Source organism: Alteromonas sp. DY56-G5 (assembly GCF_041414725.1).
Taxonomy (GTDB): domain Bacteria; phylum Pseudomonadota; class Gammaproteobacteria; order Enterobacterales; family Alteromonadaceae; genus Alteromonas; species Alteromonas macleodii.
Genome location: NZ_JANHZQ010000006.1, coordinates 113,322 through 164,975 on the forward strand (window position 1 = coordinate 113,322; position 51,654 = coordinate 164,975).

The following is a 51,654-nucleotide window of genomic DNA, read 5'->3' on the forward strand; positions in this document are numbered from 1 at the left end:
ATAACCTTCGCGAGAAAGCGTTACTACAACATCTTCTTGCTCTATAAGATCTTCAATATCAATATCGTGACTTGCTGCCGTAATTTCAGTACGACGCTCATCACCAAATTCATCACGTACTTTTTCAAGTTCTTCTTGAATCACTTCCATCAAACGCTCTGGGCTGTTTAGGATGTGAAGAAGTTCTGCGATGATCTCTAGAAGTTGCTTATACTCTTCTAGAATTTTCTCGTGCTCAAGACCTGTTAGCTTATGTAAGCGAAGGTCAAGAATAGCTTGCGCTTGCTGCTCAGTAAGGTAGTACTTGCCGTCGCGAATACCAAATTCTGGCATTAACCAGTCAGGGCGTGCAGCGTCATCGCCTGCGCGCTCAAGCATTTGCGCTACATCACCTAAGTCCCAACCTTGTGCTACAAGCGATTTCTTGGCGTCTGCTGGGCTTTGTGACGCTTTAATCAACTCGATAATTGGGTCGATGTTCGCAAGCGCTATCGCCAAACCTTCAAGAATGTGAGCGCGGTCACGGGCTTTACGTAATTCAAAAACAGTACGACGTGTTACTACTTCACGGCGGTGAAGAATAAAGCATTCTAGCGTTTCTTTGAGGTTGAATACCTTAGGCTGACCGTTATCAAGCGCAACCATGTTAATACCGAATACCGTTTGAAGCTGGGTATTCGCATATAAATGATTAAGTAAGACTTCGGCAGATTCGTTGCGTTTAACTTCGATAACAATGCGCATACCGTCTTTATCAGACTCGTCTCGCAGTGCAGAAACGCCTTCGATGCGCTTTTCTTTTACCAGTTCAGCAATCTTCTCAATAAGACGCGCTTTGTTAACCTGGTACGGGATCTCGTTAACAACAATGGTTTCTTTACCGTTGCTGTCAGTTTCAATTTCCGCCTTAGCACGAAGATAAATTTTACCGCGACCTGTGCGATACGCATCTTCAATTCCCTTGCGCCCACTGATCATAGCTGCCGTTGGGAAATCTGGACCTGGGATGTGTGTCATCAAGTCGTCGATGGTAATAGACGGATCTTGAATTAACGCTACGCAGCCGTTGATCACTTCGGTGAGGTTATGTGGCGGAATATTCGTCGCCATACCAACCGCAATACCCGATGAGCCGTTAACAAGAAGGTTAGGCACCTTCGTTGGTAATACTTCAGGAATATGCTCTGTACCATCGTAGTTAGGTACGAAATCTACGGTCTCTTTATCTAAATCGGCAAGTAACTCGTGCGCAATTTTAGCCATGCGAACTTCGGTATAACGCATCGCAGCAGCAGAGTCGCCGTCTACCGATCCGAAGTTACCTTGACCGTCTACTAGCATATAGCGAAGTGAGAACGGTTGGGCCATACGAACAATAGTGTCGTAAACTGCAGAGTCACCGTGAGGGTGATATTTACCAATTACGTCACCTACCACACGGGCAGATTTTTTGTATGGCTTGTTAAAGTCGTTTTTCAGTTCGTTCATTGCGAACAACACACGACGGTGCACTGGCTTCAAGCCATCTCTTACGTCAGGCAAGGCTCGCCCGACAATAACGCTCATCGCGTAATCAAGGTAAGAGTTCTTCAACTCTTCCTCAATATTAACGGGGAGGATTTCTTTAGCGTTATCAGACATAAACTGCTTAATCCCTTTATCTTGGTTTGTTCTGCGTTATCCAGCACTTCGCTTCACATCATTGTGAAAACAAGGCGTGGGAGCGCACTGTTATTATTATGTGGGTCATAATCGTGCTTCGAGTGTACCACTTGATGACAGAATTATGTAGCGCTTAATTACGCTTATTAATCAACTAAAAGGCAAGCGATTATTTTTCGTTCGACCCTTCTTATAATTTGTCTATTTCTGTTTAAAAACAGTGAAACACAACCTCGATTTACGATATCTTAAAAAGAGATAGATTAAGGATTGTTTTACTCATGACGAACGTCGATCAACAAGAAATCAATAAGTTCTCTGAACTCGCTTCACGCTGGTGGGATCCAGAAGGCGAATTTAAGCCATTGCACCTTATTAACCCACTTCGCTTAGACTTCATTAATCAACACAGTGAAGGCCTGTTTGACAAAAAGGTCGTCGATATTGGCTGTGGTGGCGGTATTTTAGCAGAGTCTATGGCGCGTGCAGGCGCGACGGTAACCGGCTTGGATATGGCTGAAGCGTCGTTAGAAGTAGCGAAGCTGCACGGTTTAGAATCAGGTGTAAAAGTTGACTACGTATGTTCAACTGCCGAAGCATTCGCAGAAGCAAATGCGGGACAGTTCGACGTGGTAACCTGTATGGAAATGTTAGAGCATGTACCCGACCCGGCTTCTGTTGTATTGGCCTGTGCTAAGTTGGTTAAGCCTGGTGGCCATGTTTTCTTTTCTACGCTTAACCGAAACCTAAAGTCGTATCTGATGGGGATCGTGGGAGCGGAATATATCCTTAAACTGGTTCCAAAGGGCACCCACGATCACAGTAAGTTCATCAAACCATCTGAACTTATGGCGATGACCGATCATGCTGGTTTGCTGCCTCGAGATATGACAGGTCTACACATGGACCCAATTTCTCAAGGCTTTTATCTCTCTGCGAATAATGTCGACGTTAACTACTTACTATATACAGTAGCGCAAAATTAATTTAACACTATATATTGGGTTGCGGCGATATTTTAAACACCATATATCGTGTTTATATAAAAACTATTTTCTAAGAATAAATTAATTTTTATGTCGAAGAAATAATTAAAAATGCTTGCAATCCAGATATTTTACGCTTGTAGAACGCTAAAAAGTTAGTTGTTACTAACATAAATTTCATGCCAGATTGAGTGCTTGAAATACCACCAGATATTGGGTTGCATTAAGACTAAAACCTCACTATCTTGTGTTTAATTCAGCACGTGATCCCAATGCAGATTTTCTGGGATCGCACAGATCGCTAACGAGATTATGGCAATGCCATATGCAGTGTGTGACATCAACCTCGCTGAAAATATAAATGCAGTGAAAAAATTAAATGAGCAGTCTCTACTTTGTACTTTCAGTATTGGTTTAGGCCGCTTTCGTGTGTGTTGTTATCTGGCGTGAGCCAATGGTGATAATGTCACTCACACTCAATAAATTAAAAATGAAAATGGGCATAACATAGCCCACGCATCAAGCGCTAACAGACAAACGGCCAGTAACATGAACAACAACTTATTAGTCACCAAACGCAACGGTGAAAAAGAGTCCATCGACTTAGAGAAAATCCACAAAGTCGTGACATGGGCAGCCAAAGGACTTAAAAACGTTTCAGTTTCACAAGTTGAAATCAAGGCACAAATCCAGTTTTATGACGGTATCAATACTAGCGAGATCCATGAAACCCTGATCAAATCAGCGGCAGATCTTATTTCTACCGATGCGCCAGATTATCAATACCTAGCTGCGCGCTTGGCCATTTTCCACCTTCGCAAAAAAGCCTATGGTCAATTTGAGCCGCCTGCCCTACTTGAGCATGTAGGTAAGATGGTTGATATGGGCAAATACGATAAGCACTTGCTTGAAGACTACACGCCTGAAGAATTTGCTGAAATGGACTCGTATATCGACCATTGGCGAGACATGAACTTCAGCTACGCTGCAGTTAAACAGCTTGAAGGTAAATACCTGGTTCAAAACCGAGTTACAGGTGAAATCTACGAAAGTGCACAGTTCCTATATATCTTAGTGGCGGCATGTCTTTTCGCAAATTACGATAAAGCGACGCGTATGGACTACATCCGCCGCTTCTATGATGCCGCTTCAACATTCAAGCTGTCATTGCCTACACCTATCATGGCTGGCGTACGTACGCCTACTCGCCAGTTTAGCTCATGTGTACTTATCGAAACCGGCGATAGCCTAGACTCAATCAATGCAACCGCAAGTGCCATTGTTAAATACGTAAGCCAGCGTGCGGGTATCGGTGTAAACGCAGGCCGTATTCGCGCACTAGGTAGCCCTATTCGCGGCGGTGAAGCATTCCATACGGGTTGTATTCCGTTCTACAAATACTTCCAAACAGCCGTTAAAAGCTGTTCACAAGGTGGTGTTCGTGGTGGCGCTGCTACGCTGTTCTACCCTATTTGGCATATGGAAGTTGAATCACTGTTAGTGCTTAAGAACAACCGTGGTGTTGAAGAAAACCGTGTACGTCACCTAGATTACGGCGTTCAGTTCAACAAACTAATGTACCAGCGCATGATGAAAGACGGCTATATCTCACTATTCAGCCCGTCTGACGTTCCAGGTCTTTACGATGCTTTCTTTGCTGACCAAGAGAAGTTTGAAGAGCTATACGTTAAATACGAAAACGACGACAGCATCCGCAAAAAGCAAATTAAAGCCATGGAGCTATTCAGCTTGTTCATGCAAGAGCGTGCAAGCACAGGTCGTATTTATCTTCAAAACGTTGACCACTGTAATACGCACAGTCCGTTTAACCCAGAAGTTGCGCCTGTACGTCAAAGCAACCTGTGTCTTGAAATTGCACTACCAACTAAGCCATTACAGCACGTTAACGACGAAAATGGTGAAATTGCACTTTGTACGCTGTCAGCGTTTAACTTAGGTGCGATTAAGTCTCTTGACGAGTTTGAAGAGCTGTCTGATCTTGCTGTACGTGCCCTAGATAACCTGCTTGATTACCAAGACTATCCTGTTCCTGCTGCATATAACGCAACAATGGGACGTCGTACGCTGGGTGTTGGTGTTATCAACTTTGCATACTACCTTGCTAAAAATGGCGTTAAATATTCTGATCACAGTGCGAACGGTATAGTTCACCGCACGTTCGAAGCAATGCAGTACTATCTACTTAAAGCGTCGAACAATCTTGCTAAAGAAAAAGGTGCGTGTCCTAAGTTTAACGAAACCACCTATTCTCAAGGCATCATGCCAATTGATAGCTACAAGAAAGATCTTGATAGCGTATGTAATGAACCACTTCATTACGACTGGGATGCACTTCGTGAAGAAATCAAAACTCACGGATTGCGTAACTCTACGCTGTCAGCATTAATGCCGTCAGAGACGTCTTCTCAGATTTCTAACGCGACAAACGGCATTGAACCTCCGCGTGGTTTTATCAGCATTAAGTCGAGCAAAGATGGTGTTCTTAAGCAAGTTGTACCTGAGTACGAAACGCTAAGAGACCAATACGAGCTACTTTGGGATATTCCTTCAAACGATGGTTACCTACAACTTGTTGGTATCATGCAGAAGTTTATCGACCAAACTATCTCAGCGAATACCAACTACGATCCAAGCCGTTACGAAGGTAACAAGGTACCAATGAAGCTTCTTCTTAAGGACCTTCTTACTACGTATAAACTGGGTGTTAAAACACTTTATTATCATAACACTCGCGACGGCGCGTCAGACACATCTGCTCTCGATGCTAAAGCGAGCGAGCCTATGCCACGTCAAGAAGAAGTGGTTGTAGAGGAAGATGATGATTGTGCAGGTGGTGCGTGTAAGATTTAGAACACGCCCCCTGTTTAAATGGCAAATGCATAAAAGGAGTTAACTGCATTTGCCATTAACGTTTCGCAGCAAGAATACAAACAATAATACGCGTTAATCATTAAGTTTTTAGTTAGGCCATCATGAAATACACTACGTTTAATCAGCAAAGTACTAATCCATTGATCGAGCCGATGTTTTTCGGTAACCCCGTAAACGTTGCACGCTACGACCAGCAAAAGCATGCCATATTCGAAAAGCTTATTGAGAAGCAAATTAGCTTTTTTTGGCGCCCTGAAGAAGTTGACGTTTCTCGCGACCGTGTTGATTTCCAAAAATTGACCGACCCAGAAAAGCACATCTTTATTTCGAACCTTAAGTACCAAACCCTGTTAGATTCGGTGCAAGGCCGTAGCCCGAACATCGCGTTCTTGCCTATTATTTCACTACCAGAGTTAGAAACTTGGGTTGAAACATGGTCTTTCTTCGAGACTATTCACTCACGTTCGTATACCCATATTTTGAGAAACTTGTTCTCAGACCCAAGCGAAATATTCGAAGATATCGTAGTGAATGACGAAATTAAGCGACGTGCTGCTGATATTTCTAAATATTACGATGATCTCATTTTCGCCACTCAGCTTTGGCAGACACAGGGTGAAGGCGTACATACAGTGAATGGTGTTGCACACACTATCAACATGTATGAGCTTAAGAAGAAGCTTTACCTATGCATGAACTCGGTGAACGCACTGGAAGCAATCCGTTTCTACGTGTCTTTTGCCTGCACATTCGCTTTCGCTGAACGGAAGCTGATGGAAGGTAATTCTAAGATTATTCGTTTGATTGCCCGTGACGAGAATCTGCACTTATCTTCAACACAGCATATCCTTAATTTGTGGGCTAAGGGTAAAGATGACCCTGAAATGGCGCAAATTGCAGAAGAGTGTAAAGAAGAAGCGCGCGCTATCTTCATGAACGCTGTTGAGCAAGAAAAGCAGTGGGCTGACTACTTGTTCCAAAACGGCTCAATGATTGGTTTGAATAAAGAAATTCTTTGCCAGTACGTTGAGTACATTGCGAATCAACGTATGTCTGCTATTGGTCTAGACACCCCGTTCGAGATAAGCAGTAATCCACTTCCATGGATGAATAACTATTTGAATTCAGACAACGTGCAAGTGGCACCTCAAGAGTCTGAAATCAGCTCTTATCTTGTTGGTCAAATCGACTCTGCCGTGAGCGAAGACGACTTTGCTGATTTTGAGCTGTAAAACTACAGCTTAATGAGCAGCAACGATAAATCACTCCGCATCGACGTTGTCGATGTGGGGGCGATTATTTCCCCTTCTGATTCCACTATCTTAAACGCCCTTGAAGCAGCGGACGTTCATATTCACTACCATTGTCGTGAAGGCTTTTGTGGTGCATGCCGCACAAAGCTAATTGAAGGCGAAGTTGAGTACACCACAGATCCCCTCGCCTTCATTGACGACGATGAAATTCTTCCTTGTTGTTGCGTGGCTAAATGCCCGCTAAAAATAAAAGTACCGCTGTAAAATCTTCATTCATCGTTCTCACTATCACACTCACAGTGTTTCTGCGCGTTAGAGTAATCCACTTCAATAGTTTTACGTAGCAACTTAACACTAATCAAACGTAAGGATAATGTTATGAGTGAAGTTTCTGGAAAAGTTGTCATCATTACAGGTGCAAGTAGCGGGCTTGGAGAAGCAACGGCGAAAATGCTTGCGGATAAAGGTGCTAAATTAGTGTTGGGCGCCCGCCGTGAAGACCGTCTTAAAAAACTTGTAGATGAAATTGAATCTTCAGGTGGCCAAGCTACTTATCAAACGGTAGATGTCACGAAAAAGGATGAAGTCAAGGCGCTTGCGAAAGCGGCCATAGATGCCTATGGGCGTATTGACGTGCTCGTCAACAATGCTGGTCTTATGCCACTCGCTCCGCTTGACGAGATGAAAGTTGACGAGTGGGATCAGATGATAGATGTAAACATAAAAGGCGTTATGTATGGAGTAGCAGCTGTATTAGGACAAATGCGAGAGCAAAAAAGCGGGCATGTTATCAATCTTTCCTCTGTGGCAGGTCATGTTGTGTTCCCTGGAGCAACGGTTTATTGCGCAACTAAATTCGCTGTTAAAGCAATAAGTGAAGGCATTCGCAGGGAGTCAAATGGTGAAATTCGCTCTACCAACATCTCACCTGGTGCAGTGGCGACAGAACTTACTGACCACATTTCTCACAAAGACTCAAAGCAAATGGCAGATGATATGTATGACGATGCTATCGATGCAGATGCTATTGCACGTGCAGTAACGTTTGCCATAGAGCAGCCTGGCGACGTAGACATAAACGAAATGATCATCAGACCTACCCGTCAGGAACTCTAATACAGCTCATTTCTAACGTAATGGTATTGATTGGCCATCTAATGATTAAGCCTGCAAATGCAGGCTTAATTTATTTCTGAATTTAAAGTACTTTTTCGATGGCATACAATTCTTCATCAATGACCTGTAAGCGAGATGCTACAACGGCTCTCGCGTCGTTTACGCCTTTATTATAAAACGATGCGCCCATTTCTTTACTAATGAAGTCCAGAAGAAATTCTCCGTCAAATTGACCAAGTTCCACGCTTAATTCATCATCAAAATATCGTTGCAGTTTAGCGACTAGCGCGTCTTTTTCCTCACGGGTAAATGCAATATCACTCATTGTCATCCTTCATTTGTCACTTATAAAATGTCACGTTCTTTGTTTTAGACTCAACTATCGTTTTTCTTGTTCGTTAGCAATTATAAACGTTTTAACGTTAACACGCCGCACGCCTAATTTTAGATTTTTTTAGCATGTAGACTCGGCCTGGTATGATTTTCGTATACACCTTGTAGACTTCTCTATTTTTAATTGCTGATTGTCTAAAAACAGATATTTTAATGCAGAGTCTACATGCCCTTTTGTTCAAAGCACTATCGCAATAGTTTGCGTAGATAATTACATCAAAATGGGGCATCGCTTTCACGTAATTTGCGAGGTTAACAATGAAAGTTCTACCTATTATCGGAATAACAACCGTACTAGCAGCAAATAGTTTACCTGCTTGCGCCAACCCTAACCCTCATAAAGATAAATCACTCCCTCCGGGTATAGAAAAAAAGTATGAACGAACAGGTGAATTACCGCCGGGTTGGGAAAAAAAGCTAGCCGTTGGAAATCGTTTAGATCGTGATATTTACAACCATGCCCGCATCATTGTGCCTTTGGGAGAAGACGGGTTAGTAACAGTTCGCATTGAAAACAAAGTGGTACGCCTTTTTCAAGCCACAAGGGAAATTGTAGAGATTTTAGATTAAGCCTGCTCATATCTGAAAGAGAGCTTCTGATATGGCGCTCTTAGCTCACTTTTACTTATGGCTTACTATCAACATTTGAAAATTGACTTGCCCTCACTCGACAGTAGTATCTGGAATCAACCATAGTTTTTTAGTTGGGTAGCCATCATGTTATTCCTGCAACACATCACGCAGGATATACTAGAGCCAGTTATTCTTTGTTGTACATCAAGACTCAACAATCCCCAACTTAATGACTTGTTTAACACTTCTATAATAATGGCGGCGTTTCATTTTCTATGATGAAAGTACAAACGGCCCCAATTGCAATAAAGAAATCAGGAACAAAAAATGGCAGCTAACGCACTGTTTAAGCCTTACTCACAGGGCAACCTATCGTTAACCAACCGAATTGTTATGGCCCCCATGACTCGTCAATTTTCGCCTAACGGCGTACCTACCAACGATGTAGCTGGTTACTATAAGCGCCGCGCTCAAGGTGGCACAGGTTTGATTATCACCGAGGGCACTACAGTAAACGATAAAGTCGCTACGATGGACGCAAATATCCCTCAATTCCATGGCGATGAAGCGCTAGCCGGTTGGAAAAATGTGGTAGATGAAGTTCACAGTGTCGGTGGGAAAATTATGCCTCAACTATGGCACGTGGGTATGGCGAGGGTAGCGGAAAAAGCGCCTTATCCTGAACTTCCAAGTGCAGGGCCTTCAGGTTTATTCAAACCAGGAAAACAGGGCGCTGAACCTATGACCGTTGAACACATTGAATCCGTGATTACTGCCTTTGCACAAGCAGCAGCAGATGCCAAAACTATCGGTATGGATGGAATTGAGATTCACGGTGCTCATGGTTATCTAATCGACCAGTTCTTCTGGGAAGGCACAAACCAGCGAACTGACAGTTGGGGCGGTAACATGGAAAATCGTGGACGATTTGCGGTTGAAATAATTAAAGCCATACGTGATGCAACAGGTCCCGATTTTCCGATCGTACTGCGCTATTCGCAGTGGAAACAACAAGATTACACCGCTCGTTTAGCGCACACGCCCCAAGAACTAGAACAGTTTCTTCTTCCGCTAAGTGAAGCTGGTGTAGATGTTTTTCATTGTTCTCAGCGCCGCTATTGGGAAAACGAATTTGAAGGCAGTGATTTAAACCTTGCAGGCTGGACGAAAAAATTAACTGGCAAGCCCACCATAACGGTAGGGTCAGTTGGGCTAAATGACGACTTCTTCGGCGCATTCAAAGGGCAAGATTCCAGCACTCGCTCAGTCGATGATTTACTTGAACGTTTAGACGCTGGCGAATTTGATCTGGTTGCTGTAGGAAGAGCGCTACTACAAGATCCAAACTGGGCAAACAAAATAAAAGAAAACCGCACCAACGAACTAGAGCAATACTCTGGAAAAGCCTTAGCAACGCTATCTTAAGCCCGATTAAATTAAGCACTAGCGCGGCAAAGTTGCGCTAGTGCCTCTCCCAAAAGGACTCAAAGTCTGATTTGCTGAGCGGTTTTGCAATGAAATAACCCTGCGCATAATCACAGCCCATGCTTTTTAGAATATCGTATTGTTCTTGTGTCTCGACACCTTCCGCTACTACCTTTATTCCGAGTTTATTCGCCATCACAATAATGGCTTCGCACAGCACCTTATCATTGCTAACGTCAGTCATCGACTTCACAAAGCTCCTGTCAATCTTGATAAAGTCTGTAGGAAAGCGCTTTAAATAAGAAATAGAGCTGTAACCTGTACCAAAATCATCCAACGCGATATCAACGCCTGCTTGCCTAAACTGGAAAAGCTTCTTGGACACCATCTCATTGGCTTCCATTAATAAGTTTTCCGTGACTTCAAGAAGTATAGAACGCGCAGAGATCTTCTGGTCTAAAAGCAGGTTTAACCATTGAGTTATATTAGATTCTAAATTGAAGTAGTGGCTAGGTGACGTATTAATACTCACCTGCAGCTCTTGACGGTTTTGGGCTTTCCATTGTTTGATATTGGCACAGACTTCATTAAATACCCAATTACTGATATCAATGATGAGTCCAGATTCTTCAGCAAGTGGAATAAATTCATCTGGTGTAATTCTCCCCTTCGTGGGATGCTGCCATCGAAGTAACGCTTCAGCTTTCATCACTTTCTGGCTACTGAAACATGCAATTGGCTGGTACTCAATAAACAATTCTTTGTTCTTAACTGCATAACGCAAATCATTCAACAAGGTCATTCTCTTTATTGCTGCAGTTTGCATGTCGTGGGTATAATACTGATAGTTGTTTTTACCGAGATCTTTAGCACCGTACATCGCTTGGTCGGCATTCTTTAACAGGCCTTTGACATCTTTTGCGTCGTCCGGATATAAGGTGACACCTAGGCTCGCGCTAGTATGCACACGTTCCAGCTCTAAACTATAAGGTTTTACGATCTCGCCAAGTAGCTTTTGTACGACCAGTTCTATAGAACTTAGGCCTTTAATGCCGTTTAGGATAATGACAAATTCGTCACCGCCTAATCGGGAAACGGTGTCATCTGAACGCAAACACTGCTTTATTCTTCTGGCGCACTCAATTAAAAGCTTATCACCTATATCGTGACCAAGCGTGTCATTAATATCTTTGAAATTATCAAGGTCCAAGAATATCACCGCTACCTTATCGCTCTCTCTATCGGCAGCCTTAATGGCTAACTGTAAGTGATCCAACATAAGGTTTCGGTTAGGAAGTCCTGTCAAAGAATCAAAGTTAGCTTGCTTCCATATAAGTTGATTCGCCAGCTCTCTTTCAATAGCGATGCTAGCGATATGCGCGAACTGTTCGATTAAGCGCATTTCGTCCGCTGTCGGTACTGCTCTTTCTCTATGATAAATTGCAAAAGTACCAATAGCGTCACCATTAGCTCCTTGTATTGGCTGTGACCAACAAGAGCATACACCAGCGCGCAATGCTAAATCTTTCCAATCGGTCCAAAACGGGTGCGTACTGATATCTTCAACAATGGTCGGTAAGTTCGTCGCGGCTGTATTTCCACATGATCCCCTGCCTGCACCAAACTCAACGCCATCGATAGCGTCGTTATAAAAGTCGGGTAAAGAAGGCGCAGCACCCTTTTTCAGCTTGCCATCTTCTAATAGCAGGATACTGCAAACTTGATCTGTGTATTCGGCCTCTATAGCATTCACAATGTCGTGGAGTACGGTATGCAATGACTCTGCATTTACCACTTTCTCTAAAATAGCGCTCCTCACACGGGTGATTTTTTGTGTTTGAGCTAGCTTAAATTGGTACTCTTCCAACTGAGTTGAGAGATCATTGAATTCTTGTCGCTGTAGTTCCGACTCTACAAGTTTTGCAAGCTGCTCTAATTGCTGTATTTGAACGCAATTGAATATTTTTGGATTATTATCCGACACACATAGCGTTCCCACCGCAAACCCTTCTATCATCAGCCTAACACCCGCGTAAAAACGAATGTGAGGATGACCAACCACAAAAGGATTGCTTTTGAAGCGAGGGTCCTCTTGAGTATCTGGAACGACTAAGGTTTTGTCCTGCGCTATAGCATGGGCACAAAAGGCGACATCCCTTTCTGTTTCAGTCATATCGAGATTAATAGCCGACTTAAACCACTGCCTACTGTCATCGACAAATGTGATGGATGCGAATCTACAATCAAAAATGCTACTTGCTAGTCGAGTAATACGGTCAAAGCGCTCTTCTGGTGGGGTATCGAGCACTCTCAGTTTGTTGAGTGCGGCTAGCCTCTCATGTTCATTTACAATAGTCGGGGGTGTGCGCACAACTCACTCCTAAATCCAACACGGTCGAATTGCGCACATTGTGCAACACGCTTTCAATAGCGTGGTTAAGCCAGTTGGACATTATTTCTGCCGCTCTCTTTGGCTTTATATAATGCGTCATCGGCTTCCGATAGTGCTGACTCAATAGTGTCATGATGTTCTTTTACATAAGATACACCCGCACTAACAGTGATATCAATAAACTTCCCATTCACATCTAGAGGGTTTTTACTTATTCGATCTCTTAACTTTTCAGCTAACTTGAAGGCGCCTGCGCGGTCGGTATCAGGCAATAAAAGTACGAATTCCTCACCGCCAATGCGCGCTACGCAATCTGCATTACGCGAAGACATTTTTAAAATTTTTGCTACGTGTTTAATCGCTTTATCACCCATGTCGTGGCCGTGAGTGTCGTTGATACGTTTAAAAAAATCGATATCGATCATCACCACTGACAGCGATCGCTTGTAGCGGTGACTAGCCGCTATTGCTTGTTGGGAAACAATCTGAAATGCCCGTCGATTTAGTAAACCAGATAGGTAATCAAAATTAGCGTCTCGCTGGAGCTTAGTGGCAAAACGACTTACCTTTGCCACCATTGGACGAAATATGAAAAACGCTTCAACTAATATGGTGAGAATAATGATGCCCAACACTACGTTTTGTGCATTTCTAAGGTCGTTTACTTTTTCCAAACTCTCTTTTTCATATTGCCCAACAATGTTGTGTAACGGTGTTAGCAGGTCGCTTTCTGCGAGTTGTAAAAACATCAAACTTCCGTTAGAAAACTGGACAGCGCCAACATTACCATTTTCTGAAAGTGCGGCCCTTATCTCGCCTTCAAATAACTTTATTTTCTTATCTACATCAGAGGGAGGCATAAAATAGAGGTTATACAGTTCTTCAGAAAGTGGGCTGGGTTGACCTTTTGATAATGCTTCAAAATGTGGTGCTAGCAGAAACTGATGGTTTTGCTTCATTTTCTCAATCGCAGCTATAGAGAGTCTTTTTGATTTTTGAGCGCCAGTTTGCAAGTAATCGACCGCAAACATACTGGCTCTTTGCGAAAGCATGCGTTGCTGACCACTTACGTTAACAATTTTGCCAGTATTGTTCTGCTCTGAAATGACTTCATCTAACATGAAGTGAACAACCAGAGACAGTACCGCAATCACTGAAAGCGAAATAACATAAGTTAGCGTTAACAATCTGCCTGGATTTCTTATCGTTATTGGATCTTCTGCGTTCATAACTGCGTTCCCATTATTTAGTGATCTACTACGTTAGCACTGTTGGAAAATTCAAATATTGCTCTTTAGTCTAGAAATATGCGTTAACGCTCCCCCATTAAACTTTATAGAACTATTTCGCCACGGCGGAAAATAACGCTTTTTCTGTTTTAAACGTAGCGTATAAAACGCTATTTTTTTATAACCAAGTAGATGCCACCCAACGTAGCTATTGAAGCAACCAGGATCTGCATTGTGAGTGGCTCACCAAGCGCTATCCACCCCATCAGCGATGCTATGACAGGCACGCTCAGTTGCACTGTCGCGGCGGTGGTTGATTTGATAAGGGGAAGCGCGCTGTACCAAATAGCGTATCCGCAACCCGATGCAAACACCCCTGATGCAAGCGCGTAATAAACACCCTCGCTATCTAAGACAAAATTATCTGCGCCCACGAAGCAAACCACACCAACCAAAGGAACACAGAAAAACGCGGCATAGACAAAATTACCCGATGTAGATAAAAGGGCTGAGCTACTTTTTTTACCCAAAAGCGAATAGACGCCCCAAGCCATACCCGCCAAAACCATAACCGCGCCTGCTAAAAGAGGCGGTGCTGCCGCGCTAGGCAACAGTAAGATAACAAGGCCTAAAAATGCCAACACAAACCCCAACCACTGCCATTTTTTAAATCGCTCGCCATTGAACAATCCTACGGAAATCATAGTGAGTTGCACGGCACCAAATAATAAAAGTGCCCCCGTTCCCGTGGACATTGAAATATAGGCATATGAAAAGCAGATAGCGTAAACGAACAACGAAATGCCACCGAGTACGCTGGCGTTGGTTTTTAGGCCATGAAAAAGGCCTTGAGAAGGCACGCTCTCACTTTTGCGACGTAGGAAATAAGAAGACAAAAGTAACAACGCTATCGCCCCGCTCGCTAAGCGTAAGATAGTAAAACTAGCAGGGTCTATATCGGTGTTAGCAAGAGCCATGCGGCAAAGTAGCGAATTAGCAGCAAATGCAATCATGGCAATAGCGACCAATACAAAGGTTTTCAACAAACCGAATCTCCCTAGTTTTAAACGCAAAAATGCTTAGCAGTACGCTAACTTATCCCGTAATGTATCGAAAAGTAAATGCTTAAACGCAAGAGACAATATTTTACAACGACGTAGACAGGTCAAACTGCCTAAAACGAAAAAGAGGACCGAAAGGTCCTCTTTAAATTAGTTATTACTTGATGAGAGTTTTAAAGCGATAAGCCTAAGCGCTCAGCCACTTCAATATAGGTCTCGACTACAGAGCCCAAACCTTGTCTAAAGCGGTCTTTGTCCATCTTTCTACGGTTTTCTTTATCCCACAAGCGACAGCCATCTGGTGTGAACTCATCACCTAGTACGATATTGCCATCTTTGTCGACACCAAACTCTAGTTTATAGTCTACAAGCAACATACCCGCGTCATCAAAGAGTGCTTTCAAAACACTGTTAACCTTGAAGGTCAATGCTTTCATTTCAGCAATTTGCGCTTCGGTTGCCCAACCAAATGATAAAATATGGTAGTCATTTACCATTGGGTCGTGAAGTGCATCATTTTTTAAGAAAAACTCGAAAATAGGTGGGTTAAGCTCTTTGCCCTCTTCCACACCCAGTCTGCGAACTAAAGAGCCAGCAGACAAGTTTCTCACCACACACTCAACAGGGATCATGTCGAGCTTCTTAACCAAAGACTCAGTGTCAGAAACCAGCGCCTCAACTTGCGTTGCAATGCCTGCTTCTTCAAGCTTTGTCATAATAAAGTGATTAAACTTGTTGTTTACTTCACCTTTGCGTTCTAGCTGTTCAATCTTCTCACCATCAAACGCCGAAGTGTCGTTTCTAAAGTGAAGAATAAGTTTATCGCTATCATCAGTGTAATAAACAGTTTTTGCTTTACCGCGGTAAAGCTCGTCGCGTTTTTCCATTCTCAGTCTCAGTTATATATCAAGGTTATCTTCTGACATGACCTCAGCAAATGCACTGTAAAGGTCGGAAACCTGATTTGCTTCAAACGGTACACTTTCATTATTCATGAAGGTAACTGACGTGCGATCTGCACCCGCTCTTGCAACTTTCAAACGATAGTCACCTTTCTTTAGTAACTCTTTATCGCTTGAGAATAAACCATCCCACCAACTACCTTGATCACCATTGTAAGTGACAAATAATAGGCCGTTTGATTTATCTAAATCTTTAACGTCAAAACCAAGCTTACGCAGTACTAACAGCATTCTTGGCCACGCTACATCATACTTAGCTTCTACGATATACGCCGCATCACCATCGGCATTAAAGCCCATCTCGGTATTGATACCCTGACGGATACGAGCAATTCTTCGTGTCTCTGCTAGCTGAATTTGGTACTCATAGTGACCAACAACTTGGTTCAACACCTCAACTTCTTCGCGACGTTCTTCCATTGAAGAGACTTCTGCAACCACGTCGTTGCCCAATGTTTGCATATAGTCCTTTAATTCAACAGTAAGCGCAGCACTACGGCCGTGAGGTTTAACGTCTAAGCTGAATTCAAAACGTCGACCGATTTCGGTTTCTTCATCTATAAAGCTATACCAAGGACCTTCGACTTCTTTAGTTATCACCATCCAGTCAGTAACCAGCACTTTCTCTTCTGGACTAAAGCTATCTACACCAATACCTTGTTCATCTAAGAAACTTAAAAGCGAGTTCCAAATTGCTTGGCTTAGCGGCTGACTATCGTCAACCTGGTCAAACCAAATGGTTGCTGAACTCTTACCTTCCTCAATGTGAGAACCTGTAACTAACGGTAAAACTAATGCTGGCGAGCGAACCATCAACGACTTGCCCACCAAATTTGAATCGGCCTCTTGACCTAACTCAGGTAATACAAAATCACGAGAAAAAGCAGGTGCATCTAAGTCAGAAGGTACTTTTAGCGATTCTTGTTCTTTAGTTTTTAAGTATTCGTAGCTGCCAGACGCGGTCTTTCTATCTATTTGGCTTGAACAACCTGCAAGTGCAACCATCGCTACTGAACTTGCTATAGCCAGCGTTCTTTTCATCTGTGTTCCTTATTAACCAGAAATCAATGCGTATTTTTTTAGTAGTTCTTCGATACGTTTTTGGCTTGATAGTTCCGGTAAAACCATAGGTAATCGCATAACTGCGCTTTCCATCATGCCCATTTTATACAATGCCCACTTCGGCATTACTGGATTTGGTTCAATAAATAGTTCGCTGTGAAGTAATTTAATGGTTTCATCGATATCGCGACATTTATCAAAATTATTTTCTAGCGCAGCTTCACACATTTGTGCGATTGCTTTAGGCACTATGTTAGCAGTTACGGAGATAACGCCATGACCGCCTTCACACATAAACTCGCAGCTTGAACCGTCATCGCCGCTAAGTAAAACAAAGTCATCGGGAACCAAAGGCTGAGTAGCCTTAAGGCGTGCAATATTGCCAGTCGCGTCTTTAAGGCCAACGATATTTTTGTGCGTTGCTAATTTAGCCACCGTTTCAGGCAGCATGTCGGCTACGGTGCGGCCAGGCACATTGTAAAGAATAACAGGTAAGTCGCTGGCGTCTGCAATTGCATTAAAGTGCGCGACCATACCCGCCTGTTGAGGCTTATTGTAATAAGGTACTACGCTTAGGAAACCGTCTATACCTGTAGAGCCTAATTGCTCTGTAAGAAAAATAGCCTCTGCCGTAGAGTTTGCGCCACTGCCGGCAATAACCGGAATTGCTCCCGATGCCATAGCAACGGTTTCTTTAACCACATTGATGTGTTCATCAAAAGGTAGCGTTGCTGACTCACCAGTAGTTCCAACCGACACTATACCGTGGGTGCCCTGCTCTACATGAAACTTCACAAGTTTCTCTAAAGACTTGTAATCAATATCGCCGTTTTCGAACATCGGCGTGACGAGTGCTACGTAACTACCAGTAAACATAATCTCTCCGAAAAATGTGAGCGCACATGGTAAATATGTCGGTGCTTAAACACAAGTAATAGCGCAAGTAAAATGACAAGAATTTGACAATATCTTATTCAAAGGCAAGAAAAAGGCGCTGACTTATAAAAAAACTCTGTGCTAACATCCCGACATTATTAACATTGAAGTGAAGTAGATGTCGAAACACCAACTTATCGTCACCATCTTGGGGACAGACAAAAGTGGCATTTTAAGCGAAATTGCAACGACGGTATCAGAAGCTCAGTGCAATATTCTAGATAGCAGGCAAGCCATTTACGGCAAAGAGTTCTCGTTGACCATGATCATAGAAGGAACGCAAAGCGCTATCACAAAAGCTGAATGTATTTTACCTTCGCTATTTCAGCGTCTTGACCTGCTTTCTATGATGAAGCGCACTAGCCATCACGAAAAGCAAAACCTTGCCCATCTTTTTAATGTCGAGTTTAGTGGCGAAGATGCAGCTGGCTTGATTAAAGCGGTGACCGGATTTTTTGCCGAGCGTCATGCAATGATAAGTGCATTTAGACAACGCACATTTAAAGACAAGACATCGGGTAAAGACAACATGCGCTGCAAATTTGTTGTTTCTCTTCCCTCTAATGAAAATGTAGACGCACTAGAATCTGATCTAATGTCCCTGTTCACTTCGTTAAATGTGACAGGCAAAGTTGTAGACAAACAAAAAAAGGATCCCAATGAAAACGTTACAAGCTGGTGATAAAGCCCCACAATTCTCATTGCAGAACCAAAATGATGAAACCGTATCTTTAGCTGATTTCGCAGGTAAAAAAGTACTGGTTTATTTTTACCCTAAAGCGATGACGCCTGGTTGCACAGTACAAGCCCAGGGCTTACGCGACGTAAACGAAGAACTAACGGCGAAAAATGTGGTTGTGCTAGGAATTAGCCCAGATGCAGTTAAACGCCTGCCTAAATTCATCGAAAAAGAAAACCTAAACTTTACGTTGCTTTCTGATGAAGACCACGCCGTTGCCGACGCTTTTGGTGTGTGGGGACCTAAAAAGTTTATGGGTAAAGAGTATGATGGCATTCATCGCCAAACATTCCTCGTGGATGAAAACGGTGTTATTGAGCACGTTTTCAACAAGTTCAAAACAAAAGAACACCACACCGTAGTACTTGATTATCTAAACAGCTAAACCGGTATAGAATTTAAAAAGCCCCGATAACATTATGTTTTCGGGGCTTTTTTATACTTGTTCAATTCGTATCAGTGTTTACCTATAACGCCTATTTGAATCAGTACTCGTTTTGGATCTCGTACTGGATGGCGCTGACTGGTTCGCCAAATGGGAATAACTACTTTGCCTCTTCGGGTACAATAACGGGGTTACTAGACCACGCTGTAATTACCGCCTTCACGAGGGTAGCGAGAGGAATAGCGAAAAATACGCCCCAGAACCCCCAAAGACCTCCAAACACTAATACTGCAACGATTATATAAAGCGGATGCAAGCTAACCGCCTCCGAGAATAGCAGCGGTACCAACAAGTTACCGTCTAACGCCTGAATAATGCCGTACGCTATCATTAAATACCAAAATTCTGGTGAAATACCCCACTGAAACATAGCGACAACGGCCACGGGTATAGTAACCACTGCTGCACCGATGTACGGAATAAGTACTGAAAATCCCACCAATACGCCAAGCAAAATAGCATAACGTAAGTCCATCAATACAAACGTTACGCAGCTCACCGCGCCAACAATTATAATCTCGATCACTTTGCCGCGAATATAGTTGGCAATTTGAGAGTTCATTTCGTGACCAACTTGCGTAATTAAGCGTCGCTCCTTAGGCAGCAAGCGAGATATGCTGTCTAAAAAGAAAAGCTTATCTTTTAGCATGAAAAACACCATAAGCGGTACGAGGATCACGTAAACGAGCAACGCAGCTAAGTTGGCGATATTACTAAACGAAGCAGAAATAAGGGTTTCGCCCACCTCAACCAGTTTGTCATTTAAACCTTCCATCATTTGATGGATTTGATATACCTGAACGTAATCTGGATATTTGTCCGGAAGCGTTAATATCCATTCTTGTGCTTTCTGCCATATTAGCGGCGTTTCTTGAATCAAGTTAACGCTTTGCTTTGATATAATTGGAACAAGGCCAATTAAGGTTAATATGGTTATAGTGATAAAGCCGAGCATTACAACGACGCAGGCGAGCGTTCTACTTACACCGACATTTACCAAGCGACAGACTGGCCAATCGAGTAAATACGCAATCACTGCTGCAACCAACACAGGCATAATTAGCCCGCCCCACAATAGCAACACTGCCGTGGTCAAAAGGATCAAGATAAGCAACATTGCTGCATCAGGATCAGAAAATTTGCGTCGGTACCAACGACCAAAAACGCTAATCATATAAACGCCTAGAAATTACTAAGAATAGGACACGCATCATAGTTGATAGCGCTAGCACTTAGCAATAAGTAGCACTTAAGAATCTTTCAAAATCAAACTGGTATGATGTTTTTACAGTATAAGCATTAGTGTGTAGAGTGGTTGTTACAACAGTAAAAGAATAAACTGGATGCGTTTGTGTCGCATTGGTATAACTGACGTGTCATAAACGAGATGGCATAGGCGATATTGCCTTGTGTCTTCGAAAATGATGCATATAAGAAAAAAATAAAATTTGAAACTGTTTAGCAACTTAGCGCTCTAAGGATTAAGCAGTATTAACCGTATACAATGATTGTAGGTTCATGAGAAAAAAGTTTTCAGCATCTTTGGTTGCCCTTTCCTTCGTGCTCACATCGAGCCTCACGGCTGTTGCACAAGATGCCAATTACAGCAATAAAAATGCGTTACCTGAAATAGGTGTTGTTGCGTCAGACGCCATATCGCTTGATAAGGAGATGATCGTAGGCGATGCCGTAATGCGGCAAATGCGCGGTCAAAGTCCTGTAATCTCAGATCCGGTGCTGGATGAATATTTACAGGATGTAGGCAACCGATTGGTTGTCCATGCTGACAACGCCAAATTTCCTTTTGAATTTTTCTGGGTGAATAATGATGCCATTAACGCATTTGCGTTTTTTGGCGGTCACATTGGTGTTCACACGGGTTTAATGCGTCGTGCTGAAAATGAAAGTGAACTGGCTTCGGTGCTAGCGCACGAAATTTCTCACGTAACTCAACGCCACATAGCACGACGTATGCAGGCGCAGCAGCGCTCATCTCCCCTTGCCTTGGCGTCACTTATCGGCGGGGTGCTAATTGCAATGGCCAACCCAGAAGCGGGTATTGCGGCCATGCAGGCGGGAACCGCAGCCTCTGCACAATTGCAAATCGACTATACCCGTTCGAATGAACAAGAAGCCGATAGAATTGGTATCGCAATGCTTGCTCGTGCGGGCTTCGATCCGAGTGCGGCTGCTTCATTCTTTTCTACCATGGCGGAAGAGTACCGCATGGTTTCTCGTCCACCCGCAAGGCTGCTCACTCACCCTTTAACCGAAACCCGTATTGCTGATGCGAGAAATCGCGCTGGTGACTATCCTAGACGCTACTTACCCATTAACAAGCAATTCGAGTTGGCTAAAGCACGTATAAAGGCACGCTACTCGTTTAAAGCTGATTACGCTGTAGAATATTTCGAAGCGGCCGTGGCTCAAGACGTACAGCGCAGTAAAGAAGCGTCATTATATGGTTTAGCGCTTGCTTATATGCGCGCCGAAAAAATCGAAAAAGCCAAAGACATTATGGATGAGTTAATAGCAAAAGATAGAGGAAACCTCTTTTATCTCGACGCTATGACAGATATCTATATTTCTCAAGGTGAGCCTTTAAAAGCCGTTGAAATGCTAAGACCTCACGTTACGCATAACCCTAGAAATCAAGTATTGGCGCTGAACCAGGCCAATGCTTACATAAGCGCAAACAAATATGAAGAAGCGGTGTCTCTACTTAAAGATTTCCTGCTGGTTAAAAAAGATTATCAACTGGCACATCAGTTGATGAGTGAGGCGTATCAAAAGTCGAAACGTTTCTCGCAAATGCATCAGAGCAAAGCGGAAGTATATGCATTGTATGGTGCTTATAACCGCGCGGTTGACGAACTACAATATGCGTATAATTTCGCAGGCGATGATCACCTTGAAAAACAAAGAATCAGAGCGAGAATAAAACAATTTCGCGACCAAGAAGAGCGTTTACAACGACTCTAGACCATCGCACTTCCCTGCTATTCGTCAGCGCCTTTCAATTCAGCTAGGCGCTGACGCAGATGCGCTGCCGTAATTTCTCCCATTATCGTATCTTTTATTTTCCCATCAGGTCCAAGAATAAAGGTCGCTGGCAAATAAGGGGGTTTTTGCATGGGCAGTTTAGTGTCTGGCGAACTTACAATAACAGGCAATTCAATATCAAACTTCTTAGCCATGGCTTTGAGTTCAGGCTTCGTTTTAAGGTCGTAGTTAATAGCAAAAAGACGGGTATCGTCAGGTAGCGACTGATTAAATGTGACGAGCTCAGGCATTTCTCGTAGACATGGTGCACACCATGGCGCAAAGTAATTTACCACAACCCACTTCCCCTCAAGATCTTGCCAAAGGTAAGCAGTTCCATCTAATGTTTCAAAGTCATGTTGAAGACGCTGATACGTATATGCACCGGCAAACGCAACAAGCGCTAACAGCACTAGAAAGAGTATAGGCTTTATTTTTCCTGCATTGCTTTTTAGCTGTGACAACAACATATAACCTTCTAATTTTGACTATTTTTTCATAGTGCCAGATTCTAACTTCGCGCACTAACATAAATTCAACCACGCTTTTTAAACACCGTTTTCCAGAAACGATGCTGTAAATAAAGAATAGTACGAATTTATTACCCGTTATCGGTAAACTGCTTGATATTCTATGGCAAAAACGCAATAGTTCGCGCCAATCCATATAATCATGAACAAGAGTATTTATGACAGACATTACCATTATTCACAATCCTCGCTGTTCAAAGAGCAGACAAACCCTAGCATTACTTGAAGAGCAAGGTATAGCGCCTGTTATTGTTGAGTACCTAAAGCAGCCTCTAGACGCAAAAGAACTGAAAGAGATATTTAAAAAACTTAACCTTGGATCGGTTAGAGATATGATGCGTACTAAAGAAGCAGAATATAAAGATGCTAACTTAGGTGACAGCGCACTGTCTGACAATGCGCTTTTTGAAGCTATGGCTCACACGCCCAAGTTGATAGAGCGTCCCATTGTTATAAATGGCGAGAAAGCCAGAATTGGTCGTCCGCCAGAATCTGTTTTGGAAATTGTATAGTGCAACCTGTTCTCGTACTTTATTACAGCCGAAACGGCAGCACAAAGCGATTAGCTGATGCCATCGCCCAAGGAGTATCGTCATTAGATGTTCCTGTGATAGTACGTACAGTCAAGAGTATCAGCGATGCAGCTAATGACGCGGCATCTAGTGCTGTACCCGAGGTTTCCCTTCAGGAACTCGAACAGTGCAGTGCCCTAGCGTTAGGTAGTCCTACGCGTTTCGGCAATATGGCAGCGCCAGTAAAACACTTTTTGGATTCTACAAGCAGTCAATGGTTAAAAGGCGCGTTGATTGACAAGCCTGCGTGTGTATTTACATCTTCTTCTTCCATGCACGGCGGCCAGGAATCCACATTACTTTCCATGATGGTTCCGCTTATCCATCACGGCATGGTGATTTGCGGTTTACCTTACAGTGAGCCTGCGCTACACAACACCACAATGGGTGGCAGCCCTTACGGTGTAACACACGTCGCTCATCACAGTTTGAGTGCACCAGAGCAATTGAGTGCAGATGAAAAAGCGCTATGCATTGCTCAGGGTAAGCGACTTGCAATGTTCGCTAAAAAGCTAGCTGACAACGCCTAACAGTTACGTTATTTGGCGCATAAAACGTAGACCTTATAAAGAACATTAAAAAACAAATTGTTTCGGAGACATTACCATGGCACCAGATACGCGTTTTTATCGCTATCTCGCACTTATAAGCCACACCGGGTTAATCGTATGGATAACACTGTGGCAATTTACATTTACTAAAGAGCATACTTACTCTCCTTTGTTTATTGCCTTGTTTTATATTTTACCTTTATTGTTACCTTACTGGGGTATATTAAAAGGCAAGCCATATACTCACGCATGGGCCAATTTTGTCGTTTTGTTTTACCTCATTCACGGATGCACTGTGGCATACGCTGTACCTGATGAACGTTGGTATGCAGTGGTAGAGATTATTCTATGCACGGGTATGTTTGTCGGCTGTAGTGCGTTTGCTAGAAAACGTGGTCGTGAATTGGGTTTGGGCCTTAAAAAGCTTAAAGAAGAGATGCAAGAAGAAAAAGCACGCTTTGAGCAAGGTCAACAATGATCATGTAATACACAGCGAAAACACATGCTGCCAAGGGGTTAATATGACACGCCATTTGCCTGAATTTACATTAGTAATCGCATCATTATCGTTACTTGCAGCATGTGGAGGTTCTGGTTCAGGCGATAGTTCAGCCCCAAGCACTCCTTCCATTCCTCCAACCATTAGCATTTCAGGCCCTACAAACGCCGTTGTAGGCGATGCGGTCGACTTTGCTGTCGCCTCGCCTACTGGCCACGCTATTGTAGATATCGATTGGCAAGTCTCAGGCGTATCACAGCAGCCTCTCAGTGCTCACACGCAGGCTATCGGCTTTGATGTTACCTCTTCAGGTAGCTTTGATATCGCCGTAAACGTTAGCTTAGAAAATGGCACAACGCTTACAGACACCATAACGTTACAAACGAACGAAAGTACCGCGCCGATTGCCGCATTACGATTGGGTCATGAGGCATCCGAAGGCGGCAGAGTTTCTCTTCGCGTTGACACCGTTAACTCGCAAGGGTTAACAATCTCAAATATCACGTGGCAACAAACGTCTGGACCAATCGTCAATAACTTCAACTTTGATGATGGTGATTATTCTCATTCGATATATTTTCAAGCGCCTCGAGTCAGCAACGACACAATCATTGAAATAGAAAGTACCGTTACACTCTCAAATGGCGAGGTGTTAACCGATAGCGCGCAAGTTCTAGTGAAAAACATCGACATTAACAATAGCGGCTTTTTTGTAGATGACGAGACAAGTATTCCCGAAACGGTAAGCGCGCATATGCAGCCCTATAGAGCCGACAGCCCTTACGCATCGGCACTTGTTGATTGTGTTTATAACAATCAGGTTTCAAACAGCTGTACGTTCTCTCAGCTACCACTGATTGGCCAAGTCACCGAAAACCCGACTATCGATGATATTTTAGATAGAACATACGTCTCGCATCCGTGGATGGGCGATGCATTTAGAACGTATTTAGAAACTTCAGCAACCCGTGATGACATGCTTAAGTTACTACGCGCAACTAACGCGATTGTGATTTCTTACGATATCCGCCCGTCATTTTATTGGGTTGCCACTGGTGCCATTTACTTAGATGCCAACAACTTTTGGCGCACACCGCAAGAGCGAGACACGCTAAATACTCGCCCAGATTATAGAAGTGGTTTTGGTAGTGAGCTCGATTTTACGACGTCATGGCGCTACGTGAAAGACGGGGCCTATTATTTTCCTAATATCAGCACAGCGAACGTAGCAGATAGACTTCCACGTGATGTGAGCGACGTAGAAGCAGCATTAAGCTATTTGCTATACCACGAGCTAGCTCACGCCAATGACTTTTTCGACTACACCGAATGGCAACAACTCAGCAATAGCGCGAGCCCACTGTCGTCTTATGATGACAGCTCTCCCATTTCTACGGGGCTAACAACTTCATTGCCTCTTACGTCGTCACAACTCCATGCTTTGGCCGAAGTTCGATACGGCGGTGCAACCGCTTCAAGCGCGCAACGAAATTATACCGCGCTACAAGTGGCAAATTGGTTTGAGGATGATGGTGCGGTTGCTTTCTATTCTTACTTTACGGAACGAGAAGATCTCGCCATGTTATTCGAGCGCTTCATGATGCTTTACCGGCTTGAGGCAGAAGCGGATGTAGGCGTATTTACAAGAGAGACACTGGAAGACGGCAGTTTCATTCCCACTTGGGCTCAGAGAAACCGTGTTAATGATGATAACGTTACTATGCGCGTAGATTACGTATTAAGTAGAATTTTACCCGAACTCGATGTACCTGCTATTCAAGCGTCACTTCCAAGCTCTTATCTGCTTCCGAACGATATTACTTGGCGGGACTCTGCGTCTAGTACAAATCCAAACGTACAGTCTGCGAGCGATAAGTTAATGCTACAGAAAGGCGGAAACAATTCGGTTACTTCCGATGGAACTCTAATGACGGTAGCAGAAGAATTTAGCACCACATCAAGCGCTCATAGTTTAAGAAAAGAACAATAAACGGCAACACAGCAGTGCTTTGACTAACGCAGGTTAAACTCGCACTTTGGCTAACTTAGGTTGAGCTCGCGCTTTGACTAATTTAGGTTAAGCTCGCGCTTTGGCTAACTTAAGTTAAGCTCGCGCTTTGACTAATTTAGGTTAAGCTCGCGCTTAACCATGCCCACCGATAAGCGTTTTTGTTCTTGGAGTGAGCGTGTGTCTAAACGGGCTAATAGTGACATGAGGCTTTTTAGGTCTCGTTCACTATGGTGCAAAAGAAACTGTAGTGCTTGGTTTGATAGCTTTAATCCACGTTCCGCTGCACGTAAGCGCACGGCTTCTTCACGACCATTGTCATCCAGTTGGTTTACGTGATAAATAACCCCCCACGCCAAGCGAGAACGCAAGTCAGGTAAAACAAAAGCCGGGTTAGATGGGCCTAGGTGACTAGAACAAAGTACCATGGTTTGTTTAGTCTCAATCACTCGGTTTAACAAATCGAATAACGCTTCTTCCCAACGTAAATCGCCGGCTATCGCGTGAATGTTGTCTAATGCGATTAACGAAAGATTCTCTAGGCCTTCAAAAATATCGAGCGACCACGCTTCGTAATTATTAAGATTTAAATAAAGGTGACTAACCGATTTTTCGGCTAGTTGATGACAAGTCGCAAACAATAAGTGACTTTTACCGATAGCGGTACTGCCTAGTAAAGTAAGCAAAGGCAGCTGAAGCGATGCTAAAGGCCCCAATTCAGGAGCCTCGCGCCAGTGTGGCAGCGCATCTGCAATCTGCTCAAGGACTGAAACTACTTCTTCGTTACCCTTATTGACAAAACTATCGAAGTTTTCGTCAACAGGTAGCGTGACAGGCAAAGGCAGCTGCATGCTAAATTAATTGCTCCAATAGAAACTGTGTCCTTTCACGGATTGTCCGTACGAATCGGTTACGGGACGTAATTTGCTTTCTAGTTTAATACTGTTAAGTAAATCGTCCACCGTTCCAATTAATGTAAGTGAGTACGTGGCAACAGAACCAGATTGCTCTACTAGTGTAGCGTTTTCAATCACACTTAAACTATTTAAATAGTCAGTAGCGCTGGCGTAACTTTTTACCGAGCCAATATTGGCAATCGATACCTTGATAACTTCTCGCTCAGACGCTTCGATTCCTACGATGGCATAAAGCGACGATAAATAATTTGAGTAGGCATCGATTAACTGATTGCCAAGAACTTCGGGCGAATCACCGTATATGCTGCCATAGCTAACCTTACCGCCACCAACGAACACCCAGTCTAGTGCATAGTCACCTTCATCGGCACGCTTCGCATAGTTGGCAAACTCGTTCATGGTGAACGGCATCGTTGTGCTCTCTTCCTGCGCCAGCTCCTTCGCCGAGGTTCCGTCAGCATTATTTAAGTTTTGGTTTGTTTCGTCATAACCGTCGTTTAACTGAGCATCAACACCGTTATTCATCGCACCGGACTCAACGTTATCTGAAAAAGTGCGCTGTGCGTCCGTATTATCTACACGCGGATTTCGCTCATCGAAACTTTGTTCATCAGTTTGTGCTCTAAACTGTGCTTCTTCATCTAGCACGCTATCAAGAGACTCTACTGTGCCAGAAGGCACAACGTTTTCCGGCAAATCAGGAATTGCACTCGCGTCGTTACGATAAACTCTGGCACCAATAATGTTGTCGACGCTATAGCGTGTAGATGCTTTGCGCAAAGGCTCAACAAATCGTCCCCACACATCATAGGTAGAAATATTTACATTGTCGGTAAGGTCCATTAAAGGCAAGCTTAATGGTACGCCTCGTTCTTTCGCTGTTTGTTTGAGCGTATGTTGTAATTCTGTATTGAGAGATTCATCTAAGATGACGCGAGTTTCGTTTTCGTCTTCCTGCGCAAGCCACACTATCGTTTCAGGGCGTCTATCACCCCAGAGCGGTAGCATTTCACGCTGAAGAAGTTCATTGAGTTTTGCTTGATCGAACTCCGCAACGTAATACGTTCTACCTTTGTCAAAAGCAAATCGATAGGAACGAAGCAGCGATTGAGGCGACGATAACGCTGCTCTAACACCGGCATTATCGAGCACGATTGTGCTGCCCGACATCTTCACAAAAACCTGCCTTAATGCTTTTTTAAGCGCGTTTTGTTGGGTACGCTGAGTTTGATCTTCAACTTGAATCTGCGCTTCGTTGACCACAACGCGTTGAGCCGCATTTATAAAGGGGGCGTAAGTCAGCGCAGCAAGAAATGAAATGCCCAGAATGCCTTTCAAGCTAACTCTCGTTAAATTAGTTCCATTGGTGTTACGCTTTACTGCCGTTAACATTGACACTCCATACTCTCTTAAAATCAATTCCTTACCTATCGAATCGTCAGTTAATCTCGTTTACCTATATACGGTAAACTTGGACTAACCCGCGCGCAATTCACTCTACTTTTTAGAGCGAGACATTTTATCAAGCAAGATGTTCACCAAAAGATAGCCTTCTATTGTCTTTTATATTGGGTTTAATTTCACCCCTAAAATAAAAAAGATCAAAAAGCGCATAAAATAGCCTTCACAAATTGGACTTGTGACGACTTGCTGGTAGAATCCGCGGTTTTCTACCTCTTAGTTTCAGGGCCCAACCGTGAGCGAAAATAAAACCTCTTTAAGTTACAAAGATGCAGGCGTAGATATCGATGCAGGTAATCAACTTGTTGAACGCATTAAATCTGTTACCAAGAAAACCCATAGACCAGAAGTAAAAGGTAATCTGGGTGGTTTTGGTGCACTTTGTGAACTGCCTACTAAATATAAAAAGCCGCTACTTGTTTCAGGTACTGACGGCGTGGGTACAAAACTAAGAGTTGCTATGGATGCTAACCGTCATGACGGTGTTGGTATCGACTTAGTAGCAATGTGCGTAAACGACCTTATTGTTCAAGGTGCTGAGCCCCTGTTCTTTCTAGATTACTACGCAACTGGCAAGCTTGACGTTGATGTAGCCGCGTCGGTTGTTACCGGTATTGGCGCCGGCTGTGAGCAAGCAGGTTGTGCTTTAATTGGTGGTGAAACAGCCGAAATGCCTGGCATGTATCACGATGGCGACTACGATATTGCAGGCTTCTGCGTAGGCGTGGTTGAAGCTGATAAGGTTATTGACGGCACTAACGTTAAACCAGGTCAAAAACTAATTGCACTTGGTTCATCGGGCCCTCACTCAAACGGTTACTCATTAGTTAGGAAGATCATTGAAGTTAGTGGTGCAGATGTAAACGCCGACCTAAACGGCAAGCCTATCATCGACCAACTTCTTGAGCCTACTCGCATCTATGTTAAATCAGTATTGGCATTGCTTGAAGAAGTGCAAGTAAGCGCTATTTCTCACATCACGGGCGGTGGTTTTTGGGAGAACATCCCTCGCGTATTACCTGAAGATGCGAAAGTGGTTATTGATGAAAGCACCTGGGAATGGCCTGCAATCTTCTCTTGGTTACAAGAAAACGGTAACGTGACTCGCCACGAAATGTACCGCACGTTTAACTGTGGTGTTGGCCTTGTAATCGTTGTTGACGAAAGCGATACCGATGCTGCACTGAATATTCTTAAACAACACGGTGAAAATGCTTGGGTTATTGGTGATATCGCAGCAAAAGATGGCGAAGAGCAAGTAGAGATCAACGCGTGAGTAACAGTGTAACCAAACTATGCGTACTTATTTCAGGTAATGGCAGCAATTTACAAGCCATTATCGATGAAATAAAAGCAGGCCGTCTGAACGCGGAAATCAGCGGCGTGATCAGTAATCGCCCTACTGCTTATGGTCTGGAACGCGCTAAAGAAGCAGGGATCAATGCGGTTTGCTTAGATCATACAGGCTTCGATTCACGAGAGTCTTATGACGGGGCGCTCAAAGCACAAATTGAGGCTTTTGGCGCAGACTGTGTTGTTCTTGCGGGCTTTATGCGTATCTTAACACCGGAGTTCGTCGACAGCTTTGCTGGAAAATTAGTGAACATTCATCCATCTTTGTTGCCGAAGTACAAAGGTTTGAATACGCATCAGCGAGCTATCGACAATGGAGACAAGGAGCACGGCGTTAGCGTGCACTTTGTTACACCGGAGCTCGACGGCGGCCCTGTTATCATTCAAAGCCGCGTACCTGTGTTTGAAGACGACACAGCAAGCGACCTGGCCGAGCGTGTTCAAGAACAAGAACGTCGTATCTATCCGCTTGTACTATCTTGGTTTAGTGCAGGCCGATTATCGATGCGAAACAATAAGGCAGTTTTAGATGAGCAAGAATTACCAGAATCTGGTTATGCAAGCGACTAAGCCTTTTGCTTTAGGCGCACTGTTAGCAGCATCGCTTTCAGTAGCCGCGCAAGCAAACCCTAGTACAGAAAATACGGATAGTGCAGAGCTACCGCTTCAGCCCTACAAGGCAACCTATACCGCTTACAAATGGGGTGACGACGTAGGCGAAGCGAATATTGAGCTCTCGAAATTAGGTGACCAACAGTATTCTCTAATTTACACGTCAAAAGTGTCTAAGTTTTTCTTGTCTGACAAACGCAGTGAACATTCTATTTTTACTGTTAATGATAATACCGTCGTACCCTCTGAGTACTACTATAATCGTTCTGGCACAGGACCTGATAAAGAGCTTAAGGTAACGTTTAGTCATCAGGGACAAGGCAAAATTGCAGTCGAGAATGGCGAAACATTTGATTGGAACGGCGAATTTGATAACCAAATTTATCGTATTGACCTTGCAAAGCAGTTAGCGGAAGGTAAGACATCTTTAGAATACCACTTCGTAAATTATCGTGGCGAACTTCGTCACTACGGCGTTCAAGTGGTGGATGAAGAGGTATTGTCTTTACCTTTCGGTAAAATTGAAACTGTAAAAGTTAAGCTTATTCGCGACTCAAATAAGCGTGAGACGTTTGCTTGGTTTGCGCCATCACTTAACTACACGTTAGTTCGTCTGCAACAGTTCAAAGAAGGCGATGAACAGGGCGATATCAAGCTGAAATCGTTCGAGACGCAGTAAAGCGTAAAGATAAACCGTTTTTTGTCTCAACAACTTTTTCACAATTGTTGAATAAAGCACGTTATGAACTAGCATTCAGACGTGCTTTTTTATTTACACTGTTGCTGTCTTATCCTCACGTAACCTCTTCTCGTTTCGCAACACAATTCACATTCTAAATCAGTATTTATAAGCAACGACTATACTTATAGAGCGGATAACGCACTACCCTATTATTTATGTCGTTGTTAATAGAATATTCATGTAAAAATCTTGATCTTTGCCCTATTAAATAATAGGTTTACAGCATGCTGGTCTGACCTCGATCTGTGACTGCTTTTCATAAAGCAACTCACTATGCTCCAGATAAGACTAGCGTAACGTTTAACGCCTTTCAGGAGTGAAGTATGGCAGATTTTATATGGTTTTTACTGGTCGTTCTGACACTAGCGGTAGCTAGTTATCAGCGAACCAGCTTGGTAACAGCGGTTGCCATGGGCGCAGGTGTTATGATTTTAGGCACCCTTTTCGGTGACATCGGCCTGCTTGGTTGGGTAGTGTTCCTTGCTTTAACACTGCCGTTCACGCTTGCAAATATCAGACAGCAGCACATCTCTAAGAAGCTGCTAGCCTTCTACCGCAAAGTTATGCCTGAAATGTCGAGCACTGAGCAAGAAGCTATCGACGCAGGTACGGTATGGTGGGACGGTGATATTTTCAGCGGCAAGCCAGACTGGGATAAATTACACCGCATTCCGAAAGGTCGACTCACTGCTGAAGAGCAAGCATTCTTAGACGGTCCTTGTGACAAAGTGTGCTCAATGGTCGATGAATGGCAAATAAACCATAAAGATGCTGATCTTTCACCTGAAATTTGGCAGTTCCTTAAGGAACACAAATTCTTCGCTATGATCATCAAGAAAGAGTATGGCGGTCTAGAGTTTTCGGCATATGCCCAGTCTCGCGTTCTTCAAAAACTTGCGGGCGTAAGCGCGGTGCTATCAAGCACAGTCGGTGTACCAAACTCATTGGGCCCGGGCGAATTACTTCAGCACTATGGTACAAAAGAGCAACAAGATCATTATCTTCCCCGTCTTGCTGCCGGTGAAGAAATCCCTTGTTTTGCATTAACCGGCCCAGAAGCTGGCTCTGATGCAGGTGCGATCCCTGATGTTGGCGTTGTATGTAAAGGCGAGTGGAATGGCGAAGAAGTGTTGGGTATGCGCCTAACGTTTAACAAACGCTACATCACCCTTGCGCCTGTTGCTACGGTTATTGGTCTTGCCTTTAAACTTCAAGATCCTGAAGGTCTTCTAGGTGATAACAAAGAGCCGGGCATAACATGTGCCCTTATTCCTCGCGACACTAAAGGTTTAGAGATTGGTCGCCGTCACTTCCCACTCAATACGCCATTCCAAAATGGCCCTATTAAGGGTGAAGATATTTTCGTTCCAATCGATTACATCATTGGTGGTCCGAAAATGGCAGGTCGCGGCTGGCGCATGCTGGTTGAATGTTTGTCGGTAGGTCGCTGTATTACCCTTCCTTCATCTGCTGCTGGTGGTGCTAAATCAGTATCTCTTGCAACGGGTGCATATGCACGTATTCGTCGCCAGTTCCGTATGCCTGTAGGTCATATGGAAGGTGTTGAAGAAATGCTTGCGCGCATTGGTGGTAATGCATATTTGATGGATGGCGTAACACGCTTCTCAACGGTGGGTGTAGACCTTGGTGAGAAACCTTCTGTTATCTCGGCTATCTGTAAGTACCACTTAACCGAGAAGATGCGTCAAATCATTAATGATTCGATGGATGTTCACGGCGGTAAAGGCGTTATGCTTGGGCCAAACAATTACCTTGGTCGCGGCTATCAAGGTGTACCAGTATCAATTACGGTTGAAGGCGCAAACATTCTAACCCGTAACATGATGATCTTTGGTCAAGGTGCAATGCGTTGTCACCCTTACGTGCTTAAGGAAATAGAAGCTGCGTCTATCGAAGACAAGAAAGAAGCGTTGAAAGCGTTTGATAAAGCGGTATTCGGTCATATTGGCTTTGCGGTAGCTAATACTGTTCGCAGTATTTGGTTCTCGTTAACCAATGGCGCATTCAGCAGCGCACCGTTCACTGACGAAACGGCGCGTTACTACAAGCTACTTCAAGGCTACAGTGCAAACTTAGCACTACTAACCGATGTCTCTATGGGTGTGCTTGGTGGTGATCTTAAGCGTCGCGAGCGTTTATCAGCGCGTTTAGGTGACATCCTAAGTGGCCTTTACATGGGTAGTACAACGCTTAAACGCTTCGACGAAGAAGGTCGTCTAAAAGAAGATTTACCGCTTTTACATTGGGCAATGCAAACTACATTGCACGATATCGAGACAGCAATTGATGACTTCTTGGCTAACTTCCCTAACCGCGCAATCGCTGCAGCGCTTCGCGTTATGGTGATTCCGTTTGGCCGACGTATTGGTAAGCCTTCAGACAAGACAGAACATGCTATTGCACAAATGCTTCAAACGCCTTCAACTGCACGTAGCCGTTTAGGTTATGGTCAGTACCTCACCCGTGAGGAAGGAAGCTTGTTTGGCGATCTTGAGCAAACTCTTGATGATGTACTAGCAAGTGAGCCTATCTTCGAACGTATTTGTAAGCACAAAAAAGCTAAACTACCGTTTACCCGTTTAGATGTGCTTGCTGACGAAGCGCTAGCAGAAGGAATTATTAACGAAGAAGAAGCGAATCTACTTCGTAAGACTGAAGCTGGAAGACTTCGCACTATCAACGTCGATGATTTCGACCACGAAGAATTAGTAGCGAAGGTTAATTCCAACACCACTGCTAAGAAACGAGGTGGCAAAGCTGCTTAATTTCATACCCAAACAAAAGGGCCGCTCTCGCGGCCTTTTTCGTCAACGATTCATTCTATTAACATCACTCACCTACGTATTTTCTAGCCTTTGCTTGGCCGACCAAACAACCTGCGGAAATACCGAACAGGCGAGAGAACTCTCTTTATTAATTGCTAACGACAAAGGTCAACAACGGTCGGTACTAAAATGTAATCCTACGCTTGTTATGCTGGCTGAAACAAAAGCCAAAGACATGGCTGAAAGAGGCTTGGTGTCTCACTTTTTAGGCGGCAGTCCGAACACTCGCATTCGCAATGCTGGTTTAACATTACCAGAATATTATGGCGATGCGATGAGCAATCAAGTGGAGGCCCTTGCTGGTGGTTATATAACAGCTGATGACGTGTGGTACGCACTTAAAACATCGACTTCACACCGTCAACACTTGTTAGCAGAGTTACCTTTTTATCAAGAACAAGATCAAATAGGTATTGCCTTTTACAAAGATTACTCAACGCCTCACGTTGAATACTGGGCTATATACTTGACCAAACTGATTGACACAGAAACGTCTAACAATGACTTAAAGGATGACACAACAACTACGCTTCTAATAAAGCGTCAAAAGAAGTTTGACCATGTCCCTGATAAAGGTCTTGGGATCGTCACGGAAAGTGGTGAAATTATTTTACAGCCAAAAAAACCGGATGAATAATCCGGTTTTTTATTAGCGCTAGATAAATACTTAGTTTAACTAAGTTGGAGTTTATCCATCAACAATACGGCTTGCGTACGCGTGTTGATCTCTAGCTTGCGAAGAATGGCACTAATGTGTGCTTTAATGGTTGCTTCCGTAACGTTCATCTCGTGAGCGATTTGCTTGTTCATTAAGCCTGCGCGTAAGTAAGAAAGCACTTGAATCTGTTTAGGTGTAAGTTCACGGAAGCGCTGAAGTAGAACTTTTAGCTCATCGTCAACTTTCTCTAGTTCTTCTTCCATACCTTCTGGAAGCCACTTTTTGCCACCAATAATGTCTACAATAGCCTGAGCAATTTCTCGTGTTTGCGACACTTTGGGGATAAAGCCCTGAGCACCTAGGCTCATTACTTGAGCGACAACCTCAACAGTATCGCTCCCCGAAACAACACCAATAGGGATATTCGGGTATTGTTCACGCAGCGTGATAAGGCCGTTAAAATATTCACCGCCAGGCATATTAAGGTCAAGAAGGATCAGCTCAACACCGTCGAATTCGTTTAGCTTCGCCATCGCATCATCCAAGCTTCCTGCTTGAATTATCTGTGCGTTTTCAAAGTAAGGTTCCAACGCGCCGCTTAAAGCTTCGCGAAACAATGGGTGATCGTCTGCTACTAGAATTCTTGTCATTAGCGTTACTGCTTCCTTATTGTATTATGAGTATAGATTAATACTTTAGATCATTAACGAAAAGCCCTAAACCAGAAAAATCACGCAAAATATAACAAATTCGGTGTTTTCCATTGGCATTTACGTATCAAACGGTAAAATTGCGCCCCAAATTAGTTAATTGAAGACCCACTGTGAAGAAACACGACAATATATACGCAAAGGCACTCAATAAAGTAGATGACTTTAAATTTGACGAGTCTGTCGTTGATGTGTTTCCCGATATGATTCAGCGCTCAGTGCCTGGATACGAAACCATTGTTCACACCATAGGCGAATTGGCTAAAATTGCCGTTACGCCCAATACCGTCGTTTATGATCTTGGCTGTAGCTTAGGTGCTGCAAGTTTATCTGTGGCAAGAGCTTTACCTAACGATACATGTGAAATTATTGGTGTGGATGCTTCAGAAGCAATGGTAGAGCGCTGCAAACGCGTCGTACAGACCTTCACACTGCCAAACCCAATTGTTATTCAGCATGGGTTTGCACAAAGTGTAGAAATTAAGAATGCCTCTTTGGTTGTGATGAATTTCACTTTGCAATTTATCCCACCCGCTGACCGTGAAGCGTTATTAAAGCGCATTTATGATGGGTTAAACCCCGGCGGTATGTTGGTGCTATCAGAAAAAATACGCCACCCTACCCTTACTGGCAATGAGCTGCTGGTAGATTTACATCATCAATTTAAGCGCGACAACGGTTATAGTGAACTAGAAGTGAGCCAAAAGCGCGCCGCGTTAGAAAAAGTTATGCTAACCGATACATTTAACGAGCATGATACTCGCTTGAGAAAAGTCGGGTTTATCGATGTTGTGATGTGGTACAAATGTTATAACTTCACGTCTATGGTTGCCATTAAAGGCTAAACAAATCTCGCTACGTCCGTCTTTTCGCAACGCCAACACATATTAAGAACAGTATGAGCAAATTAGAACAAACTTGGTTTACCGATTGCTACAAATCGTTAATAGACAGCCCGCTATCACATTGGCTTCAAACGCTGCCGGCACAAATGGACACCTGGCAGCGAACTGCTAAACACGGTGAGTTTGATAAATGGTGCCGTTTACTTTCGAAGCTGCCGACTACGTCGCCGAGTTGTGTTGATTTAGCCTCAAGCGTTTCCATTGGCACCGAAAATGACGTAGATGAATATGTCCAAAAACAAATTGAAGGATTACTAAAGCAGTTTATGCCCTGGAGAAAAGGGCCATTTAATCTTCATGGAATTCACATTGATACAGAGTGGCGTTCGGACTGGAAATGGGACCGCGTAGCACCTCATATTAGTTCGCTGAAAGACCGAAACGTTTTAGACGTAGGTTGTGGTAGTGGTTATCACATGTGGCGCATGCTGGGTGAAGGTGCCAATAACGTAATAGGTATAGATCCTACCCAACTGTTTCTTATTCAGTTTCACGCCATTAAACAATTTATTAGTAAAAGTAGTGCGCCTTCCGAGAATATCCATTTTCTACCGATGGGCATTGAAGACATGCAGCCACTGAGAGCTTTCGACACTGTGTTTTCTATGGGTGTACTTTACCACCGTAAAGACCCAATGGCGTTTCTGCAGCAACTTAAAGACCAGCTAAGAAAAGGTGGCGAACTGGTTCTTGAAACCCTTGTTGTGGATGGTGATGAAAACACAGTATTGATGGCGGGTGAACGCTATGCACAAATGCGAAATGTGTGGTTCTTACCGAGCACTGCAGCCCTATCTGTTTGGTTAGGCCGCTTAGGCTTTGAAAATATTCGCGTTGTAGATATCAACCACACAACCCTAGATGAGCAGCGCGCAACGCCTTGGATGGAAACGCAATCTTTGAAAGATTTTCTCGATCCGGAAGATATTACTCGCACTATCGAAGGTTACCCTGCACCACAAAGGGCCGTTATTGTCGCTAATAAGAAGTAAGTCGTAAGACCACGCCTCTGTTACCCTATTGGCACAAATGTTGTTATCTTAATCAAGAAGAACGTGCGAATTCTGCATTGATTAAGGTGACAACATGGATATACATGGCTTTCTAACGACGCATCAATTGCCAAGTACCTATGCAGAAACTGCACAAAAATGGTTCACCCCATTATGTGAGCAACTGCTTAAGCACCAAGATGGTGCAACACAACCATTTATCGTGGGCATAAATGGCAGTCAGGGTTCAGGTAAATCAACTCTGACCAGTTTTATCGAGTCCTTCCTTACCTCGGTCCACAACAAAAAAGTGGTATCACTCTCAATTGACGATTTTTACTACGACCAATCGCAGCGAAATGCGCTAGCAATAAAAGTTCACCCGCTTCTAGCAACTCGTGGTGTACCGGGTACTCATGACATTCCTCTAGCGTTAAATACGTTTCGCAGTTTAGAAAAAGGCACGCGTACATCGCTGCCCCGCTTTAACAAAGCTACAGATAACCCGTTCCCCAAAGAACAGTGGCCTGTAATCGAATCTTCACCCGATTTCATCATACTTGAAGGATGGTGTGTGGGCGCTATTGCGCAAACATCTAGCGAACTTAAACGGCCAGTAAACCACCTTGAAGAAGTAGAGGACCCATTGGGCATTTGGCGCTCTTTTGTAAACACTGAACTAGCAGGCGATTATCAGACGTTGTTCGACAAAATAGACTACCGCATTATGCTAAAAGCACCGAGTTTCGACTGTGTGTATCAATGGCGGTTAGAACAAGAACATAAACTCGCCCAAAAAGCGTTAAAAGATAGCGATGGAGTGATGTCTGATGAAGAAGTGGCAAACTTTGTGCAACACTACCAACGCATCACTGAACACGCATTAAGTCACTTGCCTGAAAAGTGCGACACCGTGTTTTATCTAGATGAAACAAGAACGATAACTAAACAGGACGTAAAACGATGACGAAAACGCTTGTTTTCACCGATATGGACGGCACGCTGTTAGACCACCATACCTACTCTTTCGAGGCGGCGAAACCGGCTTTAACGGCATTAGAAAAAAAGGACATTCCCGTTATTCCCACTACCAGCAAAACCTTTGCTGAATTACAACCGCTGCGCGAGAGTATTGGTTTAGATGGGCCTTTTATTATTGAAAATGGCGCCGCTATTTTCATCCCTCATGGCTTTTTCAAACAAAAACCCAGCGGTACGGTTTGGATAGATGGCTACTGGTGTAAGGCGTTTATCTCAAACAAAAATTACTGGATTAAGCTACTTGAAAAAATAGGTAGCGAATTTGACGGCAAGTATAAACAATTCTCAAAAATGTCGATTCAAGAAATTCAGGAATGTACTGGGCTTGACGAAAGGTCAGCGTCACTTGCTGCCAAACGCCAGTTTGGCGAGCCGGTTTTGTGGCTTGGCACTGACGAAGAAAAACAACGCTTTTTAAAGGTAGTAAAAGATCGCGGTGCTTTCCCTCTAGAAGGCGGCCGCTTCATTCATATTTCAGGTAATTGCGATAAAGGCCAGGCTCTCAAGTGGCTGGCCAATGAATATCAAAAGCAACATACCACCAAAGTTAACACTATTGCCCTTGGCGATGGTAAGAACGACGTTGCAATGCTTGAAGCGGCGCACGTCCCCATTCGCATTTTATCCCCGGTAAATCCTCCACCAGCAGTAAAAAAAGAAGAGGTCTATACCAGCACCCTAACCGGCCCTGAAGGCTGGAACGAAATGCTTACTCAATTGCTATCCCTATGATCAGGAGGACACATGGCTGATTTTTATCAAAATGGTGTGGTTACTACGTTACATAACTTAGCTCGTCGTCCTACCGAAGAGCTTGAAGCAGAGCTTCTACAGTTTTCACAGAAGCGCCCTATGGCACTTATTTTACCGTCGCTCTTTTCTGAATTAGAAGGCGACGCACTTCCACATATCGTCAACGAATTAACAGACGTGCCCTACTTATCAGAAATTGTCATCGGTCTGGACCGAGCCAATGAAGAGCAGTACAAACACGCACTAAAATTCTTCGGCAAACTTCCTCAGCATCACAGAGTGCTATGGAACGACGGTCCTCGCCTTAAAGCACTTGATGAAGAGCTTCAGGCTCAAGGCTTGGCGCCAAAGGAGTTAGGTAAAGGCCGAAACGTTTGGTACTGCATGGGCTACGTACTAGCATCGAATCGCGCAGAGTCAGTTGCGTTACACGATTGCGATATTGTTACCTATAACAAAGATTTGCTCGCCAAGCTTATCTACCCTGTAGCCAACCCAATGTTTAACTACGAGTTTTGTAAGGGTTACTATGCGCGTGTGGCTAACGGCAAAATTAATGGCCGTGTTTCTCGACTTCTTGTTACGCCATTACTTCGTGCATTAAAACGCATTATGGGAGACAACGAATACTTGGAGTTTATGGATAGCTTCCGCTATCCATTAGCGGGTGAATTTTCGTTTAGACGCGACGTACTAAACGATATTCGCATTCCAAGTGACTGGGGCTTAGAAATTGGTGTGCTTTCTGAAATGCACCGCAACTATTCGCACAACCGCCTGTGTCAGGCAGATATATGTGATATTTACGACCATAAACATCAGGATTTATCGCTTAATAACGACCAAGGTGGTTTGTCTAAAATGTCTATCGACATTACCAAAGCTATTTTCAGAAAACTTGCCACGCAAGGCTATACGTTTAGCAACGAAATGTTCCGTTCAATTAAAGCCACCTATTTCCGTATTGCACTAGACTTTATAGAAACCTACCACAATGACGCGGTAATGAACGGCTTGAACTTAGACATTCACAGCGAAGAAAAAGCAGTAGAAATGTTTGCCAGCAACATCATGAAAGCGGGACAAAACTTTTTAGAAAACCCTATGGAAACACCGTTTATACCAAGCTGGAACCGCGTGACCAGCGCGGTACCCGATATTTTAGAACGACTATTAGAAGCGGTTGAAGCCGATACTGCAGAATATATGGAGTAAGTAATATGGCATGGGACCATCTCCATGACAAAGTAAAACACCATTTAGAAAGCATTTATGCCGATGTATCGCTGGACGTCTCGTATGAGACGCTAGCGACTGAGTTAATGAACACTATAGGCATTCAGCAGCAAACGGATATTGCTTCACCTCAGTCTCATCACAATTATTGGGATGAAGATGACATTATCATGATTACCTACGGTGATAGTGTCATTGACGAAGGGGAGCGCCCGCTGGTTACGTTAAATAAGTTTTTGCACCGCTACTGCAAGAACACCGTTAATAACGTTCACATCCTGCCCTTCTTTCCGTACAGCTCAGACGATGGGTTTTCGGTTATCGACTACTCTACGGTGAATGAAGCACTGGGGTCATGGGACGATATTGAAGTCATTGCTGAGGATTATGGCTTGATGACCGACCTAGTTATCAATCACTGCTCTGCAAGAAGCGTGTGGTTTGATAACTTTGTGAAGGGTGAAGGACCAGGATCTGACTTTTTCTTCACAGCAGATCCATCCGATGACCTCTCCATGGTAACTCGCCCTCGTGTGTCGCCTTTGCTGCGAGAGACGGAAACCGCCAACGGTACAAAGCATGTATGGTGCACGTTTAGTCACGACCAAGTTGACTTTGACTTTAGAAACCCCAAGGTGTTGTTAGCGTTTATCGATATCATCAAGCTGTATATTGATAAAGGCGCTAAAATCTTTCGCTTAGACGCAGTGGCATTTCTTTGGAAAATTGTAGGTACAAACTGCATTAATCTATTCCAAACCCACGAAGTCATACGTTTGATCCGAACGCTGATTGAACATGTGGATCCTTCCATCATAATCATTACCGAAACCAATATTCCCAACAGGGAAAACCTAACGTACTTTGGTAATGCTAACGAAGCCCATGCTATCTACAACTTTTCGCTTCCGCCGTTACTTGTAAATACATTAGTAACGGGTGATTGTACGTATTTGAAAAGCTGGATGATGAGTATGCCACCGGCGCAAAACGGCACAGCCTACTTTAACTTTATCGCTTCGCACGATGGTATTGGCTTGCGTCCGGCGGAAGGCCTACTGTCAGATGAAGAAATTTCAGAGCTTGTGCATACAATGCAGCACTTTGGCGGTAAGGTGTCGTGGCGCGCTTCTGATCACGGTCAGCAAAAGCCTTACGAGATAAACATCACCCTGTTCGACGCGCTGCAAGGAACCACCAAGGGCCCTGATAAGTATCAAGTGGACCGATTTATTTGTGCTCACGCCATAATGTTAGGTATGGAAGGTATACCAGGAATTTACATTCACAGTTTACTTGGCACATCAAACGATTACGAAAAAGTCGCTAATACAGGACAAAATCGTTCAATCAACAGAAAACGTTGGGACTTTAACGAGTTAGAGGCTCTGTTAGACTCGCCCTTTTCACAGCATCACAAAGTACTCACTCGAATCTCGCAGCTTATACGTATACGTAAAGCGCAGCCTGCATTTCACCCCAATGCAACGCAGTTTACATTGCAGCTTGGTAATCAATTATTTGGCTACTGGCGACAAAGTCTCGATAGAAAGCAAAGTATTTTCTGTATTAGTAATATTTCAGACGAAGAACAAACAATTTTGCTGTCTGACATAAATCTTATTGGCACAGATAATTGGATTGATCTCATCACCCGTGACGAGATAGCCCTTTCTAGTGGTTTCTTACAAATGAAGCCTTATCAAGTGCTTTGGATCAGCAACCAAGATTTTGAATGAATCTTTGAGCTTATAACGCCAGTCGACCAATAAATCTACCGCGGTAAGGATACTGCGGTGTTATGCTTGTCACACGAGTTAGCAAATCAAAAGTTTGTAATGCAGGAAATTAATACCTTTTTTTTCGATTTAGATGGAACCTTAGTGGACTCTGTTCCTGATTTGGCAACAGCGTTAAATCAAACATTAAACGACTACCAATTACCAACGTATAACGAGCAGACAATTAGACACTGGGTTGGAAATGGTGCTCGTGTTCTGGTAGAACGCGGAATGAGCGGCAACGCAGAGATCAGACACCATTACACATCAAACGAGATTGATGCCGCTTTAGAAAAATTTCTGTTCTATTACCGAACGCTAGATACTAAAAGTACAGTGCTGTACGACGGCGTGTTCGCAACACTTCACGCGCTAAAAGAACAAGGGTTCACGCTAGCATTAATCACTAATAAACCTTCGGAATTTATTGAGCCTATTCTTTCATCATTCTCAATATTTTCGTTGTTTTCGCTTACCGTTGGCGGTGATAGTTTACCGGAAAAAAAGCCTTCTTCCCTTCCCCTTCTGCACGCCTGTGAAAAGCTTGGTGTTTCGCCCTCACAGTGTGTAATGGTTGGAGATTCTAAAAATGACATTGTTGCCGCAAAAGCCGCGAACATAAAGAGTATAGGGCTTACCTATGGGTATAACTATGGTGAGAACATCGCAAAATATAAACCTAACTGGGTTTTCGACGACTTTGAAGAGATATTAACGTTCGCTTCTTAATTCATCTAACATAGCCGTTGATGAAACTTCAATTGCGTCGTTTACGCATACTTTCTTTTATTTCACGCTTTAACCTTTGGTATAAGGCCGCTTTTTCTGTAATATCCGCGTGTTAAATCATTTCATGGAGTTGTTGGTATGTCATCTAAATGGCTTTCACTAGAAGAAGCCCTCACTAAAGCATTAGACGCTGCAAAAGCGATAAACGACATTGAGCAAGTGAGAATTTTTGACGCCAACAACCGCATCTTGGCCCAAGATGTAACTGCCCACGTTGATGTCCCGCCATGGGATAATTCAGCAATGGATGGCTATGCCGTAAATGCGGAAGATCTCAAACACAGTGATAAACTCGAAGTACAGGGTGTAATTACAGCTGGCATGAGTGCTGATGAGCCGCTTGAAAAAGGCAAAGCATTTAAAATAATGACGGGGGCCCCGGTGCCTGCCAATGCTAACGCCGTTGTAATGGTAGAGAATACCGAAAGTCATGATGGCGCGGTTTTGATCAATAAAATTCCATCGGCGCAAGAGAATATACGTAAAAAGGCCAATGATATCGCCAGTGGCGATACACTAATAAGCAAGGGCACGCGCCTTCACGCCGAACACCTTATGCTGCTTTCCTCCCAAGGAAACAGTAAGGTGGCAGTATTCAGAAAACTTCGCGTTGGTGTAGTCGCGACTGGTTCTGAACTTGCTGCACCTGGCGAACCCTGTAAATCGACACAAATTTTCGAGTCTAATCGCGTTGGTGTAAGCAGCATCTTAAGCAATGAAAACGTAGAGCTTGTTGATTTCGGCATTGTAGAAGACGACGAAGGTTCTTTGCGTAAACTCTTCATTGAGGCGAGCGAGCATGTAGATGTAATGGTAAGTAGCGGTGGCGTATCTGTGGGCGATGCCGACTATGTAAAAGATATCATCGCTGAATTGGGCACTATCGACTTTTGGAAAGTCGCGGTTAAACCGGGTAAACCCTTTGCTCTGGGCAAAATAAACAACACGTTGTTTTGCGGTTTGCCTGGCAACCCTGTGTCTTCATTTGTTACCGCAAAATTATTGGTTGTGCCTGTTATCAAAAAAATGCAAGGACAAGTACAACCGCACGAGCCGTTCTTTGTTAACGCTAGCATTACGACACCTCTTAAGCGACGTGCAGGCCGCCGAGACTTTCAGCGTGCAACCATGGTAAGAAATAATCAAGGTGAATGGGAAGTCACACCATTTAAGTCACAAAGCTCTGGCGTTATGACTTCAATCACTTCTGCTAACTGCCTAATGGTAGTACATGAAGATATAAGTGAGTTAAAAGTTGGCGATACGGTTCCGGTTATACCGCTACATTTTTAACAAGTTCGTTGTTGAAACGCTACTTCGTTAAGGCTTTTAAGCTCGTTTTTATTTTCTGCATTTTTATCGCCCTAGGCGACCCATATAGAGACACATTACCGTGAATAAAAAACGCTTTCTTTTAGAAGGAAGAGACATTTTAAAACTAGCATGGCCATTGTTGGTTGCGCAGATTACTCAAATGCTAATGGGCGTTAGCGATACTATTATGGCTGGGCGTTTCAGTGCAACCGACATGGCAGCGGTAGCACTAGGATTTAGCATCACCGTGCCACTGCTTTGCTTTATACAGGGTATAGCGCTGGCACTTCCCCCAATTATTTCACGGTTGCAGGGAAACAAAAATTTAAGTGGTATTGCCGACGCAAGTCAGCAAGCTGGTTATCTGGTTTTCTTTGTGGGATTAGCGGTAGCAGGCTTAATTCCATTTACTGAAAGCATAGTCGCGCTGTTCCCTATGGCGCCCGAGCTATTTAGCATTACCGTAGACTACGTACTGTATGTGCTGTTCGCTATGCCTGGATTTGCACTTTACCAATGGCTTAGAAACTATTGTGAAGGCTTGGGTAAAACCAAACCCACTATGATTATTACGGTTATCGGGCTGATGGCGAACATCGTAGGAAACTACCTGTTTATCTATGGTGTAGGCCCATTACCAGCTATGGGCGGTGCGGGTTGTGGTATTGCAACGGCCATTGTGATTTACACCATGCTTATAGCGACCGTTATCTATGTTCGTTTTGCCCCTGCCCTGCAAAAGTACAATTTGTTCGGACAGTTGTATAAACCTAACATGGTAACCATAAATCGCACCTTCAAAATGGGCTTACCCATTGCTATGACTATCCTATTTGAAGTGACGCTGTTTTCGCTGGTTGCATTGTTATTAGCCCCTTTTGGCGCCACAACGGTAGCGGCCCACCAAGTCGCACTGAATTTCTCGGCCCTGATGTTCATGTTTCCTATGAGCATTGGTATGGCAGCAGCAATTCGCATTGGCTATCGCATAGGGCAAAATAACCCACGACAGGCAAAAATTGCAGCTCGAACCGCTATTCTGATCGGTTTTTTCACCGCTGCGTGTACGGCTAGCTTCACCCTGCTAGCAAAGGGATTCATCATTGGCCTGTACACCAGCGACGAAGCCGTATATACCTTGGCAAATGCGTTATTGATTTATGCGGCGTTATTCCAATTGTCTGATGCGGTTCAAGTGATTTCGGCTAATGCATTACGCGGCTATAAAGACACAACAGCGATGTTTGTTATTACCTTTGTGTCCTATTGGTTAATAGGTTTACCTACAGGCGTTATTTTAGGTAGAACAAATTGGATAACGGCAGAACCAATGGCCGCAGCAGGGTTTTGGATTGGCTTCATTGTAGGATTGAGTGCTGCAGCTGTTATGCTAGGTGCACGCCTTCTTTACATCCAAAGGCCCAGTGCTGTGCATCGTATCGCGAATGCATAACCGTTCAATTGAGCCAAAGCAGTTACCCCCTGCTTTTCAGTTTGTCCCAGTCATGTGGCGTGTCTATATCAAATTGTGCGTTAGGTATAGACACAGCCGTTACCCTACCTAACTTCGCATGCTTCCTAATAACCGGCTTAGCCCCCATATCGCCACTTAGCGCTAGCAGTTCACTAAATACCGCTTCAGGAAAGATAGCAGGTACGGTTAATCGACTATTGTTCTCTCCCTGCTTTTGCCATTCACTGCATACTATGTGATTAGGGTTCGCATAAGAAGTGTTGATAAGGCGAACGAAGTCTTGTGCATTAAGACTCGGCAAATCGGCCAACGTGAATAGCACATGAGTAGGTCTTGTACACAAGCCCTTTGCTGTCGGGGATACTGATTTCGACAGTGATGAAAGGCTTAAAAGATGCGTGAGTCCCGTGCGAATACTTGATGCAAGGCCTTCATCCCAATTAGCGTTGTGAACGATACTGATGGGTAGTTCAGAAACCTTACATGGAGAGTGTTTTAGCTGCGTATTTACGGAATCATGCCATTTACCCGTAACAACAGTAATGGGTAATTCACTGGTTAACGCTAAGTCATTGCGCGCACTAACTACCTCCCCCACACTGTGTTGTATAAGAGAAAGCGCAGAAATTGGGTGTTCCGATAAAAGCTTATTACCCTTGTAGCGAGCGCTCTTTCCGCCCGCCAACACCACAAGTGCTACGGCATAATTTTCCGACTTCAATTCAACATCCGTTATATCAAAGAAATAAAACGTGACACGTCAAAGGGCTTAGCGGCTTCTGCTAAGCCCTTTAATAGCAGCCGTTAACCCTTCAAGCGTAAGCCCATACATTCTGTCTTCCATAATTTCACGAATAATTTTGATAGACGAATAATACGGCCAATAATTCTCAGCTTGCGGATTAAGCCACACTGCGTTGTTAAAGTGGTTCAATAAACGCTGCATCCACACACTGCCCGGCTCTTCATTCCAATGCTCTACACTGCCACCTGGATACGTTATTTCATACGGCCCCATGGTAGCGTCACCTACGAAAATAACCTTGTAGTCTTTTCCGTAGCGATGAATGATATCCCAAATAGGAATGCGTTCTTTATTGCGACGAAGGTTATCTTTCCACACCTCCTCATACACGCAGTTGTGGAAATAAAAGTACTCTAAGTATTTAAACTCGCTTTGCACCGCAGAGAAAAGCTCTTGAGTACTTTTTACGTGTGGGTCCATAGAGCCTCCCACATCAAAAAACATCAACACTTTTACCGCATTGTGACGCTCTGGTGCCATGTGGATATCGAGTAAGCCGCCTTTTTTAGCTGTCTCACCTATGGTCGTTGGCACATCTAGCTGCTCACTTGCGCCGGTGCGAGCAAACTTGCGTAGCTTCCTAAGGGCCACTTTTATGTTACGCGTACCCAGCTCTACATCAGAGCTTAGGTTTTTAAACTCGCGTTTATCCCATACTTTTACTGCCGAAAACTTTCTATTGCCCTTTTGCCCTATTCGCACACCTTCCGGGTTGTCGCCATAAGCGCCAAACGGGGATGTTCCGCCGGTGCCCACCCATTTATTTCCGCCTTGGTGACGCTTTTCTTGTTCTTCTAAGCGCTTTTTCAACGTTTCCATCAGTTCTTCAAGGCCACCGGCTTTACGCAGCGCCTCACGCTCTTCAGGGCTTAAATTTTTTTCAATTTCCTTACGCAGCCATTCTTCAGGGATATCTTTACCGAATAGATCGACAGATTCGACACCTTCAAAATATTCAGCAAACGCCCTGTCGAACTTATCGTACTGCGTTTCGTCCTTCACCATTATGGTACGCGACAAACTGTAGAACGCTTCGATATCGGCATACACCACGTGCTTTTCAAGCGCACTAAGCAAATCCAGCAACTCGCGCAGCGTGGTTTTAACCTGATATTTTCGCAGTGTATAAAAAAACTGAATAAGCATTAGCGACGCGCCATAAAGACCAGTTTTTCAAACAAATGTATGTCTTGTTCGTTTTTAAGCAGTGCCCCGTAAAGTGGTGGAATAGCAGCTTTTCCGTCTTTTGAGTGAAGCGCTTCTGGTGGAATATCTTCGGCAACCAAGAGCTTAAGCCAGTCGATAAGTTCAGAGGTAGAAGGCTTTTTCTTAAGCCCTGGTACATCGCGAATTTCAAAGAAGGCCTTTAACGCTTCATCAAGCAGCTTTTTCTTTAAATCTGGGAAATGTACGTTAACGATTTCTTGCATTTCCTCTGGATTCGGGAACTGAATGTAGTGGAAGAAACAACGGCGCAAGAAAGCATCTGGCAGCTCTTTTTCGTTGTTCGATGTAATAATAACAATAGGACGCTGCTTCGCGACTACACGTTCCTGCGTTTCATAAACGAAGAACTCCATCTTATCGAGCTCTAGCAGCAAGTCGTTGGGAAACTCAATGTCAGCTTTATCAATTTCATCAATTAATAGTACCGGGCGCTTTTCTGCGCTAAAAGCTTCCCATAATTTACCTTTAACGATGTAGTTGCTGATATCGTGAACGCGATCATCACCAAGTTGAGAGTCGCGAAGACGTGACACTGCGTCGTATTCGTACAAACCTTGCTGTGCTTTAGTGGTTGATTTAATGTGCCACTGAATTAGTTCGGTGCCTAAACTCTCGGCCAATTCTTCAGCAAGCATGGTTTTACCTGTGCCCGGCTCGCCTTTAATTAAAAGCGGACGCTCTAGCGTAATAGCTGCGTTAACCGCCAGCTGTAAGTCTTTGGTTGCGATATAATTAGACGTGCCACTAAAAGCCATTATTGTTGTACTCCGTATAATTTTTCGTCTTTGCAATTTTAACTATAATATCAAGGCCTTCTCATGATTGCCCATAGATATAACATATAGCTAAAAAGCACTTTGCATTTTACTGATTGGGACCAATGATATAGGGGTATGACGAAATCCCCTAATTCAGGCTGTGAATTATTAACTATCACACGCGTTGAATTATTAACTATTAAAAAGGTCGTACAGATCACGACAGACGGGGTTTCCTATAAAATAAGGAACGAGGTAAGGATTTATAATGAACGTATTTGACGACAATTCCCTATCTATTGGCCGCACGCCACTAGTTAAGCTAAATCGCGTAACATCAGGTAATGTATACGCAAAAATTGAATCGCGTAACCCAAGCTTCAGCGTTAAGTGCCGCATTGGCGCAAACATGATTTGGGATGCTGAAAAGCGCGGTGTCCTTACCGAAGGTAAAGAAATTGTAGAACCGACCAGTGGTAACACAGGTATCGCTTTGGCGTTTGTTGCAGCGTCTCGCGGTTATAAGCTAACGTTAACCATGCCTAGCAGCATGAGCCTTGAGCGTCGCAAACTTCTAAAAGCTTTGGGCGCAAACCTTGTTCTTACTGAAGCGCCTAAGGGCATGAAAGGTGCCGTTGCCGCTGCACAAGAAATTGTGGCATCAGATCCAGACAAATACGTATTGCTTCAACAGTTCGACAACCCGGCTAACCCAGCTATTCACGAAAAAACCACTGGCCCTGAAATTTGGGAAGACACCGATGGTAAAGTAGATGCATTCGTAGCTGGTGTAGGTACGGGTGGTACAATCACGGGTGTAAGTCGCTACCTTAAAAATACTAAGGGTAAAGCAATCACTTCAATTGCTGTTGAGCCAACAGACTCTCCAGTAATTACCCAAGCGCTTGCGGGAGAAGAATTAACCCCTGGTCCACACAAAATTCAAGGTATTGGCGCAGGTTTCATTCCAGGTAACCTAGACCTAGACCTAATTGACGAAGTTGAGCAAGTTACCAACGAAGAATGTATGGACATGGCGCGCAAGTTAATGACCGACGAGGGTATTCTTGCAGGTATTTCTTCTGGTGCAGCCGTTGTTGCTGCTAAGCGTTTTGCTGAACGCCCAGAAAACAAAGACAAAGTGGTTGTAGTACTTCTAGCAAGCGGCACAGAACGTTACCTAAGTAGCCCTTTGTTTGCTGGTGCGTTCGACGAACAAGAAGAAGTTCAATAACCACCAAAATGTTTCAATCATTTAAAAACGAGGCCTAGTGCCTCGTTTTTTTTATGCCTACTCTCTTCTGTTTCTCCTGAAGTTTCATGAACACAAACACCTGAGTTTTACGCTCTATTACTTTGCTTTTGTGCGCAATATTGTGAATAATCAAAGCATAGATTAGCGAAGCGGCGAGCACATTGACTTCGTTGAGATATAAAACTATCAATAAGAAACGGACCTCTTTACATTAAGGTAATCCAAATGAAAACGCGTATGTGGTACGCCCTATTCGGGCTTTTTACAGTGTTGATTTTATCCGCTTGCGGTAAAAAGGAAGAAGGCATCGGGCGGTACGGCATGCTTGATGAAAGTACCCCTGAGTACACCACCGTAGCGTTTCTCAAAAGTGTTTATGAAGATGACAACCTTGATACAGCAATTCGCCTATCAAGCGAAAAACTGTCTCGTATCTTAACGAGATACCACACTAACAGTAACGTTCAGCGCCACCTCTTAAACCTTAAATATGACACCGTCACCATCACGCCTCAAAGTGCAGGCCGAGTTGGCCGCAACGAGTTCGCAGAAAAATCGACAATCACCGTATTTTTAAGTGGAACATACAACGACGATAAAATTGAAGACTTGCGTAGCCTAGACTTGATTAAAGAAGACGGTGAATGGAAGGTTAATAAAATTCATCCAGATGCCTATTTATAACGTGTAGATAAACGCTGTTTTTATGGCCAGCAACGTAGCTTTTTACAAATGAAGAAAATAAAAAGGATGTTTTCCGGCTTTTATGCTTAAAAGCGTTTATTTTTTGTTTAATGGGTTGTTTTAGGGTAATAATTTCAAAACGCTCATAAGTGATATACGGATAGTTTCCACCTTACATAAAGGATTTTTTCTGTACATTAAATTGTTAGTTGCCTACAGGAAATTTTTGCTTTTGGTGTAAAACTCGAAGAATGTGAATAATGTCGTCTTTTATGAAATATGAAACAATCATTGAAACCTCTGGAATTATTAACAATCTTCCCGGTATACCCTCTCTCTCAACTCCCATAAAAGGTTGCTGATTCAAGTTTTCAACTTTATTCTCAATTATTGCATCAGTTTTTTCTGCTGCTAATGGGTTAAATTCGTATAAAAACTCGAAAATAGCCTCACGATCATCCAACGAACTTTTTTCCCATAAGATCATTTTTTGGCTTTATTCCTAATTTTCATTTTTCGAGCTTCCATGTCCAAGTTCGCTTCTTCATGACTGACGAACTTACTTTTCCCACTCTCTAATTTACTGAACGCAGCATTAACCTCTTCAGTAAGCCACTGATCATGAGTAATTATTTTTCGTTGCTGTTCAGCGAGTTCTTCCGTAAGTTCTCTGCAAGCGTCACTTAAAGTGCGTCCTTGGCTTTCGGCCATTATCTGAGCTAGCCGTTTAGTTTCTTCATCTACTCTAAACTGAATACGGGTATCCATGGTAAACTCCTTATGAAATGTACACACAAATGTTAGCACACTTATTGAATTTACGGCAACTAACAAACGCATTAACTCAGTCGCTGGCGCTCCTTGGGACAAAAACACGTAGGCTCCCTGCGCTTCGCTTGGTATTGTAGCCTACGTATTTTTGCCCGTTATGCGGGCGTTGGTATGACTCCCTTTGTCAACCCTGAACGAGCGCTTCCCTGACACTCTTTCAGCCCATAATTAGCTTTGTTTTT

At 43.7% G+C, this 51,654-nt stretch carries 48 protein-coding genes (1 of these 48 cut by a window edge); 30 read left to right on the forward strand and 18 right to left on the reverse strand.

Annotation, left to right across the window (positions count from 1 at the left end; genetic code table 11):
- Positions 1 to 1,641 carry the 5' portion of a DNA topoisomerase (ATP-hydrolyzing) subunit A gene (gyrA, locus tag NO989_RS04800; RefSeq protein ID WP_014949646.1) on the reverse strand. The gene continues 1,074 nt to the left of window position 1, outside the view, so only the first 1,641 of its 2,715 coding nucleotides appear in the window; the start codon lies at positions 1,639 to 1,641; the stop codon falls past the left edge of the window.
- 302 nt (positions 1,642 to 1,943) lie between these two features.
- Here gyrA and ubiG point away from each other — a divergent pair, with 302 nt between their 5' ends.
- The 5 genes from ubiG to NO989_RS04825 all read left to right on the forward strand — a co-directional run bounded on the left by ubiG (position 1,944) and on the right by NO989_RS04825 (position 7,909).
- Positions 1,944 to 2,648, forward strand: a complete 705-nt coding sequence (gene ubiG / locus NO989_RS04805) for a bifunctional 2-polyprenyl-6-hydroxyphenol methylase/3-demethylubiquinol 3-O-methyltransferase UbiG (RefSeq protein WP_014949647.1) — start codon at positions 1,944 to 1,946, stop codon at positions 2,646 to 2,648.
- A gap of 549 nt (positions 2,649 to 3,197) precedes the next feature.
- Entirely contained in the window at positions 3,198 to 5,519 is a 2,322-nt protein-coding gene (gene nrdA / locus NO989_RS04810; protein WP_371342154.1) for a class 1a ribonucleoside-diphosphate reductase subunit alpha, read from the forward strand.
- 122 nt (positions 5,520 to 5,641) lie between these two features.
- Positions 5,642 to 6,772: a class Ia ribonucleoside-diphosphate reductase subunit beta gene (gene nrdB, locus NO989_RS04815; RefSeq protein WP_014949649.1), complete on the forward strand. Its 1,131-nt coding sequence runs from the start codon at positions 5,642 to 5,644 to the stop codon at positions 6,770 to 6,772.
- 12 nt (positions 6,773 to 6,784) lie between these two features.
- Positions 6,785 to 7,057 (forward strand): class I ribonucleotide reductase maintenance protein YfaE, encoded by a 273-nt coding sequence (gene yfaE / locus NO989_RS04820; RefSeq protein ID WP_014949650.1) that lies wholly within the window; start codon positions 6,785 to 6,787, stop codon positions 7,055 to 7,057.
- Positions 7,058 to 7,171: 114 nt separating this feature from the next.
- Positions 7,172 to 7,909 carry an SDR family oxidoreductase gene (locus NO989_RS04825; RefSeq protein ID WP_348671106.1) on the forward strand — a complete coding sequence of 246 codons (738 nt, stop codon included), beginning with the start codon at positions 7,172 to 7,174 and terminating at the stop codon, positions 7,907 to 7,909.
- Between the two features lie 82 nt (positions 7,910 to 7,991).
- Here NO989_RS04825 and NO989_RS04830 read toward each other — a convergent pair whose 3' ends face one another.
- Complete coding sequence (locus tag NO989_RS04830; protein WP_014949652.1) at positions 7,992 to 8,234, reverse strand: DUF2164 domain-containing protein; 243 nt, start codon at positions 8,232 to 8,234, stop codon at positions 7,992 to 7,994.
- 326 nt (positions 8,235 to 8,560) lie between these two features.
- On the opposite strand from NO989_RS04830, the gene NO989_RS04835 reads away from it, so the two are divergent.
- Both NO989_RS04835 and NO989_RS04840 read left to right on the forward strand, forming a co-directional pair.
- Positions 8,561 to 8,872: a hypothetical protein gene (locus NO989_RS04835; protein WP_371342156.1), complete on the forward strand. Its 312-nt coding sequence runs from the start codon at positions 8,561 to 8,563 to the stop codon at positions 8,870 to 8,872.
- Positions 8,873 to 9,202: 330 nt separating this feature from the next.
- Positions 9,203 to 10,300 carry an NADH:flavin oxidoreductase gene (locus tag NO989_RS04840; RefSeq protein WP_039234623.1) on the forward strand — a complete coding sequence of 366 codons (1,098 nt, stop codon included), beginning with the start codon at positions 9,203 to 9,205 and terminating at the stop codon, positions 10,298 to 10,300.
- Positions 10,301 to 10,337: 37 nt separating this feature from the next.
- Here NO989_RS04840 and NO989_RS04845 read toward each other — a convergent pair whose 3' ends face one another.
- The 6 genes from NO989_RS04845 to dapA all read right to left on the reverse strand — a co-directional run bounded on the left by NO989_RS04845 (position 10,338) and on the right by dapA (position 17,882).
- Positions 10,338 to 12,671, reverse strand: coding sequence for an EAL domain-containing protein (locus NO989_RS04845; protein WP_371342158.1), 2,334 nt, complete (start codon positions 12,669 to 12,671; stop codon positions 10,338 to 10,340).
- 65 nt (positions 12,672 to 12,736) lie between these two features.
- Positions 12,737 to 13,921: a diguanylate cyclase gene (locus tag NO989_RS04850; RefSeq protein ID WP_014949656.1), complete on the reverse strand. Its 1,185-nt coding sequence runs from the start codon at positions 13,919 to 13,921 to the stop codon at positions 12,737 to 12,739.
- Between the two features lie 170 nt (positions 13,922 to 14,091).
- On the reverse strand, positions 14,092 to 14,967 hold the full coding sequence (locus tag NO989_RS04855; RefSeq protein WP_039227637.1) for a DMT family transporter: 876 nt from the start codon (positions 14,965 to 14,967) through the stop codon (positions 14,092 to 14,094).
- Between the two features lie 188 nt (positions 14,968 to 15,155).
- Positions 15,156 to 15,869 (reverse strand): phosphoribosylaminoimidazolesuccinocarboxamide synthase, encoded by a 714-nt coding sequence (gene purC / locus NO989_RS04860; RefSeq protein ID WP_342325175.1) that lies wholly within the window; start codon positions 15,867 to 15,869, stop codon positions 15,156 to 15,158.
- A gap of 12 nt (positions 15,870 to 15,881) precedes the next feature.
- Positions 15,882 to 16,985 (reverse strand): outer membrane protein assembly factor BamC, encoded by a 1,104-nt coding sequence (gene bamC / locus NO989_RS04865; RefSeq protein ID WP_014976679.1) that lies wholly within the window; start codon positions 16,983 to 16,985, stop codon positions 15,882 to 15,884.
- Positions 16,986 to 16,997: 12 nt separating this feature from the next.
- On the reverse strand, positions 16,998 to 17,882 hold the full coding sequence (gene dapA / locus NO989_RS04870; RefSeq protein WP_014949660.1) for a 4-hydroxy-tetrahydrodipicolinate synthase: 885 nt from the start codon (positions 17,880 to 17,882) through the stop codon (positions 16,998 to 17,000).
- A 178-nt stretch (positions 17,883 to 18,060) separates the two neighbouring features.
- Here dapA and NO989_RS04875 point away from each other — a divergent pair, with 178 nt between their 5' ends.
- Both NO989_RS04875 and bcp read left to right on the forward strand, forming a co-directional pair.
- The gene (locus tag NO989_RS04875; RefSeq protein ID WP_014976680.1) at positions 18,061 to 18,624 is read left to right on the forward strand and encodes a glycine cleavage system protein R; all 564 of its coding nucleotides are present in this window, start codon (positions 18,061 to 18,063) and stop codon (positions 18,622 to 18,624) included.
- Positions 18,602 to 19,066, forward strand: coding sequence for a thioredoxin-dependent thiol peroxidase (gene bcp, locus NO989_RS04880; RefSeq protein ID WP_014949662.1), 465 nt, complete (start codon positions 18,602 to 18,604; stop codon positions 19,064 to 19,066). Before NO989_RS04875 ends, bcp begins: the two co-directional genes overlap by 23 nt.
- A gap of 160 nt (positions 19,067 to 19,226) precedes the next feature.
- Here the strand turns inward: bcp and NO989_RS04885 are convergent, their stop codons facing one another.
- Entirely contained in the window at positions 19,227 to 20,300 is a 1,074-nt protein-coding gene (locus tag NO989_RS04885) for an AI-2E family transporter (protein WP_014949663.1), read from the reverse strand.
- Positions 20,301 to 20,644: 344 nt separating this feature from the next.
- On the opposite strand from NO989_RS04885, the gene NO989_RS04890 reads away from it, so the two are divergent.
- A complete protein-coding gene (locus NO989_RS04890) occupies positions 20,645 to 22,108 on the forward strand; it encodes a M48 family metalloprotease (RefSeq protein WP_014949664.1) in 1,464 nt (487 codons plus the stop codon).
- 17 nt (positions 22,109 to 22,125) lie between these two features.
- Here NO989_RS04890 and NO989_RS04895 read toward each other — a convergent pair whose 3' ends face one another.
- Positions 22,126 to 22,638 carry a TlpA disulfide reductase family protein gene (locus NO989_RS04895; RefSeq protein WP_110289169.1) on the reverse strand — a complete coding sequence of 171 codons (513 nt, stop codon included), beginning with the start codon at positions 22,636 to 22,638 and terminating at the stop codon, positions 22,126 to 22,128.
- Positions 22,639 to 22,856: 218 nt separating this feature from the next.
- Between NO989_RS04895 and arsC the strand changes: the two genes are divergently transcribed.
- The 4 genes from arsC (at position 22,857) to NO989_RS04915 (ending at position 26,310) form a co-directional block, all read left to right on the forward strand.
- On the forward strand, positions 22,857 to 23,210 hold the full coding sequence (arsC, locus tag NO989_RS04900) for an arsenate reductase (glutaredoxin) (protein ID WP_049588881.1): 354 nt from the start codon (positions 22,857 to 22,859) through the stop codon (positions 23,208 to 23,210).
- Positions 23,210 to 23,800 (forward strand): NAD(P)H:quinone oxidoreductase, encoded by a 591-nt coding sequence (gene wrbA / locus NO989_RS04905; protein ID WP_039234602.1) that lies wholly within the window; start codon positions 23,210 to 23,212, stop codon positions 23,798 to 23,800. The genes arsC and wrbA overlap by 1 nt, the downstream gene beginning before the upstream one ends.
- Before the next feature lie 76 nt (positions 23,801 to 23,876).
- Positions 23,877 to 24,299: a DUF2069 domain-containing protein gene (locus NO989_RS04910; protein WP_039220793.1), complete on the forward strand. Its 423-nt coding sequence runs from the start codon at positions 23,877 to 23,879 to the stop codon at positions 24,297 to 24,299.
- A gap of 43 nt (positions 24,300 to 24,342) precedes the next feature.
- Positions 24,343 to 26,310: a hypothetical protein gene (locus tag NO989_RS04915; protein ID WP_338851427.1), complete on the forward strand. Its 1,968-nt coding sequence runs from the start codon at positions 24,343 to 24,345 to the stop codon at positions 26,308 to 26,310.
- A 131-nt stretch (positions 26,311 to 26,441) separates the two neighbouring features.
- Here the strand turns inward: NO989_RS04915 and hda are convergent, their stop codons facing one another.
- The gene (hda, locus tag NO989_RS04920; protein ID WP_283626967.1) at positions 26,442 to 27,179 is read right to left on the reverse strand and encodes a DnaA regulatory inactivator Hda; all 738 of its coding nucleotides are present in this window, start codon (positions 27,177 to 27,179) and stop codon (positions 26,442 to 26,444) included.
- Positions 27,180 to 27,185: 6 nt separating this feature from the next.
- Positions 27,186 to 28,637, reverse strand: coding sequence for a DUF2066 domain-containing protein (locus NO989_RS04925; protein ID WP_039220783.1), 1,452 nt, complete (start codon positions 28,635 to 28,637; stop codon positions 27,186 to 27,188).
- A gap of 304 nt (positions 28,638 to 28,941) precedes the next feature.
- Between NO989_RS04925 and purM the strand changes: the two genes are divergently transcribed.
- From purM to NO989_RS04950, 5 genes are all read left to right on the forward strand, one after another.
- On the forward strand, positions 28,942 to 29,982 hold the full coding sequence (purM, locus tag NO989_RS04930) for a phosphoribosylformylglycinamidine cyclo-ligase (protein WP_014976688.1): 1,041 nt from the start codon (positions 28,942 to 28,944) through the stop codon (positions 29,980 to 29,982).
- Complete coding sequence (purN, locus tag NO989_RS04935; protein WP_014979424.1) at positions 29,979 to 30,629, forward strand: phosphoribosylglycinamide formyltransferase; 651 nt, start codon at positions 29,979 to 29,981, stop codon at positions 30,627 to 30,629. Before purM ends, purN begins: the two co-directional genes overlap by 4 nt.
- A complete protein-coding gene (locus NO989_RS04940) occupies positions 30,589 to 31,350 on the forward strand; it encodes a DUF3108 domain-containing protein (protein WP_231506486.1) in 762 nt (253 codons plus the stop codon). The genes purN and NO989_RS04940 overlap by 41 nt, the downstream gene beginning before the upstream one ends.
- A gap of 386 nt (positions 31,351 to 31,736) precedes the next feature.
- The gene (fadE, locus tag NO989_RS04945; protein ID WP_014976690.1) at positions 31,737 to 34,199 is read left to right on the forward strand and encodes an acyl-CoA dehydrogenase FadE; all 2,463 of its coding nucleotides are present in this window, start codon (positions 31,737 to 31,739) and stop codon (positions 34,197 to 34,199) included.
- Positions 34,183 to 34,896, forward strand: a complete 714-nt coding sequence (locus NO989_RS04950) for a CAP domain-containing protein (protein WP_039227628.1) — start codon at positions 34,183 to 34,185, stop codon at positions 34,894 to 34,896. Before fadE ends, NO989_RS04950 begins: the two co-directional genes overlap by 17 nt.
- A 35-nt stretch (positions 34,897 to 34,931) precedes the next feature.
- Here the strand turns inward: NO989_RS04950 and NO989_RS04955 are convergent, their stop codons facing one another.
- Positions 34,932 to 35,567, reverse strand: coding sequence for a response regulator transcription factor (locus NO989_RS04955; protein ID WP_014976692.1), 636 nt, complete (start codon positions 35,565 to 35,567; stop codon positions 34,932 to 34,934).
- 173 nt (positions 35,568 to 35,740) lie between these two features.
- On the opposite strand from NO989_RS04955, the gene cmoA reads away from it, so the two are divergent.
- The 9 genes from cmoA to NO989_RS05000 all read left to right on the forward strand — a co-directional run bounded on the left by cmoA (position 35,741) and on the right by NO989_RS05000 (position 45,891).
- Positions 35,741 to 36,472, forward strand: a complete 732-nt coding sequence (gene cmoA, locus NO989_RS04960) for a carboxy-S-adenosyl-L-methionine synthase CmoA (RefSeq protein ID WP_278344160.1) — start codon at positions 35,741 to 35,743, stop codon at positions 36,470 to 36,472.
- A 53-nt stretch (positions 36,473 to 36,525) separates the two neighbouring features.
- The gene (gene cmoB / locus NO989_RS04965; protein ID WP_014949679.1) at positions 36,526 to 37,524 is read left to right on the forward strand and encodes a tRNA 5-methoxyuridine(34)/uridine 5-oxyacetic acid(34) synthase CmoB; all 999 of its coding nucleotides are present in this window, start codon (positions 36,526 to 36,528) and stop codon (positions 37,522 to 37,524) included.
- 94 nt (positions 37,525 to 37,618) lie between these two features.
- Positions 37,619 to 38,491, forward strand: coding sequence for a kinase (locus NO989_RS04970; RefSeq protein ID WP_014976694.1), 873 nt, complete (start codon positions 37,619 to 37,621; stop codon positions 38,489 to 38,491).
- A complete protein-coding gene (locus tag NO989_RS04975; protein WP_014949681.1) occupies positions 38,488 to 39,297 on the forward strand; it encodes a mannosyl-3-phosphoglycerate phosphatase in 810 nt (269 codons plus the stop codon). The genes NO989_RS04970 and NO989_RS04975 overlap by 4 nt, the downstream gene beginning before the upstream one ends.
- Before the next feature lie 12 nt (positions 39,298 to 39,309).
- Entirely contained in the window at positions 39,310 to 40,533 is a 1,224-nt protein-coding gene (locus NO989_RS04980) for a glycosyl transferase (protein ID WP_014949682.1), read from the forward strand.
- A 5-nt stretch (positions 40,534 to 40,538) separates the two neighbouring features.
- Complete coding sequence (locus tag NO989_RS04985) at positions 40,539 to 42,293, forward strand: sugar phosphorylase (RefSeq protein ID WP_061095214.1); 1,755 nt, start codon at positions 40,539 to 40,541, stop codon at positions 42,291 to 42,293.
- 99 nt (positions 42,294 to 42,392) lie between these two features.
- Positions 42,393 to 43,064 carry a phosphoglycolate phosphatase gene (locus NO989_RS04990; RefSeq protein WP_371342161.1) on the forward strand — a complete coding sequence of 224 codons (672 nt, stop codon included), beginning with the start codon at positions 42,393 to 42,395 and terminating at the stop codon, positions 43,062 to 43,064.
- Positions 43,065 to 43,202: 138 nt separating this feature from the next.
- Positions 43,203 to 44,417: a gephyrin-like molybdotransferase Glp gene (gene glp, locus NO989_RS04995; RefSeq protein ID WP_371342162.1), complete on the forward strand. Its 1,215-nt coding sequence runs from the start codon at positions 43,203 to 43,205 to the stop codon at positions 44,415 to 44,417.
- 100 nt (positions 44,418 to 44,517) lie between these two features.
- Complete coding sequence (locus NO989_RS05000; protein ID WP_371342163.1) at positions 44,518 to 45,891, forward strand: MATE family efflux transporter; 1,374 nt, start codon at positions 44,518 to 44,520, stop codon at positions 45,889 to 45,891.
- Between the two features lie 22 nt (positions 45,892 to 45,913).
- Here the strand turns inward: NO989_RS05000 and NO989_RS05005 are convergent, their stop codons facing one another.
- From NO989_RS05005 to NO989_RS05015, 3 genes are read right to left on the reverse strand one after another with little or no spacing between them, the layout of a single operon-like run.
- A complete protein-coding gene (locus tag NO989_RS05005) occupies positions 45,914 to 46,633 on the reverse strand; it encodes an NTP transferase domain-containing protein (protein ID WP_371342164.1) in 720 nt (239 codons plus the stop codon).
- 48 nt (positions 46,634 to 46,681) lie between these two features.
- Positions 46,682 to 47,863, reverse strand: a complete 1,182-nt coding sequence (locus NO989_RS05010) for a VWA domain-containing protein (protein ID WP_014949688.1) — start codon at positions 47,861 to 47,863, stop codon at positions 46,682 to 46,684.
- Positions 47,863 to 48,699, reverse strand: a complete 837-nt coding sequence (locus NO989_RS05015; RefSeq protein ID WP_039220753.1) for a MoxR family ATPase — start codon at positions 48,697 to 48,699, stop codon at positions 47,863 to 47,865. Before NO989_RS05015 ends, NO989_RS05010 begins: the two co-directional genes overlap by 1 nt.
- 271 nt (positions 48,700 to 48,970) lie before the next feature.
- On the opposite strand from NO989_RS05015, the gene cysK reads away from it, so the two are divergent.
- Both cysK and NO989_RS05025 read left to right on the forward strand, forming a co-directional pair.
- On the forward strand, positions 48,971 to 49,936 hold the full coding sequence (cysK, locus tag NO989_RS05020) for a cysteine synthase A (RefSeq protein ID WP_014949690.1): 966 nt from the start codon (positions 48,971 to 48,973) through the stop codon (positions 49,934 to 49,936).
- A gap of 246 nt (positions 49,937 to 50,182) precedes the next feature.
- Positions 50,183 to 50,641 carry a hypothetical protein gene (locus NO989_RS05025; RefSeq protein ID WP_014949692.1) on the forward strand — a complete coding sequence of 153 codons (459 nt, stop codon included), beginning with the start codon at positions 50,183 to 50,185 and terminating at the stop codon, positions 50,639 to 50,641.
- Between the two features lie 205 nt (positions 50,642 to 50,846).
- On the opposite strand, the gene NO989_RS05030 is transcribed toward NO989_RS05025, so the two are convergent.
- Entirely contained in the window at positions 50,847 to 51,128 is a 282-nt protein-coding gene (locus NO989_RS05030) for a type II toxin-antitoxin system RelE/ParE family toxin (RefSeq protein ID WP_126874075.1), read from the reverse strand.
- Positions 51,125 to 51,409 (reverse strand): type II toxin-antitoxin system RelB/DinJ family antitoxin, encoded by a 285-nt coding sequence (locus NO989_RS05035; RefSeq protein ID WP_126874076.1) that lies wholly within the window; start codon positions 51,407 to 51,409, stop codon positions 51,125 to 51,127. Before NO989_RS05035 ends, NO989_RS05030 begins: the two co-directional genes overlap by 4 nt.
- Positions 51,410 to 51,654 lie beyond the last annotated feature (245 nt).

Bases quoted from the DNA above. Each gene is read 5' to 3' on its own strand.
- ubiG (WP_014949647.1), top strand. From the start codon at position 1,944: ATGACGAACGTCGATCAACAAGAAATCAATAAGTTCTCTGAACTCGCT.
- nrdA (WP_371342154.1), top strand. From the start codon at position 3,198: ATGAACAACAACTTATTAGTCACCAAACGCAACGGTGAAAAAGAGTCC.
- nrdB (WP_014949649.1), top strand. From the start codon at position 5,642: ATGAAATACACTACGTTTAATCAGCAAAGTACTAATCCATTGATCGAG.
- yfaE (WP_014949650.1), top strand. From the start codon at position 6,785: ATGAGCAGCAACGATAAATCACTCCGCATCGACGTTGTCGATGTGGGG.
- NO989_RS04825 (WP_348671106.1), top strand. From the start codon at position 7,172: ATGAGTGAAGTTTCTGGAAAAGTTGTCATCATTACAGGTGCAAGTAGC.
- NO989_RS04830 (WP_014949652.1), bottom strand. From the start codon at position 8,234: ATGAGTGATATTGCATTTACCCGTGAGGAAAAAGACGCGCTAGTCGCT.
- NO989_RS04835 (WP_371342156.1), top strand. From the start codon at position 8,561: ATGAAAGTTCTACCTATTATCGGAATAACAACCGTACTAGCAGCAAAT.
- NO989_RS04840 (WP_039234623.1), top strand. From the start codon at position 9,203: ATGGCAGCTAACGCACTGTTTAAGCCTTACTCACAGGGCAACCTATCG.
- NO989_RS04850 (WP_014949656.1), bottom strand. From the start codon at position 13,921: ATGAACGCAGAAGATCCAATAACGATAAGAAATCCAGGCAGATTGTTA.
- purC (WP_342325175.1), bottom strand. From the start codon at position 15,869: ATGGAAAAACGCGACGAGCTTTACCGCGGTAAAGCAAAAACTGTTTAT.
- bamC (WP_014976679.1), bottom strand. From the start codon at position 16,985: ATGAAAAGAACGCTGGCTATAGCAAGTTCAGTAGCGATGGTTGCACTT.
- dapA (WP_014949660.1), bottom strand. From the start codon at position 17,882: ATGTTTACTGGTAGTTACGTAGCACTCGTCACGCCGATGTTCGAAAAC.
- NO989_RS04875 (WP_014976680.1), top strand. From the start codon at position 18,061: ATGTCGAAACACCAACTTATCGTCACCATCTTGGGGACAGACAAAAGT.
- bcp (WP_014949662.1), top strand. From the start codon at position 18,602: ATGAAAACGTTACAAGCTGGTGATAAAGCCCCACAATTCTCATTGCAG.
- NO989_RS04885 (WP_014949663.1), bottom strand. From the start codon at position 20,300: ATGATTAGCGTTTTTGGTCGTTGGTACCGACGCAAATTTTCTGATCCT.
- NO989_RS04890 (WP_014949664.1), top strand. From the start codon at position 20,645: ATGAGAAAAAAGTTTTCAGCATCTTTGGTTGCCCTTTCCTTCGTGCTC.
- NO989_RS04895 (WP_110289169.1), bottom strand. From the start codon at position 22,638: ATGTTGTTGTCACAGCTAAAAAGCAATGCAGGAAAAATAAAGCCTATA.
- arsC (WP_049588881.1), top strand. From the start codon at position 22,857: ATGACAGACATTACCATTATTCACAATCCTCGCTGTTCAAAGAGCAGA.
- NO989_RS04910 (WP_039220793.1), top strand. From the start codon at position 23,877: ATGGCACCAGATACGCGTTTTTATCGCTATCTCGCACTTATAAGCCAC.
- NO989_RS04915 (WP_338851427.1), top strand. From the start codon at position 24,343: ATGACACGCCATTTGCCTGAATTTACATTAGTAATCGCATCATTATCG.
- hda (WP_283626967.1), bottom strand. From the start codon at position 27,179: ATGCAGCTGCCTTTGCCTGTCACGCTACCTGTTGACGAAAACTTCGAT.
- NO989_RS04925 (WP_039220783.1), bottom strand. From the start codon at position 28,637: ATGTTAACGGCAGTAAAGCGTAACACCAATGGAACTAATTTAACGAGA.
- NO989_RS04940 (WP_231506486.1), top strand. From the start codon at position 30,589: ATGAGCAAGAATTACCAGAATCTGGTTATGCAAGCGACTAAGCCTTTT.
- fadE (WP_014976690.1), top strand. From the start codon at position 31,737: ATGGCAGATTTTATATGGTTTTTACTGGTCGTTCTGACACTAGCGGTA.
- NO989_RS04955 (WP_014976692.1), bottom strand. From the start codon at position 35,567: ATGACAAGAATTCTAGTAGCAGACGATCACCCATTGTTTCGCGAAGCT.
- cmoB (WP_014949679.1), top strand. From the start codon at position 36,526: ATGAGCAAATTAGAACAAACTTGGTTTACCGATTGCTACAAATCGTTA.
- NO989_RS04970 (WP_014976694.1), top strand. From the start codon at position 37,619: ATGGATATACATGGCTTTCTAACGACGCATCAATTGCCAAGTACCTAT.
- NO989_RS04975 (WP_014949681.1), top strand. From the start codon at position 38,488: ATGACGAAAACGCTTGTTTTCACCGATATGGACGGCACGCTGTTAGAC.
- NO989_RS04980 (WP_014949682.1), top strand. From the start codon at position 39,310: ATGGCTGATTTTTATCAAAATGGTGTGGTTACTACGTTACATAACTTA.
- NO989_RS04985 (WP_061095214.1), top strand. From the start codon at position 40,539: ATGGCATGGGACCATCTCCATGACAAAGTAAAACACCATTTAGAAAGC.
- NO989_RS04990 (WP_371342161.1), top strand. From the start codon at position 42,393: ATGCAGGAAATTAATACCTTTTTTTTCGATTTAGATGGAACCTTAGTG.
- glp (WP_371342162.1), top strand. From the start codon at position 43,203: ATGTCATCTAAATGGCTTTCACTAGAAGAAGCCCTCACTAAAGCATTA.
- NO989_RS05010 (WP_014949688.1), bottom strand. From the start codon at position 47,863: ATGCTTATTCAGTTTTTTTATACACTGCGAAAATATCAGGTTAAAACC.
- NO989_RS05015 (WP_039220753.1), bottom strand. From the start codon at position 48,699: ATGGCTTTTAGTGGCACGTCTAATTATATCGCAACCAAAGACTTACAG.
- cysK (WP_014949690.1), top strand. From the start codon at position 48,971: ATGAACGTATTTGACGACAATTCCCTATCTATTGGCCGCACGCCACTA.
- NO989_RS05025 (WP_014949692.1), top strand. From the start codon at position 50,183: ATGAAAACGCGTATGTGGTACGCCCTATTCGGGCTTTTTACAGTGTTG.
- NO989_RS05030 (WP_126874075.1), bottom strand. From the start codon at position 51,128: ATGATCTTATGGGAAAAAAGTTCGTTGGATGATCGTGAGGCTATTTTC.
- NO989_RS05035 (WP_126874076.1), bottom strand. From the start codon at position 51,409: ATGGATACCCGTATTCAGTTTAGAGTAGATGAAGAAACTAAACGGCTA.